The sequence below is a fragment of the Streptococcus parasanguinis genome, assembly GCF_901875555.1.
Taxonomy (GTDB): Bacteria; Bacillota; Bacilli; order Lactobacillales; family Streptococcaceae; genus Streptococcus; species Streptococcus parasanguinis_H.
In genome coordinates, this window is the sequence record NZ_CABFMD010000006.1 from 1 (window position 1) to 41,008 (window position 41,008).

Here is a 41,008-nt window from a genome sequence, read left to right on the forward strand (position 1 = left end):
CCTTGCTTTCTCAATTCATATATTTGAACTTTATCTTCATAAGTTAATTTCATTATAAAACACCCCAAAAGTTAGATCTTTTCTGTCTAACTTTTGGGGTGCAGTTCAATTCAACAGGAGTGTTTTCTTGTGTCTCATTTTATGGGTGCAGTGCCGACCCTAGGGATTCTTTCGTTCTCATATATACGTCATTAGTATAGGCTAATTTGATTTAAATTTCAAGAGAAATAACATTTTACATAAAAATCGGTGGGTATCTTACAGTTTTTGCATATAATAAAGCTAAAAAGCAACTGGTTTTAAGAATTCTTATCTAAAACATTCGGAAATCCCCCTTAACCGTAGCGGAAAGTTGTTTTCTTCTCCTATTTATAATACACTATCACTAACATTAGATGAAAAGGTGACTCTATGACTATAAATCAACTGCTTCAAAAGCTGGAGCCTACTAGCCCTATCCTTCAAGCTAACTTTGGAATTGAACGTGAAAGTCTTCGTGTCGATAGACAGGGAAAATTAGCACATACGCCTCACCCTTCCTGCCTAGGAGCTCGAAGTTTCCACCCTTATATTCAAACAGATTTTTGTGAGTTTCAGATGGAACTCATCACACCAGTTGCTAAATCTACCACTGAGGCTCGTCGATTTCTTGGAGCCATTACCGATGTAGCTGGACGTTCCATCAGTAAAGATGAACTTCTCTGGCCCTTGTCCATGCCTCCTCGTATCAACGCCCAAGAAATCCAAGTTGCCCAACTGGAAAATGAATTTGAACGCCATTATCGTAACTACCTGGCCGAAAAATACGGAACTAAACTACAAGCTATCTCAGGTATCCACTATAATATGGAACTAGGGAAAGATTTGGTTGAAGCCCTATTCCAAGAAAGTGACCAGATTGATATAATTGCTTTCAAAAACGCCCTCTATCTTAAGTTGGCTCAGAACTATTTGCGCTATCGTTGGGTGATTACCTATCTCTTTGGTGCTACACCTGTTGCTGAGCAAGGCTTCTTCGACCAAGAAGTGCCAGAACTCGTGCGTTCCTTCCGAAACAGCGACCATGGTTATGTCAATAAGGAAGAAATACAAGTATCTTTTGCAAGCCTAGAAGACTATGTCTCTGCCATCGAAAACTATATCGAACAAGGTGATTTGATTACGGAAAAGGAATTTTACTCGGCTGTTCGTTTCCGTGGACAAAAGGTTAATCGCTCCTTCCTTGACAAGGGAATCACCTACTTAGAATTCCGTAACTTCGACCTCAACCCCTTTGAGCGTATCGGTATTAGCCAAACTACCATGGATACCGTACACTTACTCCTTCTAGCCTTCCTCTGGCTGGATGCCCCTGAAAATGTTGATCAGGCTCTGGCTCAAGGTCACGCGCTGAATGAAAAAATTGCCCTCTCTCATCCTTTAGAACCTCTACCTTCTGAAGCTGAAACTCAGAACATTACGACAGCTCTAGACCAACTGGTGCAACATTTTGGGCTTGGTGACTATCATCAAGGTCTGGTCAAACAAGTTAAAGATGCCTTTGCAGATTCCAGTCAGACACTAGCTGCTCAACTTCTTCCTCATATCAAAGACAAGTCCCTTTCTGACTTTGCCCTTGACAAGGCGCTTGCCTATCATGATTACGACTGGACTGCCCACTATGCTCTTAAGGGGTATGAGGATATGGAACTTTCTACCCAGATGCTGCTCTTTGATGCCATTCAAAAGGGGCTTCATTTTGAAATCCTAGATGAGCAGGATCAATTCCTTAAACTCTGGCATAAAGATCATGTTGAGTACGTCAAAAATGGTAACATGACCTCAAAAGACAACTATGTAGTTCCTCTTGCCATGGCTAATAAAACCGTGACCAAAAAAATTCTGGCTGATGCTGGCTTCCCTGTCCCTGCCGGCGACGAATTTACCAGTCTAGAACAAGGTCTAGCCTACTATCCTCTTATCAAGGGCAAGCAAATTGTGGTTAAACCAAAATCAACCAACTTCGGTCTGGGCATTTCCATTTTCCAAGAGCCTGCCAGCCTTGATAACTATAAGAAAGCTCTCGAGATTGCCTTTGCAGAAGATACAGCTGTTCTTGTTGAAGAATTTATCCCAGGAACCGAATACCGTTTCTTCATTCTGGACGGGCGTTGTGAGGCTGTCCTCCTTCGTGTCGCTGCTAATGTTGTCGGTGATGGCAAACACACCATTCGTGAATTAGTCGCTCAGAAAAATGCCAATCCATTGCGAGGCCGTGACCACCGCTCACCTCTGGAAATCATTAAGCTAGGAGACATCGAACAATTGATGTTGACTCAGCAAGATTATGCACCTGATGATATTCTCCCAGAAGGGAAAAAGGTCAATCTACGCCGTAACTCCAACATCTCTACGGGTGGTGACTCTATTGATGTCACTGAGACCCTGGATTCATCCTATCAAGAATTAGCTGCAGCTATAGCGACTAGCATGGGGGCCTGGACTTGCGGGGTTGACCTCATCATTCCAGATAAAACTCAGCCTGCTAGCAAGGAAAAACCTCATTGCACTTGTATAGAGCTCAACTTCAATCCCGCTATGTATATTCACACCTATTGTGCTGAAGGTCCTGGACAAGCTATCACTCCAAAAATCCTAGACAAGCTTTTTCCAGAAGTTGCCACAATTCAAACCTAAAACCTAATTCTTAGGAACAAACAAATCACCTTTATCTCGATGATATGATACCTCTTAAGTAGACAAGGTAAATACCTAAAATCTACGGCTCTTTGTCAACTGTAGTGGGTTGAAGAAAAGCTAAGCTCGAGAAAGGACAAATTTCGTCCTTTCTTTTTTGATATTCAGAGCGATGAAAATTCGCTTCTTGAAGTTTTCAAAGTTCCGAAAACCAAAGGCATTGCGTTTGATAAGTTTGATGAGATTATTAGTCGCTTCCAATTTTTCGTTGGAATAGGATAACTGAAGGGCATTGATGATTTTCCCTTTGTCCTTTAGAAATGCAGTCTGAAAAAGAGAATGAACCTTCTTTATATTGTCTTCAATGAGTCCAAAAAATTTCTCTGGTTCCTTATTCTGAAAGTGAAAAAGCAAGAGCTGATAGAGATTATAGTGGTATTTCAAGTCTTCTGAATAGCTCAAAAGCTTGTCTAGGATTTCTTTATTGCCTAAATTGTCAAATTAAGTTAGACTTTTCAAGTAACTCAGAAAAACTTGATAGGGTGATTGAAATAGTTCTAATGGTAATTCATAGACTACCCTCTGTTCAGCTATTCCCCCTTCATCTGTAACAAAAAAATATTTCTCATGATGTCGCCAAATATGTTGTCCATAACCTTTTATTTCCTCAAACTTACTAACTTCTTCCCAGCCTAGTTTACTATATTTCATGTATGTTCTCCGATCTTTTCACTAATATCTTACATTACACATCTGGCAAATTTCCTGGATATGTTCTTCCACCAGGTCTCCAAACACCATCAAAAATTAAATCTTTATTTCCGCTTGGAATTATTAAATTTTGAACTGAAACAGCAATGAATGTTACGAATTATTCACTTGGACTTTCTCAACTAATTGACTAACTTTTTCAAATTCATTATTTTTGATCAATTTTTCAATTAAGTCTACATCCTTTTTATCAATGGTATGTGAGGAAATATTTTTAATGATTATCTTTAAAATTTGATAAGTTACCTCATTATCATCTAATTTAGAAATCTCGGATCTTATTTCCCCTCGTTCAGTAAAAGCCAGATTATATCTTCCATTTCCATCCTCTATTACAGAAATTCCCTCTGGAAAGTAGGGAGGTTGTTCGGAAAAATAAATTCCAAATTCATCTAATTTTAAATTTGCAATTTTTGAAACTTCGTATTCAATCCTATTTTTTAATTTTATTATCACTTTATTATTCCTATTTCTTTCAATCTTAGTAAAAAACTACTTTTTTTTAATCATCAATCGAGTTCTAATTTTAATAGCTTTACATAATTCGTTAATATCAGTAAAGGTTACCGTTCCAATAAATAATTAGCAATAACCACTTTTAATTCGGTAATAGTCTCATTAGTCACTTTTCTTATTTCAACATCATTATTCCAATAGTAAATATCAGAAAGTCCCCCATGCGGTGGGAAAAGTGCTTGATATATTGTCAATTTATCTCTTAAACTCATTCCCTTATTAGTATTTGCATGTTCTTTCAAAATCTGTAACTGATTTACCTGTTGAGCAATAGTTTTAATATTATATTTGTCAATGATAGACAACAAATGATCAATCGATTCTAAAAAAGTTTCTTTCTTACTATTATTTATCATTAAAAAACCTCATTAAGTACTGCTATTTTTGCATACAACAGTCAAGTTAAATTTCTTTAATCTTACTTTTGTTTAAATCCTATTCTACCAAAAATGGCCTTGAATTCATACCAAAACAAAAAGAGAGCAGCAAACTGAACTGCTCTCCATTTGGTTTATTTTTCTACCATACCGCCCTTAATCAGACTGTCTTTCGTTACTGAATAACTGACTGTATTGTCATCTAGCGGATTAAAGCCTGGTACGATTTCTTTTAATTTTTTCAAATCGATTTTTGTGTAATCAATGGTATTGCGGATATAAAAGATTCCATCTTTATATTCTGATGTCAGTTCAAATCCGTGTCCCATCAGATCTTTGAATTTTTCTTGGCTTCTGGCAACGGCTTCTTTCATGGATTCAAGAGGGTTCTCACCAGGCACTTTTGAGACGTCGTAATCATCAACCTTTTCTTGAACTAATAGAGTATCTCCCTTGTAATACAAGGTGACAGTTGACTTACCTGCTTCATCACTTGTTTCAAGAACGGTCTTTTGTGCACCTGCTAGTGCATCCTCTTTTTTGCTTTCATCGGTTGATGACTCTTTTGTCTTTTCTTTAGCAGATGATTTGCTTGTCGCTTTACTCGTCACTTTGGTGGACGATTGATCCGTAGATTTTGATTTCTCTTTTGGCGCACAACCAACTAAGAGAAGGCCAGCTGACAATAAGATGGCTACTGATTTTACAGTTTTATTCATTTTGAATCCCTCACTATCTTCTGATGTTTAAGGAAATGACTGACGTCTGAAATGAGTCATTTAGCAAGATCAACTGTCGTTTTAGATGTTATTAGAAAAGCCTCAAAAATGATGTTCGCAGTCCCCTCCTTATCGATCATTGTAGCCATCTGGGTGGCTGGAATGCCATGCCCAGGCTGTTTGGATGATGGTTTCGATATTGTCAAATTTTGGTTGCCAGCCGAGGATCTCACGCGCCTTCTCAGAGGATGCGATCAGGGTATCTGGATCTCCTGGTCTGCGATCAGCAATCTCAAGAGGGATCGGATGCCCCGTCACCTTGCGGGCTGCTTCAACGATTTGAAGATTGGAGAATCCGGTCGAGGAGCCCAGATTAAAGGCAGTCGATGGGTTGCCATTTCGGAGATACTCTACCGCTAGCAGATGAGCATCTGCCAAGTCAAATGGATGGACATAGTCCCGGACATTGGTGCCATCTGGTGTCTTGTAGTCATCTCCAAAAATAGCGATCTTCTCGCGTTTACCTTGGGCTACTTGCAAGACGATTGGCAAGAGATGGGTTTCTGGTCCATGGTCTTCGCCAATCGACCCGTCTGGCTTAGCACCCGCTACATTAAAGTAACGGAGGGGCACATACTTGATGCCATAGGCTTGATCGGCCCAGCGCATAATGGTTTCCATCATGAGCTTGCTTTCACCATAGGGATTGATCGGTTTTTGTGGAGTGGTTTCAAGAATCGGAATTTCTTCTGGAATGCCGTAGGTGGCAGCGGTTGAAGAAAAGACAATGTAGTGTACCCCACATTCATGCATGACTTCCAAGAGTTTGACCATGCCAGCTGTATTGTTGTCAAAATATTTCAATGGATCTGCCATAGACTCAGCGACCAGTGAGTAGGCCGCAAAGTGGATGACCGCATCGATATCTGCATGGTCCTTAAAAACCCTGCGCATGAAGTCTTGATCCGCTAATTCTCCTTGGTAAAAGACGGCATCTGGATGCACCGCTGCACGGTGGCCTGTGACCAGGCTATCGACCACCACGACTTTTTCCTGTCCTTCATTGACCAAACGGTCTACCATGTGGGAACCGATATAGCCAGCTCCTCCGAGTACGAGTATTGCCATTTGTTTTCCTTTCGCTTCTTTGTCTTCTCTTTTATTGTACCAAATTTCCGCGTCTTCTCCACACTTAAAGTGTCGCGACAAAGCGTCTAAAGGCTGCTTGGCCTTCTGCTGTTCGCTTGTAGACACCGGCATCTTCCAGCACGCGCGCAAAGATTTGACCAACTGATTCACGGACAAGGGCCTCTGCCTCCGCTTCTTCCGTGAGGGATGGGTGAGTGGCTTTTAAGTCATCCGCCCAGTCTTGGTGGTAACGAGCCACACTGCTTTCTCGTCCAAGCAGATAATCTTGAACCTGCTTGAGCTCTTCCTTGAGTCGAGGTGGCAAAATCGCCAAGCCCATGACTTCGATCAGGCCGATATTTTCTTTTTTGATGTGTTGCACATCCGCATGCGGGTGGTAAATACCATCGGGATGCTCTGGTGAGGTTTGGTTATCACGGAGCACCAAGTCCAGTTCATAATGCCCATCGCGGATTCGTGCAATGGGGGTAATGGTATGATGGGGTTGACCGTCAGATGTGGCTAAGACTTGCACAGCTGGATCCGAGTAACCTCGCCAGCTTTCTAAGATGTGGTCTGCCAAGTTAATCAGCTCTTCCTTGTTATCTGACTGCAGACGCAAGACTGACATTGGCCAACGAACGATGCCCACTTGAACCCCTTCAAAGCCAGGAATGGTAAAGGTTTGGTCAAGCTCTGCCAGCTCCATAGGGAAGGTGTGGCGTCCCCCTTGGTAATGGTCGTGAGTCAGGATAGAACCTCCCACGATCGGAAGATCTGCATTGGAGCCTGCAAAATAGCCTAGAAAAGTCTCTACAATGGTCAAGAGTCGCTCAAAGGTCTTGCGGCTAATGGCCATAGGAACATGCTGGCTATCGAGGAAAATGCAGTGTTCGTTAAAGTAGGCATAAGGGGAATACTGGAAGCCCCAGTCATGACCGTCCATGTCAAAGCGGATGATCCGATGATTGGCACGGGCAGGATGGTCTAGGCGACCTTGATAGCCTTCATTTTCAAAGCAAAGTTGGCAGGCTGGATAATGACTAGCTTTAGCCAGCTTCGCCGCTGCGATGTCTTTCGGATCTTTTTCAGGTTTTGACAGATTGATGGTGATTTCAAGGGAGCCATAGGGAGTTTCTGCCTCAAAGGCTATATTTTGTGCAATCGCCTCTACCTTGATGTAATCATTGCGCTTAGAGAGGGCATAGAAATCAGCAATTGCATCTTCCTTGGACTGACGATAGGTCTCCCGGAAACGATGGTTGACCTGACTCGGACTGGGGGTGATCCAATCCATCAACTCTGCACCTAAGCTGTCCTTTGCGGCCATGCTATCTTGGATCTTGCTATTCGCAACAGCGATCTCCACCAGCTGATCTTTGAGTGCGATCAAGTCTTCTTTTTGAGCTGGTGCGTCTAGCCCTTCTTCTCCAATGCGACTCATAACGCGGTTTTTTAGATAAATCCGATCCATCTCTTCATAGTCACTTGCCGCAATGACGGCTGTGACAAATGCATCTAATACCAGTTCTGTCATCCTATCTCCTTTTTAATCAAGCACCCGTGTGCCTGCCGCAACCTCTGCAATATAGAAGCTTGGCGCATAGCCAACGACTTCTTCATAGCGGTTGCCGACAGCTTCTTTAAATGCTTGAACCTTATCTTTGTTTACGAGGGCGATGGCACACCCACCAAAGCCTGCTCCGGTCATACGAGCTCCCAAGACGCCGTCTTGTTCCCAAGCTGTGTGCACTAAGGTATCCAATTCTAGACCAGTCACTTGGTAGTCATGCTCCAAAGATACGTGGGAAGCATTCATGAGACGGCCAAAGCCTTCCAAATCACCTGCTTCAAGTGCCTTACGGGCTTGGAGAGTCCGTTGGTTTTCAAGAACAGCATGACGCGCCCGTTTGATGCGATTTTCATCCTTAATCAGGTAGCTGTAGGCATCAAAGGACCAGAGGTCCAATTCCCCTAAGGTTTGGATATCTAGTTTTTCTTGGAGTTCAGATACGGCGTTTTCACATTCTGCACGGCGTTCATTGTATTTTGAATCTGCTAATTCCCGGCGTTTGTTGGTATTCATGATGACCACGACATTGTCTTTGAGATCAAGCGGTACCAAATCATATTCTAGGGTGTTGGTATCGAGATAAATAGCCCGTTGATCAGCCCCCATACCGATGGCAAATTGGTCCATGATGCCCGAGTTGACTCCTATGAAGTGATTTTCGGTTTGTTTCCCGATCTTGACCAGATCTAGTCGATCTAACTGAAGATCAAACAGTTTCTCAGCGATGACGCCAATCAAGAGCTCCAGGGAAGCTGAAGAGGAGAGGCCTGAGCCATTTGGGATATTGCCGTAGACATAGACGTCCATCCCGCTATCAATGACATGACCAGCTTCTTGTAAGAAATGAAGCACGCCTTTTGGATAGTTGGTCCAGTTGTGCTCTTTTTCAAAATGAAGATTTTCCAACGGGAATTCAATGATCCCCTTGTCTTCAAAATTGCCTGAGAAGAAACGCAAGACCTTATCTTCTCGCTTTCTTGCTGCTCCGTAGGTACCAAGTGTAATGGCTGCCGGGAAGACGTGTCCTCCGTTGTAGTCGGTGTGTTCACCGATCAGATTAATCCGCCCTGGTGAAAAGAAGGTATGATCAGCCTTTTCGCCAAAGACAGCCTGAAACTTTTCTTGTAGATCTTGAGACGTGATGGATGTAGTCATGTGAAACTCCTTTTTATTTTGTAAACGCTTTTATACTTGTATTATAAACGATTAAAAGGATAATTTCAAGTATTTTTAGTAAATTTTTATTTAATTTTTATTTTATATTTAAAAGGCCTATAATATAGGTTTTTAACCATATCCCATTTCCAACAAACTTGGTATTATTTGAATCAATTTTAGTAAAGTTTTACCAAAAAATCTCAATTGGGAGTGACCCAATTGAGATTCTTTATTCCTTAGTTTTTCTTTCTTGGATAGACAAAAGATCCAAGGAAGGTTAAGAGGCATCCTATCAATAGATACTCGCTTCTCTTATCATGTTACTTCTTCAAACACCCAAATGTGAGAGTCGAAATCACAACTCAGTTTTTCTTGATTTAAAGGCTGTCCACAGGAAGCGTCTGAAAGACTAAAACCTGCTAACATCAGTTCTGCACCGCTAAACTGTTTCCCGTCCACTTGATAGATAGCATCTACATTCAGTCCTTGAAGATACACACGATCATAAGCACGGTTCACTTCGTTCAATAGCTTATACTGAGCCAGAATCACTCGGGAACGATTTTGACTGACAACTGACCATACGACTTGATTGGAGTCAAAAGGAGAGCGCAAACGGTAAAAATTTCCTTGATGAATCAGGGATCGCTCTTTTTTGTAAAAGGCAATTTGCTCTTTTACGATTTTCTTCTCCGCCTGCGTCAGGTCTGCTAGATCCAACTCGTAACCAAAGACCCCAAAATAAGCGACATTTCCCCTTGTCGCAAGCGGTGTGATCCGATTGGTTTGATGGTTAGGGACAATGGACACATGTGCTCCCATCGTCGAGAGTGGATAGACTAGACTGGTTCCGTACTGGATCTTAAGCCGTTCAACTGCATCTGTATCGTCACTGGTCCAAGTCTGGGGTGCATAATAAAGCAAACCTGGATCAAATCTACCGCCTCCCGAAGCGCAAGATTCAAAGAGAACAGAAGGGAATGCTGTCGTTAAACGATCATATAAGTGGTATAATCCTAGAACATACCGATGAAACACTTCTCCTTGCTGATCTGGAGCCAAGGATTTAGAAAAGACATCTGTAAGCGGACGGTTCATATCCCACTTAATATAATCTAATTTTGTCTCTTCTATCACACGCGCCATTTGCTCATAAATTGCATCTACAACTTCTTCACGGCTAAAGTCTAAGACAAATTGATTTCGTCCATGACGTGGTGAATGACCTGCTACTTCTAGGATCCAGTCTGGATGAGAACGATAAAGATCGCTATCTTTGTTGACCATTTCCGGTTCAAACCAAAGACCAAATTTCAAGCCCAGGTCGTGAACTTTCTCTGAAAAAGCCCCGATTGTATCTGGGAATCGCTCGCGATTGGCAACCCAATCTCCAAGACCAGTTCGATCATTGGTTCGTTTTCCAAACCAGCCGTCATCTAACACAAATAGTTCGATACCAACTTCTTTAGCATTTTGCGCAATCCTTAGCAGTTTTTCCTGATCAAAATCAAAGTAGGTTGCTTCCCAATTATTTAGTAGAATCGGTCTCTCCTTATCTCGCCATTCTCCCCTAGCTAGACGGGTACGATACAGACGATGGAAAGTTTGACTCATATCGTTTAAACCATTTCTAATGTATACCAGAACTGCTTCTGGACTTGTAAAGCTAGCACCAGGGTCTAATTTCCAACCAAATTGGAAGGGATTGATCCCCACTTGAAGTCGGGTGACATCGAAAGTATCCACTTCTGCTTGAAGGAGGAAATTTCCTGAGTAAATCAGGCTGAGTCCAATAACCTCCCCCTGATTCTCAGTAGTTTCTGGTCGTTTTAGAGCAATGAAAGGATTGTGCAGATGACTAGAGATTCCACGTGTTGATTCTATCGATTGGATTCCTTGACGTAACAATGTGGAATGAATGTGCCTTTCACGAGCCCACGCTCCAGAAAGCTGTATCATCTCATAGTTTCGATCAGGTAGGTCTAAAGAAAGGCTGGTGACTCCTTCAATGGAAAGAGGTCTTGAACCTTGATTGTTGATCAGGTGACTTCTCGTTATCACAGGGAAGTCTCGGAAAATACTATACTGAATAGTCACTTCTACACCCGATACCGAATCGGTCAGATTGACTTGCAAGGTCTGGCATTCATCCTCATTTTCAACATAAGTTGCTGGTAAACCTTCTAATCTTGGTTTTCCCTTAAAAATTACATGATCCTTATAGATAAAATCTGTCAGCCGAGAACCATTTTCAAAAGACAGTTCCAAGGCAGGATGGCGAAAATCTGTCGCCCCATACTCTGGAAATTCTTGTTGCAGGTGTTCGAGTGAATACAGAAGATCCCCTTCTTGCCGGTAAGTGGTCATCGGGCGGTGCTTCATTTCCACCAAATGACGATAATCCCCTTCTGGCAAGGTCGGTCCATAATAAAGATGGAGCAACTTCCCATCATGGGAAATCATAAAGATATAAGAAATAAAATCATTTCGCAGATGAAACTGCTTATATGTTTCCTGGTAGAGAATGAGGTCCCTCATATTTATCCTTTCTTGTATCAAAGTTCCTAGTATCGTACGAAGCTTTTAAGATAGATAGAGACAAAATTTGCGAAGATCATAGCAGATCTTGAATGGTCAGACCCTGACAAGGTTAAAGTAACAAAAGGATCACTTGCAGGGTAGAGAAGCTACTAGAAAGGGGTGCAAAATCCTTTGTTTTAAAAATATTGGAGAAAAACTGTAAAATCATAAAATCTCCAGCAATCTGTCCAATCAAAAAGGGAATATCCGAAACATGTCTCGCCTGACTTCAATTGTTTCTAAAACACAATGTCTTGACCGTTTTCTGTCACTTGGTAAGTCCCGTCAGCAAGATTGATTTGGGCTACTGCTGTGGTGGTCTGGTCTTTGTTTTGGCGCGTGATGACAATGGTCTGTTCATCTGGTGTTTCCACTTCAATGCTTCCTTCTAGGTCAAAAGCTTGCGAGTTGTTCCGGAAACTAAAGAGCTTGAGAAGAGATTTCACAACTGGACGCTCTACTTCTTGAGCAATTTCTTCATTACTGTAGTAATGACGGTTGATATTGCGGCCTTCCTTGGTGTTTTCTAAGAGTTCCAAATCATTCTTCCCAGCTAGAAATCCAACATAATACACTTGTGGAATACCTGGCGCAAAGGCTTGAATCAAGCGGGCTAGGAAATACTTGCCATCGTCATCTCCAAGTGCTGAATAATAGGTCGAATTGATTTGGTAGATGTCTAAGTTGTTGTACTCTGCTGTTGAATATTTGCGTTTCACATTCGCTCCTACCTTGTAGAGCTCATTTGATGCATAGTCAATTTCTTCATCTGTCAAGATATCCTTGACATCAACCACCCCAATCCCGTCATGGGTGTCGAGGGTCGTGAATTGCTTCATCGGACTCATCTTCAACCACTTAGCAAGGCGCTCCACTTTTGAGCTATAGAGGGTATAGAGGGTCACCATTGGAAGGGCAAAGTCATAGACATAATAGTCGTGATCGGCAATCTTAAATTGGATAGAATAGTGTTCATGAATCTCTGGCAAGAGCTCAGCACCGTAGCTGGCTGCCATATCGCGCACCTTATCCAACAAGTCCCAAATATCTGGCTCCACGAAGAAATCATTGGTGTCCAATTTCTTGACTGCATAAGCAAAGGCATCTAGGCGAATGAGGTCACAACCATTGCTCGCCAAATGTTCGATGGTCTTGCGAATAAAGTCCATGGTCACTTCCTTGGTCACGTCCAGGTCAATCTGCTCTTCCCCGAAGGTATTCCAGAGATGCTCAGTTGTCCCATCCGCAAAGGTAATTTCTTGCTTGGGAGCTCGGTCTTTGCGCTTATAAATCAAGTCTACATCCGCTTGAGTTGGACGATTCTCCGGCCAGAACTTGTCCCAGTTTAGGAAAAGATCCTTGTAAGCACTTTGGTCGTGCTTCTCTTGATAATCTTTGTAGTATTTAGACTGACGGGAAATGTGATTGATCATAAAGTCAAACATGAGATAGTACTTTTCGCCCAAGCGTTTGACATCTTCCCAATCTCCAAAAGCTGGATCCACTTGATCATAGTCTACAGGCGCAAAGCCACGGTCACCGGTTGATGGGAAAAATGGCAAGAGGTGAACACCACCTACTGCATCTCCAAAATATTTCTCCAGATTTTCATAGAGGTCCTTGAGGTTATTTCCTAAGCTATCTGAGTAAGTAATTAACATGGTTTTGTTTTGAATTGGCATAATGGTCTCCTTTTCTTTATTTGAAAGCCAAGTCTGAAGAGACCTGGCTTTCTTGAGTTTTTCTATTTTAGAATTGCTTTCTAGGATACGATTGAAATCAGCAAGCTGAAGCATCCCTTTGTATACGGAATTGAACACGGGACTAATTTCTTAGGAAAAAAGATAAATCTTCTTGTGTGCAAGCACACTACGTCGATTTCCTATTTTTCTACAGAAATTTTCAGCAAGCTGAATCGTCCCTTTGTATCTTAAATTGAACACGCCCTAAGCTCTGTGTGAAAAAGATGAATCCTCCAAGAAGCCAAGGCTTCTTATTCAGATTCCCTATATTTCCACAGCCGTTACTACTTCAGTCGTTTACGGATGTGGATGCCCTAGGGTGCACTGTGAGCTTTTAACGGGCTTTGTATCTTATTATTTCACTGCGCCGTTGCTCATTCCTGCGATGATATGGCGTTGGAAGAAGAGATAGACAATGGTGATACTGATAATGCCGACAACGTATGAGGCAAAGCTTGGGCCGTAGTCATTGAAATATTGGCCTGCGTAGTTGTATTGGAACAAAGGCAGAGTCCACATTTTGGAATCCCGGTTCAAGACAAGGAGTGGCAACATGAAGTCATTCCAGAACCAAAGGGCATTGATGATCATGGTTGTTGCATGCATGGGTTTCATCATTGGGAAGATGATGCGGAAATAGGTTGTAAATTTATTAGCACCATCGATCTCTGCTGCTTCATCCAGACTTTCTGGAATCGAGATTTTGATATAGCCGACATAGAGAAAGAGGGTCTGTGGAATCGCATAGGTCAAGTAGAGCAAGATCAAACCAAAGGTGTTGGCCAAACCGAGTTTACTCATCATAACGGTAATTGGAATCATGATAACTTGGAATGGGACGAAGATACCAAGGATTAGGAGGGTATACATGATGGTAAAGGCTTTTCTTTTACTCATATTGCGAGCGATGGAGTAGGCTGCCATGGGGATAAAAATCATTACTGCAAGTAAAGACAAGACAGTGATGACGACAGAGTTCCAATAATAGCCTCCGATCCCATCAGCTAAGAGACGGCTAAAGTTGTCCCATGTGAAGTTGGTTGGAAAGCCAAAGAAATTATCTACAATATCCTTAGTGGGTTTGAAGGAACTAAAGAGGGTAGAAAGGAGCGGCACTAAAATCAGAACCGATCCTAGAATCAATAGAATGTATTTGCCAATCAAGGCTTTTCTTTCATCTTGTTTCATCGTGCTTCTCCTCTTAAATTTCAAATTTCTTAGATACTCTCAATTGGATGATCGAAATCACTACAATTAAGAAGAACAAGATTACGGCAATGGCATTGGCATAACCGAATTGGTTATTTTTAAAGGCATAGTTATAAACCAAGAGCCCAAGTGAGGTTGTGGCATTGTTTGGACCACCACCGGTCATGGCAAAGACTTGGTCAAAGGCGGTTAGGCCACCTTTTAGGGCTAGAATAAAGACCATAGAGACACTTGGTAGCAAGTAAGGCAATTCAATGTTCCAGAAGACTTGCTTGCTAGTCGCGCCATCAATCCTTGCTGCTTCTGTAATCTCAGTTGGAATAGATTGCAAACCAGCTAGGAAGATAATGATGGGCATGGCCACCCCTTGCCATAGAAGGACAAAGACAGCCGCAAAGATCGCTCCCCACTTAGTCCCTAAAAGACTGGTTTGGAGAAACTCAATATGAAGGGCATTCCCAATCGCTGGAAGACCGTAGTTGAAGACTTGCTTGAAGATCAAAGCTACTGTCAAACCAGACAAAACAGCCGGGAAGAAGAACCAAGCACGGAAAAAAGTTTTTCCTTTGATTTTAGAGTTCAAGACACGCGCAATGAAGATCCCAAGGGCAATCTCCCCAACCACCATGGCAATCGTGATGATCGCGGTAAAGCCAATGGCATTCATGAATTTTGGATCCATGAAGAGGAGTTTAAAGTTGTTCAAGCCGACAAACTTGTAGTTATAAGTCAATCCTGTCCAGTTGGTAAAACTGTAAAAGGCTCCTTGGAACATCGGCACATAGAAGAAAATTGCTTGCAATAAGAGGGGGATGACCACAAAAGCCCATGCCCAATATTTTTGTAATACTTTTTTCATAGTCTCTCTACTCCTAATCCACATCCGCTTTCATCGGGTTAAAGAAGGCATTCAAATCATTGACCATTCCTTGTTTATCACCTGTCAAGACATAGTTCATGGTCAAGGTATGGAAGTCTGCTTCACTGGTCCAGTATTGTTGCAACCACACCAAGTGACGATCCGTAAAGGCATATTTGGTCATCCCAGCAAGCGGTGAATCCTCTCCTGCTTGTTTGACCCCTTCGATCGCTGTTGGAGATCCGTCCACATCGTAGTATTTTTGCATGACTTCTGGACGGGTCATGTATTCCACAAAGGCATTAGCTTCTTTTGGATGTTTGGTAGTAGCTGAGATAGACCATGCCAAGTCACCTGCACCAACGGTTAAGCTTTGTCCTTTTTCTTTTCCTGGAATCATGAAGGTTCCAATCTTAAATTTCGGTTTTTGTTCATTAATCGCTGTAATCGCCCAAGAGCCATTTGGTGTCATGAGGACATCTCCACGCGCGAAGGCTCCGATAACATCTGTATAGCCCGCACCTTCCCAGTTCTTTTGCTTCGAACCTTTAATGCGAAGAATATCCATGACCTTGATGTCATCTTTCATAATCGGATCAGACAATTTAATGGCATTTGGTTGAGAATAACGAAGGTATTGATTGGCTTCTTTCCCTCCACCTGCTGCTGTCGCAAAGGCTAATTGATTATACCCATTGAGCGTCCAAGCATCTGCACCTGCAATCCCAAATGGTGTTTGTCCTTTAGCAACGATGTCTTTGACTAATTGTTCAAACTCGTCCCAAGTTTCCGGAACCTTCAAGCCTAGTTCTTCGAATTTATCTTTGTTGTAGTAAATTCCATAAGCATTAGCTGTAAAAGGAACGTTGTAAACTTTTCCGTTCACAGCATATTTTTCAGCGTAGCCATTTTTCACGCGTTTCAGATAGTCTTTGTTGCTCAAATCTTCAAAGACACCTGCTTTTGCCCATTCTTGCAGTTCGATGGACTGTGGGTATATATTAACCACATCAGGCACATCTCCTGCGAGGACACGTGTTTTCAATACTTCACCACCGTTCGGTACATTGACGACTTTGACCTTGACCTTAGGGTTTTCCTTTTCAAAATCACGAGCAATTTCTTCCAAGGTTTTGGTCATTTCTTTTTTCTGGTTGAAATACTCGATGGTCACAGTGCCATCCGCAGATTTACCTTCGTTGGAGCAAGCACCGAGCCCAAACAAGGCTAAGCCTGTTGTCGCAAGAAGTCCGATTTTTTTATACCATTTCATTTGGCTGTCTCCTTTTATTTTTTGACAAAAACATATTGTTTCGTGAGGAAATCTCCCTGAGGAAGAACGACGGTTAAGCCGGCATACATGAGCTCAGCTCCTGAATAGACTTGGTCTGTCCCTTCTAAGCTATAGAACGCATCTTCTTCCAAACCTTTGAGCTTCAGAGTCGGCTCGATCTCTTCAACCGTTGATAAGACCCGTACATAGGTGACAACCGTACGGTCTTGATAAGTGAACTGGACGGCTGCTTGATTGCTACCATGACCTGGATTGATCAAGCGGTAGTGTTGTCCGAATTGGACAAGGGATCGAATCGTTTTGTAATGAGCGACTTGAGCTGCGATAACATCCAACTCTTCTTGAGAAAGGCTGGTCAGATCCAATTCATAGCCCAGATTTCCCATCATGGCTACATGGCCACGTGTTTCTAGTGGTGTGATCCGTCCCATCTGGTGATTTGGCACCGCTGACACGTGAGCTCCCATAGAAATAGTTGGATAGAGATAACTAGATCCATATTGGATCGGAAGTCTGGCAATGGCATCCGTATTGTCACTCGCCCAGACCTGTGGGAAATAACGCATCATGCCCAGCTCATTACGGCCACCACCACCGGAGCAAGACTCAAAGAGGATGTGCTCGTATTTCTCCGTCAAGTACGAAACCACTTCATAGAGACCCAAGATATAAGCATGGGATTGCATCTTGGTTTCCAGGTAGGTTTTCCCATTTCCAAGCTTGGTGATATTGCGGTTCATATCCCATTTGATATAGTCGATCTCATGGTTTGCAAGCAAGTCATCCAAGACCTGCTTGATATAAGCTACTACTTCTTTATTTGAGAAATCAAGCACCAGTTGATTCCGTGAATAGGTGTGTTCATAGCCTGGGACTTGAATAGCCCAGTCCGGATGAGCCCGATAAAGGTCGCTATCAACAGAAATCATTTCTGGCTCCACCCAAAGGCCAAATTGAAGTCCCTTGTCGTGGATGCCCTGAATCAATTCTGCTAGGCTTCCACCTAATTTTTCTTCATTGACGGTCCAATCACCAAGGGCCCGATTGTCATCATAACGATTGCCAAACCAGCCATCATCAAGAACAAAGAGTTCGATCCCCACTTTTTGAGCTTCGTCTGCTAGCTCCAATAATTTGTCTTTCTTGAAATCAAAGTAGGTCGCTTCCCAGTTGTTGATAAGAATCGGGCGTTCTTTATGGGCAAACTGGCTAGGAATGATATGGTTTTGGACAAATGCTTGACTCTCTTGACTGAGGCCAGTCAAGCCCTCATGTGAGTAGCTGATCATGGCCACTGGGGTATCAAAGCTCTGATTTGGTTCCAATTCCCAAGCAAAGTTTTCAGGATTGATCCCCAGTCCAACCCGAACTTCATTGAGTTGATTCTTTTGAACAAATCCTTCAAAATTCCCACTGTAGAGCAGTTGGAAAGCCAGAGCAGAGCCCCCATCTTCTGTCACTTCATGATCGGTAATAATAAGAGCCGGAGTCTGGGCATGTCCAGAAGCACCACGATTGGAGCTGATGGAGAAGATTCCCTGCTCCACTTGCTGACGGCGGACTGTTTTTTCTCTCGCGTAGGCTCCTTGCAGAGTGATGATATCGTAATCACTGGCTGGCAGATCTGCCAACACACTGAGAGCCTTGTGGATTACAACCTTTTCATCACTACAGTTTTCAATCTTTGAGAAGTTAGTGATGGTTGCCCGATCCTCGTAGGCGGTGTAGTAGAGGGTCAACCGCAGGGCCGCTTGATCATCTTCAAAGACCAGTGCCAAGGTTTCAGCCTGATCTACTGAGTGAGGGTTCGGAAGACCAGTCGCCTCAACACTGCCAGAGTAGATATTGGCTCCGACAAAGAGGAAATCCGTCACTTCTGTAACACCATGCTGGATCTGAATCGACGGCTTTCGAAAATCTCCTAGTCCGTGCTGGCCCAAGACCTGTCGCTGGGTATCTAGACTAAAAGTTCGATTGTCAGGTGTTGGATTTCCAGCGAACGCATGGTCCTTCTCATGCACTGTATTGGAAAAATGATAAGACGGGATCGGACGTCCCAGATGCTTGAGAATCAGGTAGCCATCTCGATTTTCAAGGATGAGGCTCAGTCCCTTACTTTCTACATAGAACAAATTTTGTTCGATACGAATTGCCATATCTTCCTCCATTGGACCCGAAACATCTATAACTATGTGTTTTTAATTTCAGTCCCAATAACTTTCTTTTTTAACATGTCTTTATTTTAAATGATGTAAACGCTTTCTAAAATAGAATTTTGTTGGACATATATGGTAAAATGTTAGGTAGGAGGTTTACCTATGTTAGTCTTTTCCGAATACCAAACCGATACCATTGACCTAGCCCTTGATTTTTATGGCTACGAAGATTGCCCGAAGAACTATGAATTTGGTCCTAGCGTTCGAGACAATTTTGTTCTGCATTATATTACCAAGGGAAAGGGAGTCTTCCACTTCAATAAGAGAGAAATTCAGCTTGAGGCTGGGGATCTCTTCCTTCTCCCCAAAAATAAGGTGACCTACTACAAGGCCGATGCAGAAGAGCCTTGGTCCTACTACTGGATTGGCATCAGTGGCACCAAGGTGAGCGATTTCATGCGTTTTTCAACCCTGCATGAAAAAGGTTTTCTGAAGAAAACTGAGGAAGAAACAGAAAAGATCGGCCAGTTTATGGAGCAACTCGTCCACAAGTCAGAGGCTTCGAAAATGACTTCTCACTACCAACTCCACCTTCTCTCGCAGATCTATGAACTGCTATTTCTTATCAGTGAAGTGGCTCCCGATATCCATCGCAGCCATCTATCTCCGACCTATCAGCTCTATCTGACCTGCAAGCATGTGATTGAGACGCATTACAATAAAGAACACCTAAGTATTCAAGAGATCGCTGATGACCTCAATGTCCATCGCTCCTATCTGACAACTGTTTTTAAGGAGTTTCACCAAATCTCTCCCAAAGAATTCCTGCACTCGGTCCGCATGCAACGAGCCCAGCAGTTGCTGACCAACACAGACGAAAGCATCAAGATCGTGGCTTACTCAGTTGGCTTTACAGACCCTCTTTATTTTTCAAAGGCTTTTAAGGCCTATAGCCACCTGACTCCTAGCCAATATCGCAGCAAACATAAAATTTAGTAAAAATTTATTTCTTTTTACTAGCATTTAGAGTATACTGGAACTAGTAAGCAATAAAGGATGAACTATGGCAACGATTAAAGACATTGCAGAAAAAGCAGGCGTTTCTCAGGCAACGGTCTCTCGCGTCCTCAACCAAGATGAGACCTTATCGGTTGGTGAAGACACGCGCAGTCGGATTCTTCGCATCGCTGAGGACCTGCATTACCAAAAGAAAAGCCGAAAAACAGCGCCTCAACCAGTCGAAGATTCTCATAAAATCGTCATCTTTGAATGGTACACGCGCGAAGAAGAATTAGAGGACCTCTACTACTATGCCATTAGGATGGGCTTGGAGAAACAAGCCCAGGAATTAGGCTATGAGATCTTTCGTATCTTCAACAAGGACGATTGGTCTTTGATTCAGGAGGCAGACGGCATTATTGCTCTTGGGAAATTCAGTCCCAAGACCATTCAAGATCTGGAAAGCTACGGCAAACCCCTGATCTTTGTCGATAGCAATACCCTCTATCTGGGGCATTCTTGCGTGACGACAGATTTAGAAGATTCTGTTATCACCGCTCTCGAGCATTTCCTTGATCATCATCACAAAGAGATCGGACTCTTGGTTGGGCTTGAAGAGACCGCAGATGCGACGCCGCTTCAGATGGATCCTCGTCAACGAGCCTTTCAACAGTTTCTCACGGAAAAAGGGCTTTATGAGGAGCGCTTTGTCGCTGTCGGTCAGTTCTCAACTGAATCTGGCTATCAGATGATGGAACAGCTAATTCAAGCGCTGGGCGACGATTTGCCAACTGCCTTTTTCATGGCCAGTGATGCCTTAGCTGTCGGGGCCCTTCGGTCCCTTCAGGAGCACCAAATCGCTGTGCCTGATCGCGTCAGTCTCATTTCCTTCAATGATACATCGATTGCTAAGTATGTCTTTCCTGCCCTCTCTACAGTGACCGTCTACACAGAAGAAATGGGCAAGCAAGCCATTCAGATGTTGCGGCAAACCTTTCAAGGGAGTCAACCAAGTGTTCCCTGCATGGTCAAATTAGCCACCAAACTGACGATTCGAGACAGCAGTCGCTAGGAGGTCTTAGTCTTATGAAAACACACGAAATCCTCTTTCAAACCCTTTCTCAGGCAGATGATTATGTCAATGGAGAGCAGTTGGCAAAAGAATTAGGTGTTTCCCGCACCTCTATATGGAAGGCCATCCAACGTCTAGAAAAAGATGGGGTCGTCATCGAATCTCTAAAAAAGAAGGGTTATAGACTGGTCTCAGGCGATATTCTGCTTCCTGAGGTCATTGCAAAAAATACCAAATTGACCGTTTCCTTAAACGAACAATGTAGCTCCACACAATTGGACGCCAAATTAGGCATAGAAGTTCATAAAGAAGGCAAGGCCCTCTACCTAGCCAATTCGCAGTCCGCTGGAAAGGGTCGCTTTGGTCGGGATTACTACTGCCCCGATCAAGGGGGCATCTACATGTCCCTTCATCTCAAGCCTCAACTGCCACCTACGGAACTCCCCCCTTATACCCTCATGGTCGCAGGAGCCATCTATAAGGCTATTAAAAATCTGACCCTGATCGATGTCGATATCAAATGGGTCAATGATATTTACTATCGCCATAAAAAAATTGGGGGAATCCTAACCGAAGCTATCACATCCATCGAGACTGGCCTTGTCACAGATGTCATTATCGGAGTCGGTCTCAATTTAGCCATCCCCACTTTCCCAAAAGAGCTAGAAAGCAAGGCTGGTTCCTTATTTGAAGGACCTTGTCTCATCACCCGCAATGACCTCATCAGCGAGATCTGGAAGGAATTCTTCCAAACGGATATTGATGAACTGGTCTACCTCTACAAAGAACGCTCCCTGGTCTTAGGACGAACTGTTACTTTTGAGCAGAACCAGCAGACCTATCAGGGCCTCGCCAAGGATATCTCTGATACCGGCCAACTCTTGGTCCAGTTAGAAAATCAAGAAGAAATCTGGCTCAATAGTGGAGAAGTCTCCCTCAAGCAGTGGGATCTATAAAACAGAGCCGACAGCTCAAAAAAGAGTCTGGGAAACAACGTTTCTCAGACTCTTTTGTGTAAAGACACATCAAAATTTTTTAAACCATTTCTTGATATACTCTAAGCATATATCCAGTAAGAATTTGATAAATAATAATACAATTCCAATCTTCACAAACATGTAATATTTAAATGTGTCATCAAATTCACTTACAAGCATCGGAAAGGTGAGAATATTAGATGGATTGATAAGAAAATAAAGTGAGATACAAATGGATAAAACCAAGGCCACTATAAAAATTTTTTTATGTAATTGCATTTTTTACCTTACCCTTTCTTGTTTTACAACATTAAATACCAATCACCAATTTTATATAGCCTGATTAATTCTTTTATTCCCCTTTCTAACAGGCTATTTTAATAGTTTTTATACCTTAATCGTATACCAATTTCAAAATAATTCAAGTCTGTTTTTCTAATCATTTTTATGATATAATAATAAAGTTTGAATGTTAAATAAAAAACTCAGTAACTATCCCAACAAACTCTATAAAATTATAGAGAGCACATGATCTATTTAAGCTACTAAACAGTTCAATTCAGTATGTTTTTTGCCCTACTTTTAAATCATGATATTGAAAATACCTAAAAGCGTCTTATCAACAGGAAAAAGCCTTGATTCCAAGGCTTTTTTTCATGTCCATAACAGATTATTTTGTTTACATTAACAATTAATCTCTTAGAATCTAATTGAACAGACTAAATCAATCCGATTCCTTCTCACTCTACCAAACACCATCCCCCTATTATCCCTCCACTTATGGTATGATGGTAGAGTATGTTTAGGTGCCAAGCTACTTGAGCACCTCCCTGCTAAAAGGAGAACCAATATGAAAATCGCATGGAATGAAATGAAATACCAGCCCAAGAAGTTTATCCTGATTGAACTTCTCATCACCATCCTCATGTTTATGGTGGTGTTTTTGTCCGGTCTGACAAATGGACTGGGCCGTTCGGTATCGGCCCAAATCGATAACTATGGGGCCCTGCACTACATCCTTTCGACGGATTCAGAAGGGATTATCCCCTTTTCAACCATTACGGCGAAAGATGTAGATGAGGTCCAAAAGATAGAGGGGATGGACTATTCTGGCTTGTCGATCCAACGGGCAACCGTCTCAACATCAGAGGATTCCAATACCCTGGATATCACCTACTTCGCGACCGATCACAACGAAGAAGAGATCCTCAATCCAATCATGGAAGATAAAGACCTCAAGATCTCCGACTTACAGAAAAACGAGGTCATTCTGGATAGTTCTTTCAAAAAGGATGAGGGGATCCAAGTCGGCGATCAAGTGATCGACAAAACCTCTAAGCAAAAACTCAAGGTCGTGGCCTTCGCGAAAAATGCCAAATACGGCTATAGCGAGATTGGCTTTATCAGCTCGGAGACCTACACAGGCATGCGGCAAAAAACAGATCCAAGCTATCAATGGCAAGCCCAAACCCTCGTGACCAAGAAGAGCATCACTTCTAGTGATCTAGCCAGCAACTTGATGGTGGCGGATAAGAAGCAAGTGATCGATAAAATCCCTGGCTACAAGGCTCAAAATCTGACGCTACGGATGATCACGTGGGTGCTACTACTCGCTTCTTCTGCTATCCTTGGGGTATTCTTCTATATCCTGACCCTGCAGAAGTTGAAACAGTTCGGTGTCTTGAAGGCCATTGGCATGTCCATGTGCCAGATTACCTATGTCCAACTATCCCAGCTCACCATCATCTCCCTTATCGGAGTACTGCTGGGTCTTGGCCTGGCAACCATGATGGCGCCATTATTACCGAATAGCGTCCCTTCCTTTATGACCCTGAAAGACAACCTCACCATCTCGGTTAGCTTTATCCTGACCTCTATTTTGTGTGGTGCCTTGTCCCTTGTCAAAATCAAAAAAGTAGATCCAATCGAAGTCATTGGTGGAAATGGAGAATAAGATGGCCATTATTGCATTAGAAAATATCAGAAAATCCTACGCCGATGGCAGCCAGATGCACCATGTCCTCAACCAGCTGAATTTAAGCGTCGAACCCAACGAATTTGTCGCCATCTTGGGCCCTTCAGGATCTGGTAAATCCACTCTCTTAGCTATCGCTGGTTTACTCTTATCAGCGGACGAGGGGCGGATTTCTATCGCTGGCCAAGACTTGACCGGCCTCAACCAAGGCCAGTGGACGCAAAAACGGCTGGAATTGCTCGGCTTCATCTTTCAAGATCACCAGCTCCTCTCCTACATGAAAATCGGTGACCAGTTAGAACTGGTGGCCAAATTGAAGGGGGAAAAGGACAAGAAAAAACGCCAAGAGGAAGTCAAAGCCTTGTTGGCAGATCTGGGCATCGAAGCTTGTTACCAACAATACCCGAATCAGATGTCCGGTGGGCAAAAACAACGGGCAGCCATTGCTCGGGCCTTTATTGGAAATCCGCAGGTCATCTTAGCCGATGAACCAACTGCTAGCCTAGACCCGGATCGAGGGCAAGAAATCGCCCAGTTGATCCGGAAAGAAGTCAAATCCAAAAACAAGAGCGCCATCATGGTGACCCATGACCGCTCCATCCTGACCTATGTGGATACCATTTATGAATTAACACATGGCCAGTTGCTAAAGGTCGAAAAAGTTGATTAAATAAAAACTAGCGAACAAGAGTCTCTCTTGTTCGCTAGTTTTTTTATTCTTGAGGCTCTTTAGGCAGTTCCATACGGAAGCATAAGCCCATAGCTGTTTTGTCAAATTGGTAGGCCAGTTCTTCATGGTCCAGCAAGTGTTGGACCACAAAGAGTCCCAGACCACCTTCCTTCTTCTGGCGGCTAGCGGTCATTGGCATCTCAGCGGTCTCTACCATTTCTTGGCTGGTATTTTCAACCGCCAAGTGCGTCCCTTCTTCTTCGAGACGGAGCTGGATCTCTCCACCGGCATCCGAATGCTTAACAGCATTACTGATGACATTTGAGAGGACCAATTTCAGAATGGCTGGGTCCATATAGACTGGTTTGGCTGGGATTTGATTGTCAATCGTAAGCGCGCGGGATTGAGCCAGGACCTTGTACTGGTCGAGGATCTGCTCTAAGACTTGATCCAGCTGGATCCACTCCTTGTCTCCGGCCAATTCTTGGACAGAGGACAGGGACAGGATTTCTAGGACAATCTGGTTCATCTCATCGACGATATCGAGGGAGACCGCCAGATAGCGGTCCCGATCCTTGTAGCGGCCGATCTTATCCCGCATATTTTCTAGGATAATCTTCAAGCTGGCCAGAGGCGTTTTGAGCTCATGCGAAGCTCCCCGTAGGAATTCTACCTTCATCTGCTCCAACTTCAGATTTTCCTGTTTCTGCTGCTCTAGATTGTCGATCACCTCTAAAAGATGGTGATAAAGGTCGTTGATCTGTTGCTTGAGAACGCCAATCTCATCCTGCGAATGAATGGGAAGACTGGCTGTCCGATCCAGCCGCTTCATCCGCTTGGTCATCTGCTTGATTTCAAGGATCGGAGCAGAAATCATGCGGGCATAGAGATAGGAGGCAATCAGCGACAGAACAAAGGAAGCAAGGAGACTATAGGGAAGAAAGCCCAGACTGATATCCCGCGCTTCCTTTTGGGAATCGACGGTCGCTAAGAATTGTAAGGTCAAGTCCTTCCCCTCTTTGGTCTGAATCTTTCGCTCTTCAATGACCAGGGAATTATTCTGGCTATCAGGGTTGACGAGCAGGTCATCCTTGACCTCTAGGGCATTTTGTTTTTCCTTGCCCTTGATCGAGACCTTGATATCATTGGTCTTGGAATAAAGGTCGATGACCGACTCAATGGTTCCTTCTTCCTGACCCTGGAAACTCTTGGCCAGGGCCTGTGATTTATTCAAAATTGTCTGGCGCTGAGACTCGATATAGGTCGATGGAAAAATAAAGTAAACCGAAGCATGTAGAAGGATGACTAAGCTACTAAAAAGGGCAAAGGTGATCAGAAAGATTTTTGCAAAGATACTCCGTTTGGTCATGGTCTCTCCAATTTATAGCCGACATTGCGTACCGTAACGATACAGTCCAGCTCTAGTTTTTTTCGTAGTTCCTTGATATAGACATCGATCACCCGGTCAAAAGGAATCTCCTCCGTCTCCTTCCAGACGGCATCGAGGATCTGAGAGCGGGTCCGGGCCTTACCCTCATGCTGGAGCAAGTATTCCAAGATTTCCAACTCCTTAGCATTCATGGAAATGGCTTGGCCTGCTAGGCTAGCTGTGTAGCTCTCAAAATCCACCCATGCCTCTCCATAGGTGAAGACCCGGGAAGGTTGAAGCTTTTTAAAAATAGCTTCGATACGGACCTTCAAGAGGGACAAGGAGAAGGGTTTTTCCAGATAACCATCTGCCAACTCTCCAAAGGCTGTCAACTTATAGTCCTCGTCATGGAAGGCCGTCAGCATGAGGACAGGGACTGAGCTGGTCTTGCGAATGGTCTTGAGCACTTCCAAGCCATTGAGGATAGGAAGCTGGATATCCAGCAAGACTAAATCTGGTGTCTCTCTGTGAAAGAGGTCCAGGGCCTCCTGCCCATCGCCTGCTTCAAAGACTTCATAGCCACATTCCATGAGATAGTCGCTCATCCCTTCTCGAATCAGGACTTCATCTTCTACGATTAGTATCTTCATACACTTTCCTTTTTATCTAAGAAACTTCTACCTCCTATTATACCCTATTTCTATTTTAGGAAACAATCTCTTATTCGACATCCACAAAGAGTTCCTTTGGTTTCTTATGCAAGAGCCATTGTGAAGAAAGGATAGAAACGAGAATTAAGAGGAGGCCACCGACAAGGACAACTACTAGCAATTGGCTCGGTTGGATGTCCATATGGAGGTCTGTCAGGGTCTTACTGAAGCTTTCCGCCTCAGCTCCTCCACCAAGGTTGGCTGCAGAGGATTCTTGAGCCATTTGTTTGGCAATGCCACTGGTGACGTTTTTGAGCACCGTATCTCCTACTGCTTTGGCAAGAAGACCTGCGACTCCATAGGAGAGGAGGAAGGCTGGAATGGCAATCATGACCAATTCTGTCACAAATTGCCCTGCAATCTGTACCTTAGAAAGCCCTAGAGCCAGCAAGATACCCACTTCTCTGCGACGGGCGTTGAGCCACAAGATAAGGAGAAGGGTGAGAAGCAAGCTAGCAAAGATAAGGCTACCGATAAACAAGTAGTCCGCTACTTGGAACATACTGCTGATGGATTTTTGCAAGGCTGGGTAGTTGGAAGAGCTCTTAACCAAGTCGAAGTAATTCCATGGGATATCCAAGGCTTTGATTTTTTCGATCAAGGCATCCAGATCCTGATCCCCTTTTGCAAAGAAGGTCGCGTCCTCATAGGTAGCTGTTTGGACAGTATTGCCATAGAGTTTGGCAGCTGTATCCAAGTCAGAAATGAGAGTATCTTCATACAATTCTTGGGCGTAAGTGAGAGGAGCTTGGTTTTTTCCTGAGAACAGACCCTTGATGGTCACTTCGACGGTTTCATTAGCTCCTTTTTCATTGTCAGCATCGTATAGGTTGGACTTGAGGCGCACCTTATCGCCTACCTTGAGGCCATTCTTTTTCGCCAAATCTTCGTGCATGAGGATTTGGTTTTTGTCTTTATCCGTCAGGTGCTCCCCTTGGACTAGCTTGTAGGCTCCAGAGACAAACTTATCTTCTTTTGAAGAGTCATTGACCCCTGTCACCATCAAGGTATTCTTGAAGTGCTTAGCCCGCTCTGGAGATTGATTTTGCAGGGTTTCTTCGGTCTCAATAATCTCGTGGTCTAGGATATCTGCGATGGCATTGATCCGCTTGATGGAGGAGATGATCCCCTCTACCTTGCTGATTTTTTCGATATCTTCTCCTCTGAGATTTCCAGCTCCCCTAGGGGTTCCTGGATTGGTCCTGCGGTTGATCTGCATGGAGAAGCTATTGGTGATGGATCCCAGACTTTCCAATGAAGCTTTTTGGGTTGCACCCTTCATGGAGAGTCCTATCAAGCTCAAGGTCCCCATGAGGAGAATAATGGCAAAGAGCAAGAGAGACTTGGGCCATTTACGTGTGATATAAGCAAAAGCATTGCGCAACATAGCATTCCCTCCTTACTTGCTCTTCTCAACGAGGCTACGGCGACTCAATTCCAAGACCACATCAGAGGCCTCTGCCACTTCCTTGCTGTGAGTGACAACGATGACACATTTTTGACGCTCCTTGGCCAATTTCTTCAAAATGGCAATGATATCACCTGCTGTCTGTTCGTCTAGGTTTCCCGTCGGCTCATCTGCCAAGATGACAGGCGCTTCTGAAACGAGTGCACGCGCAATCGCCACCCGTTGCTGCTGCCCTCCGGATAGCTGGAGGACATTGCGTTTGATTTGCGTTTCATCCAATCCCAATTCCAATAGAATGTCTTTCCCAGCTTGTTTGTTGACCAGGCGGACATTTTCAAGTGGCGTCAAATAGTCAATCAGATTGTAATTCTGAAAGACCAGGGAGACATGGTGCTTGCGATGGTAGCTAGCCCCTTTGGTCTGGATGTCCTCCCCATCAAAGAGAACCTGCCCCTCCTTGGGATTGTCCAGACCAGCCAGGAGGGAGAGGAGGGTCGATTTCCCTGCTCCAGACTGACCGATAATGCTGTAAAATGTCCCATTTTTGAACTGATAGTTCACGTCTGAGAAGATCTCTTCTTGGTAGCTTTGGTAGCTATAGGATACATGTTTGAGTTCTAACATAGGTGTCATTTCTCCTTAACTCATTTTTGTTAATATTTCTTTTGGGGTCTTGCGCCAGATCAAGCTAGTGGTTGCACCGAGCGACAGAAGGATCAAGCACAAGAGGCTAGCATAGGCGATTCCTAAGGAAAGGCCTTGAGGGATTTGATGAAGCAAGTCTAGGGTCTGCTGTTGACCGGTCTGTCCGACAAACTGCTCTAAGAAACGATGACTGACCATCCGCCCGATGAGAAAGGCCGGAATCACCGCTAGTAAGGATACCAGCACCACTTCCAAGAGGAACTGTCCAAAGATCCGGCCCTTGCTCTTCCCAATGGATAAGAGCACCCCGATTTCATGGATCCGCTCCCGTGTCCAGAGACTGAGTAAGAGCGATAGGGCACCTGCTCCTGTCACTAGGAGGACGATCATCATGATCCGTACCAGGCCTTCTAAGGTCTGAGAGGATTCTTTCATCTGGTCAAAGGCCTTGCGATCTTCGACCAAACGGAGAGACTGCCAATCCAGATCCAAGCTTTTAACTTGCTTCAAGAGAGCATCGATTTTCTCAGGATCTTTGACCCCGAAGGTGACCTGGGTCACTGCTTGCTGACTGAGACCTAGGAGCTTGGCTGCATCCTCATAAGGAAGGTAGACTTGGTTTTCACTCAGATCAGAAGTCATTCCTGTGAATTTTTCCTGTTTCTTACCCGAAAAGATCCCTACGATTTTAAAAGTTTGCTCTTTGGCAGAAGTCTCTCCCATCTGAAAGCTGGATAAGGTCAAGGAATCTCCGACCTTTAGCTTGTTCTTCTTAGCCAACTCTTGGTGGATCAAGATCTGGCCACGCGCCTTATCGGATAAGTGCTTGCCTTGCACCAGTTGGAAACTGCCACTGCGGAAATCCAGGTGCTGGTCTGTCTTCTGGGTAAAGACAGCGCCTAGCGCTTGCTTTGCTTCCTGCCCCAGATCATCCCGCTCTACCGACTGCTGTCCAGTCACCGCTTCTTTCCCAAGAATACGAACGGGACTTTCATATTGAGGAACCATGCCTCCTACCCCAGAAAGCTCTTGCACCTTTTCAGCTTCCTTCAGAGCAAAGGGAGTATTCCCCTGTTTACTGGTCAGGGCAAAGCTAGTCCCAGCCGACTGCTTGATATGATCCTCCAGCCTTCCTCCCACTTGCATCAGTGAAAAACAGAAATACAAGCAAGAGAGGATCAAGAGGAGAATCAGAAAGAGGACCAGATTCCTCGTTCTTTTTCGAGAAATATAGGCGATTGCCTGTTGTAAGAGCATGATCTTACCCTCCATTTCAAGGTCCACAGTAATGCAATGTGGACGCTTTCATCATTTGTTGCTTTCATTATAGAGGACAAATGTGAAATGTTTATGAAATAGAAAAACTTTCCTAGAAAAATCTAGGAAAGTTGAGCAGTCGTTCAGAGTTACTTCATCTATCGCCATAGAAAAAAACCTTTGAAAAAAGATTTCTTTTCAAAGGTTTTATTTTCTTTTCTTCTTCATTTCTTTTTCAATCGCACTAGCAATTTTCTCCACCATATAGGCCGTTTGGAGATTGTGCAAGATCAAGAGGGCCCAAAAGAATGCAAAGAGCATCTGACCCGCCATGGTCGCTTCATTGAAAAAATAAGTCTCCATAGCAGTAAAGACTGCTAGCACTGCAAATTGTTTTCTATTCATAACCTCATTTTACCATGAATCCGTCAAAAATTCATGTATTAATCGTCTTGAAGAGTAATTTTATCGGATAAGAAGGTAAATTCCTCAGGGATGATGCTTTCCTCTTCTTCCACCACTTCCGCTTTTTGTCCACGCGTCTTAGCTGAAAACTCTGCCCGGATTTGAGTCCACTCCTCTAGAGAAACCGCTAGAATCTCTGGAGAAAAGCCAGCAGCATTACTGAGGATATTTCCAAACATGGTATTGAGATTGTCCCGCTTCATGGTCTGTTCAGCATTAAAGGCAGACTCAAAGGCTAAAATCGCATGATTTTCATTGGCAGCGACTGGCTGGGATCCGATCAAGAGGGCCTTATCTGCACCTGCCAAGCTCTCGATAATTTCCCCCCATGCATTCTGAAGACGGATCAAGTTGGTTCGTGCCAACTCAGGGTTTTCGACTGCTTCTTGTAAAATCGCGTTGACCTTATTTCGATCTGCCCGATAGCCCTTGCTAGACTTGGTTGAACGAGCTACCGCTGGTTTCGAAGCAGGAAGACTGTTACCTGTTTGCGCTAACTGTTGCTTGAGTTGAGCGACTTCCTTCTTCAAGTCTTCCAGTTGAGCCAGCACATTGGAAGGAACCTCCACAGCTGCTGAGTTAGTAGCTTGAGCCGTACTTTCAGCCAATTTAATGGTCATCATTTCAGTATAAATGCGCGGTTGCAAACTATTTTTGATATCGGCTAGACTAGTCGTCGCCTGATCAATCAGAGCAAAGAGACGAGCTTGATTGGCTGCAAGGTTGGCCGCAAACAAATCACTAGCATGGGTATTTTCTCCACCTGTCTGAACAATCAAGAGATCTCTCAGGTATTGAAGTAAGTCCGCGACAAAACGAGCCATATTCTTGCCATTATCAAAGATAATTGCAAGTTGGTCCAGCGCAGCTGTCGCATCATGAGCCAGGATAGCAGCCACGTACTGATCGAGCGCAGCTAGGCTAATAGAGCCAGTAATCTCTTCTGCAATAGCTGTTGTCAATTCACTACCCGCAGTCAGGCTCAGGGCTTGGTCCAAAATGGACAAAGCGTCCCGCATCCCACCTTCAGCTCGCCGGGCGATGATCTGCACAGCATCTGCTTCATAGGCAATCCCTTCAGTAGCTAAGATACTTTCCAAATGGTGAACGATATCTGGCAGTTTGATAGATTTGAATTCAAAACGTTGCACTCGTGAAAGGATGGTCGCAGGAATCTTGTGTAACTCCGTTGTTGCGAGGATAAAGACGACATTTTCTGTCGGCTCTTCCAGCGTCTTCAACAAGGCATTAAAAGCCCCTGTCGAGAGCATGTGGACCTCATCGATAATGTAGACTTTGTGCTTGGCTAGACTTGGAGCATAGGTCGACTTGTCGCGAATATCGCGAATTTCATCGACCCCATTGTTAGAAGCTGCATCGATCTCGATAACATCTTCAAGACTCCCATTGGTAATAGATTCACAGATATAGCAGTCGTTACACGGCTCCCCATTGACTTGATTGGGACAGTTCATGGCCTTAGCAAAGATCTTGGCCACACTCGTTTTCCCAGTTCCACGAGGTCCAGAAAAGAGATAGGCATGGCTGATCTTATCCTGCTCGACGGCCTGCCTCAATGTCCGTGCCACCACTTGCTGGCCGACCAATTGACCAAAGGTCTGGCTACGGTATTTCCGATATAAAGCTTGATACATTAGTTCTTAACTCCAAACATCTTAAAGTCCCAATTTGTCTTTTCGATCAAGATGGTGACAAACTCTTCCAAATACTCTTGATCCAGCTGATCATAGTCAGAGACGCATTCTGAGTCCAGGTCTAAAACCCCAAGGAGCTGGCCGTCCTTGACCATAGGCACCACAATTTCACTCATGGCACGGCTATCACAGGAAATATAGTTGGCATGTTGGCGCACATCATCGACAATCATGGTTTCTTGCTTTTGAGCTGCTTCTCCACAGACACCCTTTCCAAGAGCGATGTGGACACAAGAAACGCCTCCCTGAAAGGGTCCCAAGATTAATTCCGTTTGGTCATACAAATAAAAACCCGCAAAGACAGAACGAGGCAGGGCTTGATTTAAGAGAGCACTGGCATTAGACAAATTGGCCAAGGCATTGCTTTCTCCTGTTAAGAGAGCGTCTAACTGTGCCAGTAAAAGTTGGTATTGTGATTCTTTTTCCGAATGTTTCATACCTTTCATTATACCAAATCTTTGCCCAAAAATTAAGCTTCAAACAGCAAAAGAAAAGAGAGTGGGACAGAAATCGGTCATTCGTTAGAATTCGATTTCGTCGTTCCACCTCCGCACAGTTGAGTAGGGCTGTAAAAGCTGATGAAATCAGCGCAGTAGAGCCCACTCAACCACTGCGTCTTGCTCGACAATTCAAAGACAATTGATAGGCTAGGACTTTTGTCCCAGCCTCTGGAATATAGATAAAGTTATCTTAAAACTTTTCTCACGGCGGAAAGTTTCAATATTTTCTTGATTCATTTTAAAAATGAAATCTCAGTTTTATTTCTTTGCAGAATCATTTAACTCATTCTTCTAAAAATTATTTTATCTATTCACGCCGCCGATTGAAGTGAAAGACTTCAAAATATTGAATGGCCCGGTAGATTAAAAAAATGGTCAAGATGATGGCCACCAGCCAAATCGTCTTTAGTCCATAAAACTGGATCAAGTAGGTCGAAAAGATGGCCCCAAAGACGAAACTCCCGATCAAGCAGGTCATAAAGATGGCTTCCCAAAAGAATTTCATCTCCCTGTCTCTAACAAAATTCCCATAAGCCACCATGGTTTTCTTAAGATTTCCCGTCATGAAGGAATGATTATAGGCATAGCCATCTACTTCTCCAAATGAGGTCGCTACGATTCCCAAACTCAATCCAAAAAAGGGGACGATAAAGACATTCTTAACCGATGCTGGCAGAAATCCCGTAATCAACGTTGTGAGGATAAAGGGCACTAAGGTACTGAGGCGCCAGACTGAATTGTCAATCAAGCGACGCAAAACCGTCATCAAAAAAATTCCCATCATAAAGGCCAGCATGGTCGCTAACTTTACTTCTACATCTGAGATCTGATGACCAATCAAGCCGACCGATAGAAAGACCACATTTCCCGTCTGGCCGGCTGCCAAGGTTCCACCCCGACAGATAAAGGTATAAGCATCTGAAAAACCAGCACACATGGTCAATAAACAAGCGAACGCCTTGGTCCGCGAATGAAACTCCCTTTTCATTTATCTTCTCCCTAGGAAAAAGAAGGAGTGGTAGAAAATGTTTAAATAAACATTTCTCATACCACCCCCACAAAGTTGATTGAGAATTCTTTCGAGCTTTTACGCGAATGAAGAGTCTCACCAACTACTGCGACATTCCGTCATTCCAACTATTGGTATAGGATTGGAGATCGATTGCCCTCTTTCTCCTATTTTTATTTTCCCTCACGCGCTTCGTTGAGGATTTTCTCAATCTTGGTTGTGATCAAATCAATCGCAACCGTATTGCTGACACCTTCCGGGATAATGACATCCGCATAGCGCTTGGTTGGCTCAATGAACTGATGGTACATGGGTTTCACCACTCCAAGGTACTGCTCAATGACGCTATCGAGACTCCGTCCACGCTCCTCCATATCGCGCTTGATCCGGCGAATGATCCGAACATCATCATCCGTATCAACGAAAATTTTGATGTCCATCAAGTCTCGAAGGCGCTTGTCTTCAAGGACCAAAATCCCCTCTACGATAAAGACATCCTGCGGTTCCTGACGATAGGTCTTATTACTACGCGTATGCGCAGCATAGTCATAGGTTGGGATATCCACCGGGCGACCTGCTAACAGTTCATTGATCTGTGCAATCATCAAATCTGTATCAAAGGCAAAAGGATGGTCATAGTTGGTCTTGATCCGCTCCTCAAAGGTCAAATGACTTTGGTCCTTGTAATAAGAATCATGCTCAATCATAGCAATCTTTTCATTCGGAAAATTAGCCAAAATGGCACGAGACACACTGGTCTTTCCACCACCAGAACCACCAGTAACACCAATAATAATAGGTCTATTTTGCATTTTCTACTCCATTACCTCTAATCGCTTGAAAAGGTCCTAACCTCTCCACTACATCTTATCTATTTTACCATATTTTTACCTAGACATGAATCATTTTTTCCGATGAAATTTAGAGTAGAAAAGGACCTTGTGGTCCTTTCATTATTTCACTTTTTCTAATTTTCCATTGTAATCAAAATGATTGGTTAAAACAACAATTGTTTTTCCACCATTTGTTACTAGAAAGTAAAAATAATCCCCAACTTTTTTGTAAATATCTTTTGGATTATTTACATGATATCCCTGAGATTCCAATTTTGATTGAATTTCATAGAATTTTTCTTTAAATTTTTCTTCGCTAAATTTTTCTCCATTTTTAAGGGCTTCATCTTTTTCAGCCTCCTCAAGAGAATAAACTGCAAATACTTCTGGATCAGATTGTCTTCTTGTTAAAATACCATTTTTACTAATTGTAATTGTTTCGTTATAAGAATTATTTTCATTATACATATTCCACTTTCCAACAAACGCTTGAGACATAGCGACTTTACGATAAGTCATGGCTTTTTTCAATTCCTTTGGTTCAAAATATAGAGATCTCAATCTATATCTATCATTCGTAAACGAAACCATGGTTCCATCTTGTTGAATAAGATTATAATAGGTATTTTTCTCACTGTGAGCAACAATAACTTCTTTCGTTTTTAAACTAAAAATACGATCAAAATCTTTTAGTGAATTAAGATCAGACTTATTCACTTTTTCTAAAAATTGAGAGAGTTCCTTATTAGCTTTATCTCCTTTTGTTAATGATTGAATTTTAATATTTCCATCTTTTATCATTCCTTTTTGATTCGTTTCATACACAATCGCATCCGAATCTGAAATGTTTGACCAAATGCCATCTAGACTTGGTCCACCTGTAAAGAAAAAGATCCAAACAAGAGTGATTGCCGTAACAATAGCAACGACTGCAAGACCGAACTTTGTTGGTTTATTGAAAGACAATGTCGATCTTTTTGGTCTTGGAACAGGTTGCAAGACTTTCGCCGATGGTTGCGGTTGGACAAAAGCTGTAGACTCTTGTGCGCTAGGTGCAACAGGTGCTTCTTGAGCAGGAGCCTGCGCTTCAGCTGCCGGAGCTGGTGCCTCAGTTGCTGAAGTCGGCGCTTCTTTTCGCTCTACGACAAACTCCCCTTTTTCACGCGCTGCTTGAAATTCTTGCATGCTTGGCTTACGACCATTGATCGCTTCAAAGTATTCAACCCAATCGTTTTGATTCATCATATCCCCCTTATTGATTCATCTTAAAAACTAACCATATTATACCACAAATCCATGGTTAATTTCGTGATTTTCAGAAAATAAAAGAAAAGGACCTTTCGGCCCTTTGAGAGCATAGACAACTGTTCTTTTTAACAACTCTAATAAATTCTATAAAATAAAAAAATTTATTCGTTAAAATTATTAAATCATCTACTGAAACTTTCCGCTGTGAGAAAAGTGCCTGAAGCTTAATAGTTCAGGCACTCGGAATTATTGAGACCCTAGGCTCAATAATTAGTCATGGAACTTCTTTGAAGTTCGCTGACGTCCGTACTCACCTAAGGAAAGTTTCTAAGATGACTTTGTCTTCAGTCTGAAAGGACCTTTTGGTCCATCTAATTTATTTCACTTTTTCCAATTTTTCAACTAAATGATAGTCTTCTGTGAAAACAAGGACTGTCTTCCCTCCATTTACAGGGACATAATAAAAATCAGATCCTAGTTGTTTGTAGACGTCTTTCATACTATATAATTGATAATCTTGAGAATCCACCGCATCTTGAAGATCCTCAAAGACCTCATTCACTTTGTCAGCTGACTTTTCTTGATCAAACTTACTGGAAGGCATTTTTTGGAGCTCTTCTAGGGTATAAAAAGCCGTACCTTCGCTGCTATCAAATTCACTATAAGTAAGAATGCCACGAGCATTTAATTCAAGGTAATTGGTTTCATCGTCATAAGAACGCTCAATTTTCCATTTCCCAAGGAGCACTTTAGGAATTTCTGTCTTGTGAAAAATAGCATTTTTCTTAAAGCTCTCTGAATGATCACTATAGGTCACCAAATCCATCAAGTCATTGGCTAAAATCACATTGGTCCCATTACTTTGGAGTAGATTATAAACAAGCCCATGCTCGTCTTTAATGATGACAACTTCCCTCGTGTGGAGGTCAAATTTTCTATCAACATCAGCTAAGGTCTTCAGCTTGGAGTAGTTTAACTGGTTTAAAGCTTTCTGAAACTCTTGGCTCGCTTCCTTCCCCTTATAAACTTTTTCAATCTTATACTTACCATTAGATCGTGGCTCTTCTTGATTTAATTCATAAACTACTGCTGTTGAATCAGCAGGCCCAACCCAAATTCCTTCCAAACTTGGAGTCGGTTGGAAGAAAAAGAAGTAAGCCAATACAATAACGGCTAGTATTCCCACACCTGATAAAGCCCATTTTGTCTGCTTATTCCATTTCACACGAAACCGTTTATCACTTGGAGTTGAAGGGGTCAATTGAACTCCCTTCTCTTGTGATACTGTAGTGGATGTAGCTGGCTCTTCGAGTCTTGTTTCTTTTCGTTCTACCAGAAACTCTCCTGCTTCCCGAGCTGCTTGGAACTCTTGTAGACTCGGCTTCCGGTTATGGAGTGCTTCAAAATAGTCAACCCAATCTTTTTGATTCATCTATTCCTCCTAATTGATAAATGTTTTCAACCTGATCCTATTATACCATACACGGAAGATCTCTCACTCATTTTCAGAAAATAAAAGAAAAAGTCCAAGAAATTTTCTACTTGGACTTTCTTCCTTATTTCAAAACTTTTTGTGTTTTCGCGTAGTTAGCTTCTACAGCTTCTTTTTCAGCTTTCCACCAGTCTTGGTGATCGGTGTACCACTTGATCGTTTCTTCCAAACCTGCTTCGAAGTTTGTGAATTGTGGTTCCCAACCTAATTCTTCACGCAATTTTGTTGAATCAATCGCGTAACGCAAATCGTGACCAGCACGGTCTGTTACACGGTCGTAAGCATCTCTTGGTTGACCCATTTTTTCAAGGATGAGTTCAAGCACTTCCTTATTGTTCTTTTCACCGTCAGCACCGATTAAGTAAGTTTCACCGATACGGCCCTTGGTAAGAATAGCCCAAACACCAGTTGAGTGGTCGTTGGTGTGGATCCAGTCACGGACGTTCTTCCCTTCACCGTAAAGTTTTGGCTTGATACCCGACAAGATATTGGTGATTTGACGTGGGATGAACTTCTCGATGTGTTGGTATGGTCCGTAGTTGTTTGAACAGTTAGAAATCGTTGCTTTGACACCAAAGGAACGTACCCAAGCCTTCACAATCAAGTCTGAAGCAGCCTTGGTTGATGAATAAGGGGAAGATGGATTGTATTTGGTTTCCGCAGTGAATTTTTCACCAGGACCTTCACCATGTCCAGGAAGATCCTCACGCAATGGAAGGTCTCCATACACTTCGTCTGTTGACACGTGGTGGAAACGAAGATCATACTTACGAGCCGCTTCCAAGAGTGTATAAGTTCCAACAAAGTTGGTGTAGATAAATGGAGATGGATCTTTGAGGGAGTTATCATTGTGGCTTTCAGCCGCATAGTGAACAATGGCATCAGCCTTAGCAGCCAATTTATCGACCAATTCAGCGTCAGCAATATCACCCACAACCAATTCAACACGATCTCCAAGGATTTCTTCGATATTGGCACGGTTCCCAGCATAAGTAAGTTTGTCCAAGACTGTTACATGCACGTCTGGATGGTTGTTGTAGACATAGTGTACGAAGTTTGAACCGATGAAACCAGCGCCACCGGTTACGATGATATGTTTGTATTCAGTCATTTTTTCTCCAAAAATAATAGTTTATTTTTAAACTTTAAATCAATCTTTTTTAGCTTTCCTTAGGTGAGTACGGACGTCAGCGAACTTCGAAGAAGTTCCATGACTAAGTTTTGAGCCTAGTGTCTCAAAACTTCCGAGCACCTGAAACAAAAATAGTTCAGGTGCTTTTCTCACGGCGGAAAGCTAAGTATATAACTCGCTTCGCTCGTTTATAGCAAAGCTAAAAACTATAGAATGCTTTCTTTGATTGTTTAAAGAGCTATTTTTACAAATCTTCTGCTTTTAGGGGTTTGACGTCTTTGAGTAGTGGGTGATTCTTGTCTGCTTCTGAGACTTCTGCTTCTTCCAAGTTTTCCCATTGGATGTCTAGGCTTGGGTCTGCGTAATTAACAAATGCATATTTTGGCTTGAGTTCCAATGCCCAGTAGTCATTGACTAAGTATGTATAAGCTACTTTATCCGTCAAAACTTGGAATCCATTAGCAACGCCACGAGGGACGAAGATCCCTTTGGAAGCATCGATCACAGTTTGGTAAGTGTTCCCGAAGGTCTCGCCTTCCCGAAGGTCTACCCAAGTTCCAAGGACCTTTCCTTCATCTGCTACAGAGATGTACTTGTCCCAGGGCTCTGCATGCAAGCCACGCAAAACATTCTTACGAGAGAATGAAATATTGTTTTGCAACTTACCTTCTGCAAAGAAACTTTCAGGGAAGCCAAGAGGAAGCATTTTTTCTTTTTGGAAATTTTCTTTAAACCAACCACGGTTGTCCCCATGAACGGGAATATCGAATTCCAACATACCTGGAATGGCTTCAATCTTGCGTGCTGCTAGTTCTTTTCCGAAAAATTGTTCTGTCATTAAGCTTCTCCAATCAAACGGAGCAAATATTGTCCGTATTCGTTTTTCTTCAGTGGTTGCGCCAATTCATGAACTTGTTCTTTGGTAATATAGCCCATGCGATAGGCAATTTCTTCAAGATTGGCTACTTGAACATTTTGCAAGCGTTGAACGGTCTCGATATATTGAGAAGCTTGCAAGAGGCTTTCGTGGGTTCCAGTATCCAACCAGGCAAAACCACGGCCCATGAGTTCCACAGAGAGATCTCCACGCTCTAAATAAGCCTTGTTAACATCTGTGATTTCAAGCTCTCCACGAGGACTTGGTTTGATGTTTTTGGCAATTTCGACCACATCATTGTCATAGAAGTAAAGTCCTGTCACCGCAAAGTGAGACTTCGGATGTTCTGGTTTTTCTTCGATAGAGATGGCATTCATCTCATCATCGAACTCAACCACACCAAAACGTTCTGGGTCTTTGACTTGGTAACCAAAGACAGTTGCCCCTTTTTCTTTTGCTTCTGCCCGTTGCAACATGGCTGTCAAGCCATTCCCATGGAAAATATTGTCCCCAAGAATAAGGGCTACATGATCGTCACCGATAAAGTCTTCCCCAATGATGAAGGCTTGGGCCAAGCCATCAGGACTTGGTTGCTCTGCATAAGAGAGAGAAATGCCGAGTTCAGAACCATCTCCAAGAAGCTCTTCAAAACGAGGAAGATCCTGCGGAGTTGAGATGATCAGGATTTCTTTGATCCCCGCCAACATTAGAGTTGAAAGCGGATAGTAGATCATTGGTTTGTCATAGATGGGCATCAATTGTTTGGAAGCTGCGCGTGTCAATGGGTACAAGCGAGTTCCAGAGCCACCAGCTAGAATAATACCTTTCATAATTACAGGCCTTTCTACGTAGTCATTACCCTTATTTTATCATGTTTATATAAAAAAGTCACCTTGCATCTATGGTACAAGGTGATCTCATTTATCCCAAAGCGACGTCTAGGATCATCATAATGACAAAGCCGACCATAAGCCCCAGGGTTGCCACGTCTGTGTTGCCATTGGTCTGTGAATCTGGGATCAACTCCTCAACTACCACAAAGATCATCGCACCTGCCGCAAAGGAGAGGGCGTAAGGCAGGATAGCCGTCATGGATAAGACCGCTACTGCTCCTAGCAGAGCTCCTACTGGCTCCACGATGGCTGACATGGAACCCCAATAAAAGGCATTGAGACGGGATTTCCCATCGGTCCGAATCGGGATCGAAAGGGCAGCTCCTTCTGGGATATTCTGCAAGCCAATCCCAATAGCCAGGCCGATAGCCCCGATAAAGGCTTCTGGACTAGGATTACTCGCGAAGGCTCCAAAGGCCACTCCGACCGCCAAGCCTTCTGGGAAATTGTGGATGGTAATGGCGAGAAAGAGGAGGGTCGTTTTCGACAACTTCTTCTCCCGCGGCGTATGGATGCTCTCAGCCTCCTCAATCTCCTTACTCATATGAAGGTGAGGGACGATGGCGTCGATCAAGCGGAGGAAAAATCCTCCAGCTAGAAAACCGATCGCAGCTGGCAACCAAGCCAAGCTCCCGTAGCTCGTCTCTGCATGCTCAATCGAGGGTTGCAAGAGCGACCAAAACGATGCCGCAATCATGACCCCTGCCGCAAAGCCCATCATGATGTCCAGTAATTTTCGACTAATTTGCTTGAAGAAAAAGACGATGGCGGACCCGACAATGGTACAGCCCCATGTAAACAATCCTGCGAGAAAGGCCTGTAAGACCACGGATTGTGATTGAAACCAATTCATAACAACTCCCATTTTCTTGTTGATTCACTTGTTCTATTCTACTATTTTTATCCGAATGAAGGAAGGTCTTTCGAAAAAAAGAGAGTGGGACAGAAATCGGTCATTCGTTAGAATTCGATTTCGTCGTCCCACCTCCGCACAGTTGAGTAGG

The 41,008-nt window shown here is 43.3% G+C and carries 35 protein-coding genes and 1 pseudogene; 6 read left to right on the forward strand and 30 right to left on the reverse strand.

All coding sequences use genetic code 11. The annotated features are described in order from the left end of the window. Positions 1 to 411 precede the first annotated feature (411 nt). Positions 412 to 2,676 carry a bifunctional glutamate--cysteine ligase GshA/glutathione synthetase GshB gene (gshAB, locus tag JX304_RS01875; RefSeq protein WP_205011016.1) on the forward strand — a complete coding sequence of 755 codons (2,265 nt, stop codon included), beginning with the start codon at positions 412 to 414 and terminating at the stop codon, positions 2,674 to 2,676. A 120-nt stretch (positions 2,677 to 2,796) separates the two neighbouring features. On the opposite strand, the pseudogene JX304_RS01880 reads toward gshAB, so the two are convergent. The 14 genes and pseudogenes from JX304_RS01880 to JX304_RS01945 form a co-directional block, all read right to left on the reverse strand. Beyond that, positions 2,797 to 3,171, reverse strand: a pseudogene (locus JX304_RS01880) (transposase); the annotation flags it as partial. 6 nt (positions 3,172 to 3,177) lie between these two features. Then, a complete protein-coding gene (locus JX304_RS01885; protein ID WP_031573799.1) occupies positions 3,178 to 3,387 on the reverse strand; it encodes a hypothetical protein in 210 nt (69 codons plus the stop codon). A gap of 153 nt (positions 3,388 to 3,540) precedes the next feature. Continuing rightward, a complete protein-coding gene (locus JX304_RS01890) occupies positions 3,541 to 3,903 on the reverse strand; it encodes a hypothetical protein (protein ID WP_239649394.1) in 363 nt (120 codons plus the stop codon). Between the two features lie 107 nt (positions 3,904 to 4,010). Beyond that, positions 4,011 to 4,319 carry an ABC transporter gene (locus JX304_RS01895; protein WP_205011017.1) on the reverse strand — a complete coding sequence of 103 codons (309 nt, stop codon included), beginning with the start codon at positions 4,317 to 4,319 and terminating at the stop codon, positions 4,011 to 4,013. A 155-nt stretch (positions 4,320 to 4,474) separates the two neighbouring features. Further along, on the reverse strand, positions 4,475 to 5,059 hold the full coding sequence (locus JX304_RS01900; RefSeq protein WP_205011018.1) for a DUF1307 domain-containing protein: 585 nt from the start codon (positions 5,057 to 5,059) through the stop codon (positions 4,475 to 4,477). Between the two features lie 129 nt (positions 5,060 to 5,188). After that, entirely contained in the window at positions 5,189 to 6,187 is a 999-nt protein-coding gene (gene galE, locus JX304_RS01905; RefSeq protein WP_205011019.1) for a UDP-glucose 4-epimerase GalE, read from the reverse strand. A gap of 64 nt (positions 6,188 to 6,251) precedes the next feature. Further along, the gene (gene galT / locus JX304_RS01910) at positions 6,252 to 7,724 is read right to left on the reverse strand and encodes a UDP-glucose--hexose-1-phosphate uridylyltransferase (protein WP_205011020.1); all 1,473 of its coding nucleotides are present in this window, start codon (positions 7,722 to 7,724) and stop codon (positions 6,252 to 6,254) included. Between the two features lie 12 nt (positions 7,725 to 7,736). Further along, positions 7,737 to 8,915: a galactokinase gene (locus JX304_RS01915; RefSeq protein ID WP_430544373.1), complete on the reverse strand. Its 1,179-nt coding sequence runs from the start codon at positions 8,913 to 8,915 to the stop codon at positions 7,737 to 7,739. A 318-nt stretch (positions 8,916 to 9,233) separates the two neighbouring features. Next, the gene (locus tag JX304_RS01920; RefSeq protein ID WP_205011021.1) at positions 9,234 to 11,456 is read right to left on the reverse strand and encodes an alpha-galactosidase; all 2,223 of its coding nucleotides are present in this window, start codon (positions 11,454 to 11,456) and stop codon (positions 9,234 to 9,236) included. A gap of 281 nt (positions 11,457 to 11,737) precedes the next feature. Beyond that, a complete protein-coding gene (gene gtfA, locus JX304_RS01925) occupies positions 11,738 to 13,180 on the reverse strand; it encodes a sucrose phosphorylase (RefSeq protein WP_205011022.1) in 1,443 nt (480 codons plus the stop codon). A gap of 414 nt (positions 13,181 to 13,594) precedes the next feature. Further along, entirely contained in the window at positions 13,595 to 14,428 is an 834-nt protein-coding gene (locus JX304_RS01930; protein WP_205011023.1) for a carbohydrate ABC transporter permease, read from the reverse strand. Between the two features lie 13 nt (positions 14,429 to 14,441). Then, entirely contained in the window at positions 14,442 to 15,308 is an 867-nt protein-coding gene (locus JX304_RS01935) for a carbohydrate ABC transporter permease (RefSeq protein WP_205011024.1), read from the reverse strand. 13 nt (positions 15,309 to 15,321) lie between these two features. Beyond that, positions 15,322 to 16,581 carry an extracellular solute-binding protein gene (locus tag JX304_RS01940; protein ID WP_205011025.1) on the reverse strand — a complete coding sequence of 420 codons (1,260 nt, stop codon included), beginning with the start codon at positions 16,579 to 16,581 and terminating at the stop codon, positions 15,322 to 15,324. A gap of 14 nt (positions 16,582 to 16,595) precedes the next feature. Further along, complete coding sequence (locus tag JX304_RS01945; RefSeq protein WP_205011026.1) at positions 16,596 to 18,758, reverse strand: alpha-galactosidase; 2,163 nt, start codon at positions 18,756 to 18,758, stop codon at positions 16,596 to 16,598. Positions 18,759 to 18,920: 162 nt separating this feature from the next. Between JX304_RS01945 and JX304_RS01950 the strand changes: the two genes are divergently transcribed. The 5 genes from JX304_RS01950 (at position 18,921) to JX304_RS01970 (ending at position 24,451) form a co-directional block, all read left to right on the forward strand. Then, positions 18,921 to 19,754 carry an AraC family transcriptional regulator gene (locus JX304_RS01950; protein ID WP_205011027.1) on the forward strand — a complete coding sequence of 278 codons (834 nt, stop codon included), beginning with the start codon at positions 18,921 to 18,923 and terminating at the stop codon, positions 19,752 to 19,754. Positions 19,755 to 19,821: 67 nt separating this feature from the next. Beyond that, positions 19,822 to 20,829, forward strand: a complete 1,008-nt coding sequence (locus tag JX304_RS01955) for a LacI family DNA-binding transcriptional regulator (RefSeq protein WP_205011028.1) — start codon at positions 19,822 to 19,824, stop codon at positions 20,827 to 20,829. 14 nt (positions 20,830 to 20,843) lie between these two features. Beyond that, entirely contained in the window at positions 20,844 to 21,785 is a 942-nt protein-coding gene (gene birA / locus JX304_RS01960) for a bifunctional biotin--[acetyl-CoA-carboxylase] ligase/biotin operon repressor BirA (protein WP_205011029.1), read from the forward strand. Positions 21,786 to 22,656: 871 nt separating this feature from the next. Continuing rightward, positions 22,657 to 23,760, forward strand: a complete 1,104-nt coding sequence (locus tag JX304_RS01965) for an ABC transporter permease (RefSeq protein ID WP_205011030.1) — start codon at positions 22,657 to 22,659, stop codon at positions 23,758 to 23,760. A 1-nt stretch (position 23,761) separates the two neighbouring features. Then, a complete protein-coding gene (locus JX304_RS01970; protein ID WP_205011031.1) occupies positions 23,762 to 24,451 on the forward strand; it encodes an ABC transporter ATP-binding protein in 690 nt (229 codons plus the stop codon). Positions 24,452 to 24,494: 43 nt separating this feature from the next. Here the strand turns inward: JX304_RS01970 and JX304_RS01975 are convergent, their stop codons facing one another. From JX304_RS01975 to JX304_RS02050, 16 genes are all read right to left on the reverse strand, one after another. Continuing rightward, positions 24,495 to 25,820 (reverse strand): sensor histidine kinase, encoded by a 1,326-nt coding sequence (locus JX304_RS01975; RefSeq protein ID WP_205011032.1) that lies wholly within the window; start codon positions 25,818 to 25,820, stop codon positions 24,495 to 24,497. Next, positions 25,817 to 26,470, reverse strand: coding sequence for a response regulator transcription factor (locus JX304_RS01980; RefSeq protein WP_205011033.1), 654 nt, complete (start codon positions 26,468 to 26,470; stop codon positions 25,817 to 25,819). Before JX304_RS01980 ends, JX304_RS01975 begins: the two co-directional genes overlap by 4 nt. Before the next feature lie 70 nt (positions 26,471 to 26,540). Beyond that, complete coding sequence (locus tag JX304_RS01985) at positions 26,541 to 27,917, reverse strand: ABC transporter permease (protein WP_205011034.1); 1,377 nt, start codon at positions 27,915 to 27,917, stop codon at positions 26,541 to 26,543. A 12-nt stretch (positions 27,918 to 27,929) separates the two neighbouring features. Further along, entirely contained in the window at positions 27,930 to 28,571 is a 642-nt protein-coding gene (locus JX304_RS01990) for an ABC transporter ATP-binding protein (protein WP_205011035.1), read from the reverse strand. A 6-nt stretch (positions 28,572 to 28,577) separates the two neighbouring features. Continuing rightward, complete coding sequence (locus JX304_RS01995; protein ID WP_205011036.1) at positions 28,578 to 29,840, reverse strand: ABC transporter permease; 1,263 nt, start codon at positions 29,838 to 29,840, stop codon at positions 28,578 to 28,580. A gap of 207 nt (positions 29,841 to 30,047) precedes the next feature. After that, positions 30,048 to 30,245: a DUF3272 family protein gene (locus JX304_RS02000; protein WP_205011037.1), complete on the reverse strand. Its 198-nt coding sequence runs from the start codon at positions 30,243 to 30,245 to the stop codon at positions 30,048 to 30,050. 38 nt (positions 30,246 to 30,283) lie between these two features. After that, positions 30,284 to 31,960, reverse strand: coding sequence for a DNA polymerase III subunit gamma/tau (gene dnaX / locus JX304_RS02005; protein WP_205011038.1), 1,677 nt, complete (start codon positions 31,958 to 31,960; stop codon positions 30,284 to 30,286). Continuing rightward, entirely contained in the window at positions 31,960 to 32,457 is a 498-nt protein-coding gene (locus JX304_RS02010; RefSeq protein ID WP_345770905.1) for a GAF domain-containing protein, read from the reverse strand. Before JX304_RS02010 ends, dnaX begins: the two co-directional genes overlap by 1 nt. 370 nt (positions 32,458 to 32,827) lie before the next feature. After that, complete coding sequence (locus JX304_RS02015) at positions 32,828 to 33,508, reverse strand: YoaK family protein (RefSeq protein WP_205011040.1); 681 nt, start codon at positions 33,506 to 33,508, stop codon at positions 32,828 to 32,830. A 194-nt stretch (positions 33,509 to 33,702) separates the two neighbouring features. After that, positions 33,703 to 34,341, reverse strand: coding sequence for a uridine kinase (gene udk / locus JX304_RS02020; RefSeq protein WP_205011041.1), 639 nt, complete (start codon positions 34,339 to 34,341; stop codon positions 33,703 to 33,705). Positions 34,342 to 34,482: 141 nt separating this feature from the next. Then, on the reverse strand, positions 34,483 to 35,604 hold the full coding sequence (locus tag JX304_RS02025; protein ID WP_205011042.1) for a hypothetical protein: 1,122 nt from the start codon (positions 35,602 to 35,604) through the stop codon (positions 34,483 to 34,485). Between the two features lie 382 nt (positions 35,605 to 35,986). Further along, on the reverse strand, positions 35,987 to 37,042 hold the full coding sequence (locus JX304_RS02030) for a hypothetical protein (protein ID WP_205011043.1): 1,056 nt from the start codon (positions 37,040 to 37,042) through the stop codon (positions 35,987 to 35,989). Between the two features lie 124 nt (positions 37,043 to 37,166). After that, positions 37,167 to 38,213 (reverse strand): dTDP-glucose 4,6-dehydratase, encoded by a 1,047-nt coding sequence (gene rfbB, locus JX304_RS02035; RefSeq protein WP_205011044.1) that lies wholly within the window; start codon positions 38,211 to 38,213, stop codon positions 37,167 to 37,169. Positions 38,214 to 38,478: 265 nt separating this feature from the next. Further along, positions 38,479 to 39,072: a dTDP-4-dehydrorhamnose 3,5-epimerase family protein gene (locus JX304_RS02040; protein ID WP_187540573.1), complete on the reverse strand. Its 594-nt coding sequence runs from the start codon at positions 39,070 to 39,072 to the stop codon at positions 38,479 to 38,481. Further along, positions 39,072 to 39,941, reverse strand: coding sequence for a glucose-1-phosphate thymidylyltransferase RfbA (gene rfbA / locus JX304_RS02045; protein WP_200773398.1), 870 nt, complete (start codon positions 39,939 to 39,941; stop codon positions 39,072 to 39,074). Before rfbA ends, JX304_RS02040 begins: the two co-directional genes overlap by 1 nt. Positions 39,942 to 40,032: 91 nt before the next feature. Further along, on the reverse strand, positions 40,033 to 40,857 hold the full coding sequence (locus JX304_RS02050; protein ID WP_205011045.1) for a ZIP family metal transporter: 825 nt from the start codon (positions 40,855 to 40,857) through the stop codon (positions 40,033 to 40,035). Positions 40,858 to 41,008 lie beyond the last annotated feature (151 nt).

Bases quoted from the DNA above. Each gene is read 5' to 3' on its own strand.
- gshAB (WP_205011016.1), top strand. From the start codon at position 412: ATGACTATAAATCAACTGCTTCAAAAGCTGGAGCCTACTAGCCCTATC.
- JX304_RS01885 (WP_031573799.1), bottom strand. From the start codon at position 3,387: ATGAAATATAGTAAACTAGGCTGGGAAGAAGTTAGTAAGTTTGAGGAA.
- JX304_RS01895 (WP_205011017.1), bottom strand. From the start codon at position 4,319: ATGATAAATAATAGTAAGAAAGAAACTTTTTTAGAATCGATTGATCAT.
- JX304_RS01900 (WP_205011018.1), bottom strand. From the start codon at position 5,059: ATGAATAAAACTGTAAAATCAGTAGCCATCTTATTGTCAGCTGGCCTT.
- galE (WP_205011019.1), bottom strand. From the start codon at position 6,187: ATGGCAATACTCGTACTCGGAGGAGCTGGCTATATCGGTTCCCACATG.
- galT (WP_205011020.1), bottom strand. From the start codon at position 7,724: ATGACAGAACTGGTATTAGATGCATTTGTCACAGCCGTCATTGCGGCA.
- JX304_RS01915 (WP_430544373.1), bottom strand. From the start codon at position 8,915: ATGACTACATCCATCACGTCTCAAGATCTACAAGAAAAGTTTCAGGCT.
- JX304_RS01920 (WP_205011021.1), bottom strand. From the start codon at position 11,456: ATGAGGGACCTCATTCTCTACCAGGAAACATATAAGCAGTTTCATCTG.
- gtfA (WP_205011022.1), bottom strand. From the start codon at position 13,180: ATGCCAATTCAAAACAAAACCATGTTAATTACTTACTCAGATAGCTTA.
- JX304_RS01930 (WP_205011023.1), bottom strand. From the start codon at position 14,428: ATGAAACAAGATGAAAGAAAAGCCTTGATTGGCAAATACATTCTATTG.
- JX304_RS01935 (WP_205011024.1), bottom strand. From the start codon at position 15,308: ATGAAAAAAGTATTACAAAAATATTGGGCATGGGCTTTTGTGGTCATC.
- JX304_RS01940 (WP_205011025.1), bottom strand. From the start codon at position 16,581: ATGAAATGGTATAAAAAAATCGGACTTCTTGCGACAACAGGCTTAGCC.
- JX304_RS01945 (WP_205011026.1), bottom strand. From the start codon at position 18,758: ATGGCAATTCGTATCGAACAAAATTTGTTCTATGTAGAAAGTAAGGGA.
- JX304_RS01950 (WP_205011027.1), top strand. From the start codon at position 18,921: ATGTTAGTCTTTTCCGAATACCAAACCGATACCATTGACCTAGCCCTT.
- JX304_RS01955 (WP_205011028.1), top strand. From the start codon at position 19,822: ATGGCAACGATTAAAGACATTGCAGAAAAAGCAGGCGTTTCTCAGGCA.
- birA (WP_205011029.1), top strand. From the start codon at position 20,844: ATGAAAACACACGAAATCCTCTTTCAAACCCTTTCTCAGGCAGATGAT.
- JX304_RS01965 (WP_205011030.1), top strand. From the start codon at position 22,657: ATGAAAATCGCATGGAATGAAATGAAATACCAGCCCAAGAAGTTTATC.
- JX304_RS01970 (WP_205011031.1), top strand. From the start codon at position 23,762: ATGGCCATTATTGCATTAGAAAATATCAGAAAATCCTACGCCGATGGC.
- JX304_RS01975 (WP_205011032.1), bottom strand. From the start codon at position 25,820: ATGACCAAACGGAGTATCTTTGCAAAAATCTTTCTGATCACCTTTGCC.
- JX304_RS01980 (WP_205011033.1), bottom strand. From the start codon at position 26,470: ATGAAGATACTAATCGTAGAAGATGAAGTCCTGATTCGAGAAGGGATG.
- JX304_RS01985 (WP_205011034.1), bottom strand. From the start codon at position 27,917: ATGTTGCGCAATGCTTTTGCTTATATCACACGTAAATGGCCCAAGTCT.
- JX304_RS01990 (WP_205011035.1), bottom strand. From the start codon at position 28,571: ATGACACCTATGTTAGAACTCAAACATGTATCCTATAGCTACCAAAGC.
- JX304_RS01995 (WP_205011036.1), bottom strand. From the start codon at position 29,840: ATGCTCTTACAACAGGCAATCGCCTATATTTCTCGAAAAAGAACGAGG.
- JX304_RS02000 (WP_205011037.1), bottom strand. From the start codon at position 30,245: ATGAATAGAAAACAATTTGCAGTGCTAGCAGTCTTTACTGCTATGGAG.
- dnaX (WP_205011038.1), bottom strand. From the start codon at position 31,960: ATGTATCAAGCTTTATATCGGAAATACCGTAGCCAGACCTTTGGTCAA.
- JX304_RS02010 (WP_345770905.1), bottom strand. From the start codon at position 32,457: ATGAAACATTCGGAAAAAGAATCACAATACCAACTTTTACTGGCACAG.
- JX304_RS02015 (WP_205011040.1), bottom strand. From the start codon at position 33,508: ATGAAAAGGGAGTTTCATTCGCGGACCAAGGCGTTCGCTTGTTTATTG.
- udk (WP_205011041.1), bottom strand. From the start codon at position 34,341: ATGCAAAATAGACCTATTATTATTGGTGTTACTGGTGGTTCTGGTGGT.
- JX304_RS02025 (WP_205011042.1), bottom strand. From the start codon at position 35,604: ATGAATCAAAACGATTGGGTTGAATACTTTGAAGCGATCAATGGTCGT.
- JX304_RS02030 (WP_205011043.1), bottom strand. From the start codon at position 37,042: ATGAATCAAAAAGATTGGGTTGACTATTTTGAAGCACTCCATAACCGG.
- rfbB (WP_205011044.1), bottom strand. From the start codon at position 38,213: ATGACTGAATACAAACATATCATCGTAACCGGTGGCGCTGGTTTCATC.
- JX304_RS02040 (WP_187540573.1), bottom strand. From the start codon at position 39,072: ATGACAGAACAATTTTTCGGAAAAGAACTAGCAGCACGCAAGATTGAA.
- rfbA (WP_200773398.1), bottom strand. From the start codon at position 39,941: ATGAAAGGTATTATTCTAGCTGGTGGCTCTGGAACTCGCTTGTACCCA.
- JX304_RS02050 (WP_205011045.1), bottom strand. From the start codon at position 40,857: ATGAATTGGTTTCAATCACAATCCGTGGTCTTACAGGCCTTTCTCGCA.